Below are 48,040 nucleotides of genomic sequence, written 5' to 3' on the forward strand. Positions count from 1 at the left end.
GGACACCGTCGTGCTGTACGCGCCGACCCGCCGGGAGTACCGCAGGGGCGGGCATGTCGACCGGATCGACCTGGCCCGGTTCGCCCGGGACCTGGGCCCGGGCCACACGCTCGTCGTGCGGCTGCATCCGTCGCTGGCGCAGGGCACGGCTCGCGGGATGGGGCTGACGGATCTGCACCGGCGGGGCGTGCTGATCGACGCGACGGACGAACCGCGGGTCGAGGACGTGCTGCTCGCCGCCGACGTCCTGGTCACCGACTACTCCGCCCTGATGTTCGACTACGCCAACCTGGACCGGCCGATCGTGATCCACGCCGACGACTGGGGGGCGTACGCGGCGAGCCGGGGCGCCTACTTCGACATCACGGCCGACGCGCCGGGTCATGTGTCGTGTTCCTACCGGGAGTTGGCGTGGTTGTTCGCGTCCGGGACGTGGCAGGACGGGGAGTCGGCGCGGTTGCGGGCCGGGTTCCGGGAGCGGTTCTGCGAGTTCGACGACGGGTTGGCCGCCGAGCGGGTCGTCCGGACGCTGATGCTGGGTGAGCGGCTGTCGGAGCGGCCGGGCGGGGTGGAGCCGGGCGAGGTGGGACGGGTGCCGGCTCCGGCGGCACCGGGGACTCACTCGATGAGGTGATGTGAGGCGGAGCCGTTGCCCCGGCCGGTCCGGCCGGGAACATACGGCAAATGCCTCAAACCCACACAGACTCCACGACCAGAGCCGCGGGCGCCTCCGTCGGCGTCCTCGTCCGGAGGACCGTGCGCGGCGCGAGTGCCCTGCGCGGCGGCCGCAGTTGGCGTCCGACGCCGTACCAGGTCTTCGGCTTCGCCTTCTTCCTGGTGATGTCAGTGGCGTACTGGGCCGTGCCGTTGTGCTGTGACGCGGGCCAGCACGCGGCGGTCGTGGAACGCCTCAAGGCGAACCTGCTCCACCCGCGCCACCCGATGGCGGACCTGCCGGGCGCTGGCAGCCCGTACTACTCGCCGTACGCGGTCGTGCAGGGCGCGTTCGCCCGGCTGACCGGGCTGGGCGGCTGGGAGGTGGTGCGGCTGGCCGGCGTGCTCAACCTGCTGGTGCTGCTGACTGGTATCGGCCGTCTCGTGCGCGTGCTGACGCCGAGGCCGTGGGCGCCGGTCCTCGCGCTGGGGGCGATGACGCTGCTGTGGGGGACCGAGCGGGCCTGGTGGAGCGGCTATCTGAACCTGATGTCGATGACCGGGAACCTCGGCTACCCGTCGGCCTTCGCCATCGGGCTGACCTTCTGGGCATGGGCGCTGACGGGAGCGCGGGCACGGGGGCAGGGGCAGGGGCGTGGTCACGGGCATCGGCCGGACCGGGGGGTGGTGCGGTACGTCGGGCCGAGCGGGCTGCCGGGTCTCGCCGGGTACGTCGGGCTGGGCGCGCTGTACGGGCTGATCCTGCTGGTCCATCCGATCACCGCGGTGGCGGCGGCGCTGGGGGCGGTGGCGTTCGTCGCCGGATGGCAGCGCGGGTGGCGGCGGGGGGCGCGGGGTGCCGTGGTGGTGCGGTGGGGGGCGACGGCGGGCACGGCGGTGCTGGTCGCCGGGGGCTGGCCGTACTTCGACGTGTTCGCGCTGGCCGGGGACAGCAGCGTCGACTGGATGCACCGTCGGCTGTACGCGGACCTCGGCGGGCAGTTCTGGCTGGCGCTGCTGGGGCTGCCGGCGCTGTGGCTGCGGTGGCGGCGGGGGTCCTGGCGGGATCCGCTGGTGCTGCTGTTCACCCTCGACTGCCTGGTGGTGGCGTACGGCTGGGTCAGCGGCCACTACACGTACGGCAGGATCCTCGGGCTCACCCTTGTGCCGCTGCAGTTCGCACTCGCGGTGGAACTGACGACGCCTCGGCCGTGGGGCGGGCTGCGGCAGGTGCTGGGCGGGGCGGCGGCCGTCGGGGCGTGCGTCGGGTTCCTCACCGTGCAGGGCGGGGCGGTCGTGCCGCGCGTACTGGACCCGATCGGGCTGGAGCAGCCGTCGTTCTGGCCGTCGTACGCGTGGGTGGCACGGCATGTCGCCAAGGGCGAGGTGGTCATCTCCGACGGGCACTTCGCGCCCCGCTCGCTGCCCGGATACGGGCCGAACCTCGCCGCGCCGATCTGGCCCGATCCCGCCCTGGACGAGCGGGAACGCGAGCGCCGGCTCGCCGATGTGCGCGCCTACCTCGCCCCGGACTCGACCCGCGCCGGGCGCACGGCCGTCGCCCGGCGCTACCACGCGCGCTGGCTGCTGCTGACGCGGTGGAAGCGGGTGCCGGAGGAGGCGGTGGTGGTGGCGTGGAGCCGGGAGACGGGGGAGGTGCTGGCGCGGATCGGGTGACCGTCGGGCCGGGGGTGGGTTACTCGATGACGAGGTCGACGTCGATGTTGCCGCGGGTGGCGTTGGAGTAGGGGCAGACCTGGTGGGCCTGCTCGACCAGCTTGCGGCCGGTCGCCTCGTCCAGGGTGTCGGGCAGCTCGACGCGCAGCGTCACCTTCAGGCCGAAGCCCTCGCCCTGCTTGCCTATGCCGACCTCGGCGGTGACGGCGGCGTCGGAGACGTCGACCTTGGCCGCGCGGCCGACGAGGCCGAGGGCGCTGCCGAAGCAGGCGGCGTACCCGGCGGCGAAGAGCTGCTCCGGGTTGGTGCCCTGCCCGTTGCCGCCGAGCTCCACCGGCATGGCGAGCGCGAGGTCGATCTTGCCGTCGTTGGTGACGGCGCGGCCCTCGCGGCCGTGGGTGGCGGTGGCGACAGCGGTGTAGAGCGCGTCCATGGGAAACCATCCCTCTCGAGTCGAGTCACGGTCGGCGGCTCTGTCCGCGGCCGCCGCACGACCACAAGTAGAGCACACAATTCAATTGGACACAACTAAATGATGGGCACGAGCTACCCTGGAACCATGACGACCACGCCCGCGGCCGACTGGCTCCGCCTCGACCAGCAGATCTGCTTCTCCCTGAACGCCGCGTCCCGCGCCTTCGGCGGCGTCTACCGCGTGGTCCTGAAGGACCTCGGACTCACCTATCCGCAGTACCTGGTGATGCTGGTGCTCTGGGAGCACGGCGACCTGCCCGTGAAGAAGCTGGGCGAACACCTGCGCCTCGACTCCGGCACCCTGTCGCCACTGCTCAAGCGGCTGGAGGCGGCGGGCCTGGTACGCCGGGAGCGCAGCGCCCGCGACGAGCGCTCGGTGGAGGTGCGGCTGACCGAGGAGGGCACCGCGCTGCGCGAGCGCGCCCTTCAGGTGCCGCGCCGGATCGCCACCGCGACGGGCTTCGACGTGGACGAGATCCGCGCACTGCGGGCACGGCTGGACCAGCTCACCGAGGCGCTGGACGCCGCGGCGGCGGAGGAGGCGGCGGCAGAGGCGGCAGCTAGGCGCGGCGCGTAGCCGGCCGGGGTTTCGCGCGGCCGTAGGGGCGGTGAGGCCGCCGCCTGCGAAACGCCGCCGCGCGCGAGTGAACCCGCCTTCACCTCCCGACGTCTTCCGGAACGCGCCCCAAGTCCCCCCTAACGGGCGATTGCGCATTATTCCTACGATTCCGGAACGTGGCCCCCATGCACGCTCACGCCTCCCGCACCGCGCGCGCCCCACAGGTCGGTGTCATCGTCATCGGCTACAACGACGCCGCACATGTGACGACCGCCGTCCGCTCGGCACTGGCGCAGGGCCCCGTAGTCCGTGAGGTCGTCGCCGTGGACGACTGCTCGACGGACGACAGCGTGGACCGGCTGGCCCGCCTCGCCGCGACCGAGCCGCGCCTGAAGGTGGTCCGGCGCCGGGTCAACAGCGGCGGTTGCGGCAGCCCGCGCAACACCGGGCTCGACCGGGTGACCTCGCCGTATGTGATGTTCCTGGACAGCGACGACGTACTGCCGCCGGGCGCGGTGGACGCGCTGCTCGCGGCGGCGACGGGGGCGGACGCGGAGGTGGCGGGCGGGCTGTGCGTGCGGCGGGAGCTGCCCGGGGGGCGCGAAGTGCCCTGGCAGGCGCCCCTGTACGCCACGCACACCGTCATCGAGCATCCCGCCCAGCGCCCGCGCCTGGTCCACGACACCCTCTGCGTGAACAAGCTCTACCGCACCGACTTCCTGCGCGAGAACGGCATCCGCTTCCCCGAAGGCCGCTTCCCCTACGAGGACTTCGTCTTCACCGCGCGCGTGCTCGCCGCCCGGCCGCGCATGGCCCTCGTCCCCGACCGGGTGTACGTCTGGCACGTGCGCCGCTCGGCCGACCGGCTGTCGATCTCCCTGGACCGCGCCGGCATCGCCAACTGGCGGGCGCGCACGGAGGCGAGCCGGCTGGCGTACGAGATCCTGCTGGGCGCCGGACAGAAGGATCTCGCGCGGGCGGCACGCGCCAAGTTCCTCGACCACGAGCTGCGGATGTACGCCCGTGAGCTGGGGTTGCACGACGAGCGGTACCAGCGCGCGTGGTGGGCGCACACGCGGGCGTGTCTCGCGGAGTACGACGCGTCCGACTGGGCCCACAACCCCACGGCGCCCGGCCGTCTCATCGGCCGCGTCGTCCTGGCCTCCCCCGACCCCCGCGACCTTCCCCGGCTGAGGGACCTGGCCTCCCGCCCGGCCCGCCTCCTCCCGCCGTACGCCCGCTCCCCCGACGGCACTCCCGTCTGGTCGGCCGACCTGCCCGATGTCACCCTGGAGCCGCTGCTGACCCGCCCCGTCCACGTCCTTCCGCTCGCCGTCGATGCGGAACTGCGCCCACGCGCGCGTACCGCACTGCTGCGCCTGCGCCTGCACGAGCTGTACGGCAGGGTGGCGCAGGCGGGGCCGGAGGCGCTGGAGGTGGAGTGGCGGTGCCGGGAGACGGGGGTCGCGGCGGGGGCGGGGGCGGGTACGAGGGTGGCGCTCGGGGCGTGCCCCGCTGACGGAGACGGTGTCCGGTCGGCGGAGGTGACGGTGGACTGGGCGGCGTTCCGGGCGGGCACGTGGGATCTCCGGCTGCGCGTGCGCTTCCGGGGCGGCGCGTACCGCGAGGTCACGGCGCACGCGGTGACGGGTGCCGGTCTGCTGCGCCGACGTGCCGCGATCGGCGCCGGTCACGCCGTGGTCCTCGTCCAGCCGTACGCCACCCACTCGGGGGCGCTGGCGCTGCGTGTCGCCCACGGTTCACGGGGGGTCATGTCGGTTGTCCGCGGCAGAATCCGCCGCCTGCTTCACTGTCACTGACTTCACTTGTCACGAGGGGACGGCCGCACATGACCTGGCTGATCACCGGCGGCGCCGGTTACATCGGAGCGCACGTCGTACGGGCGATGACCGAGGCGGGCGAGCACGCCGTGGTGTACGACGACCTGTCCACCGGCATCGCCGACCGCGTGCCGGACGGCGTCCCGCTGATCGTGGGCTCCACCCTGGACGGCGAGCGCGTCGCCCGCGCCCTCACGGACCACGGCGTGACCGGCGTGGTCCACCTGGCCGCGAAGAAGCAGGTCGGCGAGTCGGTCGACCTCCCGCTGCACTACTACCGGGAGAACGTCGAGGGCCTGCGCGTCCTGCTGGAGGCCGTGACGGCGGCGGACGTGCCGTCCTTCGTCTTCTCCTCCTCGGCGGCGGTGTACGGCATGCCGGACGTCGACCTGGTGACGGAGGAGACGCCGTGCGTGCCGCTGTCGCCGTACGGCGAGACCAAGCTGGCGGGCGAGTGGCTGGTCCGGGCGACGGGCCGCGCGACGGGCCTGTCCACGGCGTCGCTCCGCTACTTCAACGTCGCCGGCGCGGCCACCCCGGAACTCGCCGACACCGGCGTCTTCAACATCGTCCCCATGGTCTTCGAGAAGCTCACCGAGAACGCGCCCCCGCGCATCTTCGGCGACGACTACCCGACCCCCGACGGCACCTGCATCCGGGACTACATCCACGTCGTCGACCTCGCCGAGGCCCACGTGGCCGCGGCCCGCGCCCTGCGCTCCTCCCCCGGTCACGCCCTCACCCTCAACATCGGCCGCGGAGAGGGCGTCTCGGTCCGCGAGATGATCGACCTCATCAACGCCGTCACCGGTTACGACCGCCCCCCGACCGTCACCCCCCGCCGCCCCGGCGACCCGGCCCGCGTCGTCGCCTCCGCAGACCGCATCGCCACCGAACTGGGCTGGAAGGCCAAGCACGACGTCCAGGACATGATCGCGTCGGCGTGGGAGGGCTGGATCCGGCTGCATCCGGAGGCGGCGCGTGACTGAGCCTGGGATTCGCCGGGTCCACCGCCTGCCCCCTCCGTCCCGTACGGACCGTGCCCTCGGCGCGGTCGTCGGCTCCGCCGTCGGCGACGCTCTGGGCGCGCCCTTCGAGTTCGGGCCGGAGGGCGCCTTCTCCGCCCGCTTCCCGGCGCCGGGCCACGGCGACGAGATGTGCGGGGGCGGCGGCTGGGGCCCCGGCGAGGCGACCGACGACACGCAGATGGCCGTACTCGTCGGCGAGTCACTGCTGGAATGCGGCGGGCTCGAACTCCCGGACGTCTTCCGCCGCTTCCAGCGCTGGGCGGCTGCCGAGCCGAAGGACATGGGGCTGCAGACCGAAGCCGTACTGAGCAGCGGCGACCCCTGGGACACGGCCGCGGCCCTGCACTTCCAGGTCAGCCAACGGGCGGCGGGCAACGGCGCGTTGATGCGGGCGGCGACCTCCGCCGTGCACTTCGCCCACGCCGGACGCGAGGCCACCATGGACGCCGCCCGCCGGCTCGCCGCCCTCACGCACGGGGACCGCGCGGCCTGGGAGGGCACGGCCGTCTTCCACGAGCTGGTCCGGGTCGCCCTGTCCGGCGACGACCCCGTGGCCGCTGTCCCGGACACCATCGAGGCCGTCCACCCCGACCACCGCGACCGCTACGCCACCGTCCTCGCCCCGACCTGGCACCCGGACCGGGCCACCGAGTTCAACGGCGCCGTCTGGCCCTGCCTCGGCTCCGCCGTCTGGGCCCTGCGCACCACGTCCTCCTGCGAGCACGCCGTACGCGCCGCCCTCGACCTCGGCGGCGACACCGACACGGTCGCGGCCGTCACCGGCGGCCTGGCCGGGGCGGTGTACGGCATCGACGCCGTGCCGGAGCGGTGGACGGCGGCGCTGCATGTGCCGTTGCCCGGGTTCGGCGGGCGAGTGGTGCGGGTGGGCGAGTTGGAGGAGCTGGCGCGGCGGCTGAGCAGCGGCTAGGAGTTGTTCAGGTACGTCAGGACGGCCAGTGCTCTCCGATGCCCGCTGTCGCTCTGTGACAGCCCCAGCTTGAGGAAGACGTCGCCGAGGCGATCAGCGCGCAGCGTACTCACAGTGCCTTGAGCGCCTGCGTGGTGGACCTGGTCAGGGCGTCCAGATAGCCCTTCGGCAGCTTCCGGCCGCGGGCCACCACCATCCGCCAGTACAGCGGGCCCGAGATCAGGTCGAGGGCCAGCTCGTCGTCCAGGCCCGCACGCACCTCGCCGCGCTGCGCCGCCCCGACGAGGATCTTGCTGGCGACGCCCTCCTGGCCCTGCTCCAGCGCCTTCTGCAGCGCCTCGGCGATCTCCGGGTTGCGGGCCGCCTCCGCCTGGAGGTCGGGGATGATCTGCGAGACGACGGGGTGTCGCAGGGCACGCGAGGTCACCTCGTACAGCATCCGCAGGTCCCCCTCCAGCGAGCCGGTGTTCGGCGTCGGCAGCCCCATGACCGCGACCGCCGACACCACGTCGAGGACGAGGTGCAGCTTGGAACGCCAGCGCCGGTACACCGCCGTCTTGCCGACCCCCGCGCGGCGCGCGATGCCCTCTATGGACATCCGCGCGTAGCCGACGGCCGCCAACTCCTCGAAGACAGCCGCCCGGATGGCCTCCGTCACGTCCTCGCGGAGTACGGCCGCCCCGGCGGGGGTCCGGCGGCGCGGGCCCGTCCGGGGCTGGTCGGCGTTCGTCGTCATGCGGACAGCATAGGGCGTAGCGACGATACGGTCCCGTCCTCACGAAGGCCCTCGCGGGCGTAAAACGTCGCGCACGTCACGACGAAACGGTTGCGTTCCGACGCCATCCCGTCCTACGCTCACGTTGCGACGATACGGTCCCGTCCCGACGTAAGGAAACGTGAAGAGTCACGTAAGAGAACGGAACGTCGCAGCACCCCCGGATCCCGGACCCCCGACCCCTCACCCAACCCCCCACCCCCGACCCCGAACGAAAGCAGCGGATGTGAGCCAGGCCCTCCACACACCGCCCACCACGGCCCCGGCCCCACCACCCGAGACCGACCTCGCGGCCCTCGCCGCCCGGCACGGACTCGCGGTCAGCGGCGCCCGCCCCTCCCTGCCCGGGTACGTTCGCGAGCTGTGGGCGCGCCGGCATTTCATCGGGGCGTTCTCCACGGCGAAGCTCACGGCCCAGTACAGCCAGGCGAAGCTCGGCCAGGTCTGGCAGGTGCTGACGCCGTTGCTGAACGCGGCGGTGTACTACTTCATCTTCGGCAAGCTGATGGGCACCAGCCGGGGCGTGCCGGACTACATCCCGTTCCTGGTGACGGGCGTGTTCGTCTGGACGTTCACCCAGAGCTCGATCATGGCGGGCACCCGCGCGATCTCCGGGAACCTCGGCCTCGTACGCGCCCTGCACTTCCCGCGGGCCGCGCTGCCGATCTCCTTCGCGTTGCAGCAGCTCCAGCAGTTGCTGTTCTCGATGGCGGCCCTGATCGTGATCCTGCTCTGCCTCGGCACGCCGATCACCGCCTCCTGGGCGCTGACGATCCCGGCGCTGGTGCTGCAGTCCGTCTTCAACGCCGGCGTCGCGATGATCGTGGCCCGGATGGGCGCGAAGACGCCGGACATCGCCCAGCTGATGCCGTTCGTGCTGCGTACGTGGATGTACGCGTCGGGCGTGATGTTCAGCATCAGCCACGTGATGGCCAAGCACACGGACACGCCGTCCTGGGTGACGTCGGCGCTCCAGGCCAACCCGGCCGCCGTCTACATCGACCTGATGCGCTTCGCGCTCATCGACAGCTTCCACGGCGACCAGCTCCCGCCGCACGTGTGGGCCATCGCGACGGGCTGGGCCCTGCTCGCCGGGGTCGGCGGCTTCATCTACTTCTGGAAGGCTGAGGAGAGGTACGGCCGTGGCTGACAAGACCAGCGAGAACATCCCCACCGTCATCGCCGACGGCGTAGACATCGTCTACCGCGTGAACGGCACCGGTGCCGGCCGCGGCTCCGCGACCGCCGCCCTCAACCGCATCCTGCGCCGCAAGCAGACCGAGAGGGCGGCCGGTGTGCGCAAGGTGCACGCCGTCAAGAAGGTCTCCTTCGTCGCGTACAAGGGCGAGGCCATCGGCCTCATCGGCACCAACGGCTCCGGCAAGTCCACCCTGCTCAAGGCGGTCGCGGGCCTGCTCCCGGTCGAGAACGGCCGTATCTACACCGACGGCCAGCCCTCCCTCCTCGGCGTGAACGCGGCCCTGATGAACGACCTCACCGGCGAGCGCAACGTCCACCTGGGCGGCCTCGCGATGGGCATGTCCCGCGAGCAGATCAAGGAGCGCTACCAGGAGATCGTCGAATTCTCCGGCATCAACGAGAAGGGCGACTTCATCACCCTCCCCATGCGCACGTACTCCTCCGGCATGGCGGCCCGCCTGCGCTTCTCCATCGCCGCCGCCAAGGACCACGACGTGCTGCTCATCGACGAGGCGCTGGCCACGGGCGACCGTTCGTTCCAGAAGCGTTCCGAGGCCCGCATCCGTGAGCTGCGCAAGCACGCGGGCACGGTGTTCCTGGTCAGCCACAACAACAAGTCGATCCGCGACACCTGCGACCGCGTCCTGTGGCTGGAGCGCGGCGAGCTGCGGATGGACGGGCCGACGGACGAGGTCCTGAAGGAGTACGAGGCTTTCACCGGCGACAAGCCGGCGGCCAAGCCGAGCCCGAAGCCCAAGCCCAAGCCGGCGCCCGCCCCTCTTCCCACCTGAGCCTCCCGCCTGAAGTCTCCCTCGTAAGGCGCAACCGCGAGTCACCCTTTCATCCCATTAGTGTCACTATGTCCTAGGTCGGGTCGACGGCCGACAGGGTGCGCCCGGCGCGATGGAGAAGGTGAAGGAGTCCCGCGATGCCCGAGCTCAGCGTCATCGTCCACGGACCGAACACCCAGGACCGGCTGACCGGTCTCCTCGCCTCCCTGGCCGCCCACCCCCACCCCGAGGTCGAGGTGATCGTGGCCGCGGTCGGCCCCTGGGCCGAGGAGACCGCACGGGCCCACGCCCCCGAGATGCTGGTGCTGCCCCTGCCGGACGGGACGGACGACGCCACGGCCCGTTCGGCGGGGGCGGCCCGGGCCACCGGCCGATGGCTGCACTTCGTGCACTCGAAGGACGGGCTGCCCGTCGGCGGCCCGCGCCTGATCGCCGAGCGTGCCGCGGAACTGCCGGACGAGGTGGACGTTCTGCTCTTCGACCACGTCCGCTCCACCTGGGAGACCTCCGGACTCCCCACCACGGACGGCCCCCGGCTGGCCCGCGCGGGCCGCGCCGCGCACCGACTCGACGACCTGGCCCGCAGCGCCCTGCGCATCACGCCCCTGCTCGGCAACCGCGCGCTGCGCACCTCCTTCTGGCGGGCGCACGAACCCCGACTCACCACCCCGGACGAGCCGTACGCCGCCTACGCCGCGCTCCTCCTGGCCGACCACGTCGCCGCCCTGAACCAAGTGGCGTACGAACACCACGAGCTGCGCCCCGAGAGCCTGCCGCCGGTCACGCCCGAGAAGCATTACGCCCTGGTCGACCGCTACGAAGAGCTCCTGGCCCTGACCTTGTCCCTGGCCCTCGCCCGAAGCAGCGCCGAGGTGTCCCGGGCCACCACCAGGGCCGTCCCCGACACCGGCCCTCGCTCGCCCTGCCACGCCGTCCTCTACGACGTCATGGTCCGCGACTGCCTGCGCACCTTCGCCCGCACGCCCATGCCGGACCCCGTCGCCAGGGAGTTCTTCCGCCGGGCCGCCGACGCGGCGGTCCGCCTGCGCCCGCCCGGGTACCGCCGCCCCGCCGGACCGGAGGGCATCCGCCGAGCCCTTCTCGAAGAGAACGCGTACACCAGGTACCGCGCCTTCCAGGCCGCCAACCGCGCCCGCCGCGCCGCCAGGTCGGCCGTACGAACCCGTAGGCGCCAGGTGGCCGCCGCCCTCGGCGACCGCCACTACCGCACGGCCCTGTCCCGCCCGGTCGACCCCGGCCTGGCCGTCTTCTCGGCGTACTGGAACCGCCAAGTCGCCTGCAACCCGGCGGCCATCGCCGCCAAGCTCACCGAACTCGCCCCGCAGATCCACCCGGTGTGGGTGGTGACCCCCGAGAACGCCCCCCTGCTGCCACCCCACACCGACCATGTGCTCCCCGGCACCCGCCGCTACCGCGAGGTGCTGGCCACGGCCAAGTACCTGGTCAACAACGTCAACTACCCCAACGCGATCGTGAAACGCCCGGACGCCGTCCACCTCCAGACCCACCACGGCACCCCGCTCAAGCGCATGGGCGTCGACCAGATGGAGTTCCCTGCGGCGGCCAAGGGGCTGGACTTCGAGGCGTTGCTCGCCCGTATCGACAAGTGGGACTTCAGCGTCTCGGCGAACAGCCACTCCACCCGGATGTGGCAGCGCGCCTACCCCTCCCGCTTCGTCTCCCTCGACCACGGCTATCCGCGCAACGACGTCTACTACACGGCCACCGCGGCCGACATCCGGGCGATCCGCGCCCGCCTGGGCATCCCCCCGGCCCACCGCGCGATCCTCTACGCCCCCACCCACCGCGACTACGAGGCCGGCTGGACCCCCCGCCTCGACCTCGCCACCCTCGCCGACCAACTCGGCGAGGACACCGTCCTGCTGGTCCGCGGCCACTACTTCTACGACGGCACCCCGTCCCCGCTGACCGCCCTGCGCCGCACCGGCCGGGTCATCGACGTCTCCGCCTACGACCCCGTCGAGGACCTGTGTCTGGCCGCGGACGCGCTGGTCACGGACTACTCGTCCATCATGTTCGACTACGCCAACCTCGACCGCCCGATCGTGGTCTACGCCGACGACTGGGAGACGTACCGCTCCACCCGCGGCGTCTACTTCGACCTGACGGCCGAGCCACCCGGCCAGGTCGCCCGCACCCAGCCCGAACTCACCGAGATCCTCACCACCACGGCCTGGCGCGACGAGGGCGCGACAAAGGCGCGGGCCGCGTTCCGCCGCCGTTTCTGCGAGTACGACGACGGCCACGCCGCCGAACGGGTCGTACGGCGGGTGTTCCTGGGCGAGAGCGAGGACGCCCTGCCCCCGGTCACCCCGCTGGAGGAACGCACACCGGCACCGACCCCGGAGGAGGCCGCATGACCCCCGACGCGTCCCCGGACGTCACCGTGACGGTCATCGTCTACAACGATGCCGCACGTCTTCCCCGGGCCGTGGAGTCGGTACGTCGCCAGACCCACGCCAACATCGAGATCATCATCAGCGACGACCACTCCACGGACGAGACCCCGCAGGTGGCCGCGCACATGGCGGCCCAGGATCCCCGCATCCGTCACCTCCGCCTGCCGCGGAACAGCGGCGGTTGCAGCGCCCCGCGCAACCGCGCCCTGGAGATCGCCCGGGCGCCGTACGCGATGTTCCTGGACAGCGACGACGAACTGGCCGACGACGCGGTCGAGTTGCTGCTCGCGGCCCACCGCGAGCGGGAGATCGACTTCGCGATGGGTGCGGTCGTGCGGGTCCGGGAGGACAGCGGCCGCCGTACGAAATGGATGCCGCACCTGGTCGCCGAGCGGCGCACCGTGATCGGCATCGAGTCCGAACCCCGTCTGCTCTTCGAGCACCTGTCGACGAGCAAGATGTACGCCCGCGCCTTCCTGGACCGCTACGACCTCCGCTTCCCGGAGGGCATCCACTACGAGGACCAGCTGTTCTCGACGCAGGCGTACTGTCTGGCCAAGGAGTTCACGATCATCCCGGAGCCGGTGTACCGCTGGCACATCGCTCCGTACGCGGCCACGGAAGCGGCCTCGATCTCCAACCAGCGCCACAAACTGGACAACGTCCGCGACCGCGTCCACGTCCAGCGCCTCATCGACGACTTCCTAGTCGAGAGCGGACACGCCGGGCTGCGTGAGGACAAGGACTACAAGTTCCTCAAGCACGACTTCCGGATGTACGCCGGTGACCTCCCCTACCGCGACGAGGAGTGGCTGTCCGCCTTCGCCGACATCACCATCCCCTACCTGGAGACCCTCTCCCCCGCCGCCTACGGCCGCCTGCCCCGCATGGAACGCGTGGTCCTGCAGCTGATCCGCGAACGCCGCTTCCACGAGGCCCGGTCGGCGGCCCGCGGCCTGGGCCGCGCGGTGGCACCCCGGCACGTGACACCGGACGCGGACGGCCACCTGTACTGGGGCCCCGCCCTCCCGACCTCCACCTGGGCCCGCCGTGAACTGGACGTCTCCGACCTGGAGCTCGACACCCGCCCCTTCCGCAGCGCCCAGTTCCGTCACGAGATCACGGAGCTCACCCGCGGCCCCGGCGCCTCGATCGACCTCACCGTCCGCACCTACGACCCCGGCCTACGCCTCCCCGTGGGCCCCCACCGCGCCGCCCTCCTCCTCACCCCCGGCCGGCAGCGCCTCAAGGTCCCCTTCCGCCTCACCCCGATCCGCCCCGGCGTCTACGAGGGCCACGCCCACCTGGACCTGGCCACGGCCCCGGTCCCCCACCACGGCTTCGCCGGCGTCCGCCACCCCCTGCTCCGCATCGAACACCAGGGCCAGCCCCACACCGCCGTCCTCCTGGCCCCCCTCGCCTTCCCACCCCTCACAGCCCGCATCAACTACCACACCAGCACAGCCCCGCACCGGGTAACCATCGAACCCGAGGGCCGAGGCCCCGGCCGCCTACAGATCCGCTGGAAACCCGTAGGCATCACGGCAAGGCTGGTACGCCCGGTGGTACGCCGAGTGGCCCACCCGAAGGCAAGGCGCGCGGCCCGCTTGCTGAGAAGCGCGCTGCGCTAGACACCCTCAGCCCGTCCGGCGTTCGAGGACGAGCCGCACTTTCAGCCCGTCCGGCGTTCGAGGACGAGCCGCACTTTCAGCCCGTCCGGCGTTTGAGGACGAGGCCCGAAGGGCCGATAGCAGGGGTCTGGGGGCGCAGCCCCCAGCGGGGTCGAAGGGGCGGAGCCCCTTCAAGGGATGGGACGGGTAGGGGCGGCGGGGGCGAAATCCTCACCGCACCACCTCGTACAGCACCGCCCCACCCGGCCCCCGAGCCACCACCCGCAACCCACCACCCCCCACCCCCTCCCCCCGATCCACCACCCACCGCACCCCATAAGCCCGCACGATCCCCCGCCGCACCCCCTCCCCCGTCCCCACCGCGAAATACCTCCGCACATCCGCCACCCTCCGCCCCTCATCCGGCAGGAAGAAGTCGGGATACCCAGGCGCCACGGTGTACGCCCCATACGCCGGAATCTGCCGAGCCGCCCACCTCCGCGCCATGACCACATCCCCGTACTTCACCCACGGCGTGACCCAGTGATACCCCGCCCAAGGCGCCCGGTACTTCCCCGCCACCACCCCCGGCAGCACCTCCTGCGGAACGACGTACCCCACCGTCCCCACCTGCGCCCAGCCCCCCAGAACCAGCGCCCCACCCAGCACCCCGACACACACCCCCCGCCACCACCCCCGCACCTCGACCACCACCACCGCGGCAGCGACCTGCGCGGGAATCACCACCGCGGGCAACACCCTCCCCCACGAGTAGTGCCCACTCACCCCACCCACCACCACGACCACCACCCCCAGCACGAAGAACAGCACCAGCGGATCCCACCGGTCCCGCCACCACCGCACCCCCAACGCCACCACCCCCACCGACACCAGCCAGTACCGCCCCACCAACCCCCGATACAGCCCCCGGTGCACCGCCTCCAGATCCCGGCCGGCTCCGAACAACGCGAAGAAGTCGTAGTACGGCCACCCCCACAACACCCCCACCCCCACCAGCACCCCCACGCCCAGCCTCAGCCACACCCCCCGCCCCGCCCGCCACGCTCGCGCAGCGACCACCGTGGCCAAGGCCCCCAACGTCGCCACCACCCCCGAGAACTGATGGCACAGCAGAATCACCGCCCACAGCGCCCCGAGCCCGACCCACACCCCCCACCCGGCCACGCCCCGCACCGCCCCCGCCAGCCAGGCCCAGAAGTGAAAGGCCAGCCCCAGCGCGAACACACTCGGATACGACACGGTCAACGCCAGCGAGTTCAGCCCGAGGAACCCGCTCCACGCGAACAGCGAAGTCCCCCACAGAAACACCAGGCACAGCACGGCGACCGCGGGCGCGGCCCGGTGCGCGCTCAGCGTCCGCACGTACCGCCACACCCCGCTGACGAGCAGCCCGAGCCCCACCACCGCCCCGATCCGCAGCACGACGAAGACCGAGAACCCCGTCACCCGCGCGACACACCCGAGCACCAGCATCCACGGCGAGTAGTACGGGCTCGGCGTGTCCGCGTCGACCAGCGGATTGCCGGGGTCGACCAGGTTGTGCCGCAGACGTTCGACGGTCGCCGCGTGCATCCCGAGGTCGCCGGCCCACGGCAGCCGGGCGATCACCAGCAGGAGCAGTACGACGACCAGCGCTGCAGCTACCTGCGGAACGACCGTCGTCCTTCGCAGCGCGTCCCGCATCGTGCTCACGCGAGCACTGTAATTCCCGTTTTGCCCGAAATGCGCGAACGCCCCGGACCGTGAAAGTCCGGGGCGCTCCGACACCCGTACGGGTGTCAGGCCGTAAGGCCGTACTACCTACGTGTGCGACCGCAGCAGCGTCCGCATGGTCCGCATGGCCACCGACAGGTTGGCCAGGTCGAACGCCTCCGAACCCTGGATCTCCTCCAGGGTCGTCCGCGCCCGGCCCAGGATCGCCGCGTTCTTCTGCTCCCACGCCTTGAACCGCTGCTCGGGCGTCGCGGTGCCGTTGCCGGCCGCCAGGACGTCCGAGGTCAGGGCCGCATGGGCGGCGTAGAGGTCCTCACGGATGGAGGCGCGGGCCATGGACTGCCAGCGGTCCGCGCGGGGCAGCTCGATGATGCGGTCCATGAGCTGGGTGATCCGCAGCCGGTCGGCGAGGTCGTAGTAGACCTCGGCGACGTCCATCGGGTCCTTGCCCACGCGGTCGGCCACCGAGACGATGTCCAGCGACGGGAAGGCGGAGGAGAAGCCGGCCACCCGGGTGGCCAGTTCGGCCGGGACTCCGGCACCGGTCAGCTCGTCGTAGATCTGCTGGTACCACTCCAGGTCCGCGCCCTTGAGCAGCTTCGGCAGCTCCGACCAGACCTGCTCGACGCGGTCGGCGAAGAAGTCGACGGTGTCGGCGAGTTCCAGCGGCTGCGGCCGGTTGTTGAGCAGCCAGCGTGTGCCGCGCTCGACCAGACGGCGCGAGTGCAGCCTGATCCGGGTCTGGACGGCGGCGTCGACCTTGTTGTCGAGGGCCTCGACCGCGTCCCACACGACCGCCGAACGGAAGATCGCGCGGGCCACGGTCTGCGCCCGGACGATCTCCTCCAGCGAGGCCCCGGTCTCCTCGCGCAACCGGTGCAGATACGTCGTACCGCCGGTGTTGACCGTGTCGTTGACCAGCACGGTCGTGGTGATCTCACGGCGCAGCGGGTGGCTGACCAGGTACTCCGGGAACTGCTCGCGCAGCGCCGTCGGGAAGTACGCGTGCAGCAGGGTGCTCAGGTACGGGTCGTCGGGCAGCGAGGTGTGCAGCAGCTCGTCGGCGACCGTGATCTTCGTGTACGCCATCAGGACGGCCGTCTCCGGCCCGGTCAGGCCGTGGCCGGACCCGAGGCGTTCGCGGATCTGGCGGTCGGTGGGCAGGAACTCCAGCGCACGGTCCAGGTGCCCCTCGCGGACCAGGTGCTTCATGAAGCGCTGCTGGGCGTGGAGCATGGCGCCGGACTGGGCGAGGGCGTTGGCGATGGCCGTGTTCTGGGCGTAGTTGTTGCGCAGGACCAGGCGGCCGACCTCGTCGGTCATCTCGGCGAGCAGCTTGTTGCGCTGCTTGACCGTCATGTCGCCCTCGGAGACCAGGGCACCCAGCAGGATCTTGATGTTCACCTCGTGGTCGGAGGTGTCCACGCCCGCGCTGTTGTCGATGGCGTCGGTGTTGATCCGGCCGCCGTGCAGCGCGAACTCGATCCGGCCGAGCTGGGTCAGACCGAGGTTGCCGCCCTCGCCGACGACCTGGACGCGCAGGTCGGCGCCGTCGACGCGGATGGCGTCGTTGGCCTTGTCGCCGACGTCCGCGTGGGTCTCGGTGGACGCCTTGACGTACGTACCGATGCCGCCGTTCCACAGCAGGTCCACCGGCGCCTTGAGGATCGCCTTCATCAGCTCGGCCGGCGTCATCTTGGAGACCTTGCCCTCGATGCCGAGGGCCTCGCGGATGTGCGCGTTGACCGGGATCGCCTTGGCACTGCGCGGGAAGACGCCGCCACCGGCCGAGATGAGGTCGGTGTCGTACTCCTCCCAGCTGGAGCGGGGCAGCTCGAAGAGGCGGCGGCGCTCGGCGTAGGAGGTGGCCGCGTCGGGCTTCGGGTCGATGAAGATGTGCCGGTGGTCGAAGGCGGCGACCAGACGGATGTGCTCGCTGAGCAGCATGCCGTTGCCGAACACGTCGCCGGACATGTCGCCGATGCCGACGACCGTGAAGTCCTCGCTCTGGGTGTCCACGCCCAGCTCGCGGAAGTGCCGCTTGACGGACTCCCAGGCGCCGCGGGCGGTGATGCCCATGCCCTTGTGGTCGTAACCGGCCGAGCCGCCGGAGGCGAAGGCGTCCCCGAGCCAGAAGTTGTACTGCTCGGCGACCCCGTTGGCGATGTCGGAGAAGGTCGCGGTGCCCTTGTCGGCGGCGACGACGAGGTAGGTGTCGTCCTCGTCGTGCCGGACGACGTCCTGCGGCGGCACGACCTCGCCGGCGACCATGTTGTCGGTGATGTCGAGCAGCGCCGAGATGAAGGTCTTGTACGACGCCACGCCCTCGGCGAGCCACGCGTCCCGGTCCACGGACGGGTCGGGCAGCTGCTTGGCGACGAAGCCGCCCTTGGCGCCGACCGGCACGATGACGGTGTTCTTCACCATCTGCGCCTTGACCAGGCCGAGGATCTCGGTGCGGAAGTCCTCACGCCGGTCGGACCAGCGCAGACCGCCGCGCGCGACCTTGCCGAAGCGCAGGTGGACGCCCTCGACTCGCGGCGAGTAGACCCAGATCTCGAACGCCGGGCGCGGCGCGGGCAGGTCGGGGATGGCCTGCGGGTCGAACTTCATGGAGACGTAGTCGTGCAGCTTGCCGCCCGCCGCCTCCTGGAAGAAGTTGGTGCGCAGCGTCGCCTTGATCACGGTGAGGAAGGACCGCAGGATCCGGTCCTCGTCGAGGCTCGCGACTTGGTCGAGCGCCGCGTCGACCTCTTCGAGCAGCGCGTCCACGATCTCGCGGCCCGCGCGCTGACGGTCCGGCGACATCCGCGCCTCGAACAGGGAGACGAGGAGGCGGGTGGTGTGGACGTTGTTGCGGAGGGTGTCCTCCATGTAGTCCTGCGAGAAGGTGGAGCCCGCCTGGCGCAGGTACTTCGCGTACGCCCGCAGCACCATCGCCTGCCGCCAGGTCAGCCCGGCGCTCAGCACGAGGGCGTTGAAGCCGTCGTTCTCCGCCTTGCCGGTCCAGGTCGCGGCGAAGGCCTCGGAGAACCGCTCGCGCGCGTCGTCGCCGAGGTAGTCCCCGGCGCCGCCCGCCGTCTTGGGCATGCGCAGACCGAAGTCGTAGATCCAGGCGACACTGCGGTCGGAGCAGCGCAGTTCGTACGGCCGTTCGTCCACGACCTCGACGCCGAGCCGGCTGAGGACCGGCAGGACGGCGGACAGGGAGACGGCCGCGCCCTTGCGGTAGATCTTGAACCGGCGTTCCTCGGGGGCGGCGCCGACCGGCTCGTACAGGCTCAGCGAGAAGTTGTTCTCCTCGGTGAGCTGCTCGATGTGGACGAGGTCGGAGACCGCGGAACGCGGAGTGTGGTCGGCCTTGTAGCCCTCGGGGAAGGCGCTCGAGTAGCGGCGCAGCAGCTCGGCGGCGCGCTCCTCGCCGAGTTCGGCGTTCAGCGCGTCGGCGAAGCCGTCGGCCCAGGAGCGGGCGGCCTCGACGAGCCGCGCCTCGATGCGCTCCTTGTCGCTGTCGCTGAGCTGCGGCAGCTCGGTGCCCTGCGGGACCCGGACGACGAAGTGCAGCCGGGAGAGGATCGACTCGGTGTTCCAGGCGGTGAAGTCGACGCTGATGCCGCCGAGCTCCTCCTTCAGGATGTCGATGATCCGCAGCCGGACGCCGGTGGTGTAGCGGTCGCGCGGGAGGTAGACGAGAGCCGAGTAGTAGCGGCCGTACTCGTCCTGCCGCAGGTAGAGCCGCAGGCGGCGGCGTTCCTGGAGGTAGAGCACGGAGGTGGCGATGCGCTGGAGCTCGGGGACCGGGGTCTGGAAGAGCTCGTCGCGCGGGTAGGTCTCCAGGATCTGGAGCAGGTCGCGGCCGTCGTGACTGTTGGGCGAGAACCCGGCGGCCTCCAGCACCTCGTCCACCTTGCGCCGGATGACGGGCACCCGGCGGACGGACTCGGTGTAGGCGGCCGAGGAGAACAGACCCAGGTAGCGGCGCTCGCCGACGACCTCGCCGTTCTCGTCGAACTTCTTCACGCCGACGTAGTCCAGATACGACGGCCGGTGCACGGTCGCCCGGCTGTTGGCCTTGGTGAGGATGAGGAGCTTGTGCTCGCGGGCCTTGGCGCGGGCGTCTGCGGGCAACCGCTCGAAGGAGGGGCTGACGGGGTGGCTGTCACCCTCGGCGTGGTGCGGGTCGGCGCGCAGGATGCCCAGCCCGGTGCCCGGCACTGCGGCCAGCGAATCGTCCTCGCGCAGCTCGTACTCGCGGTAGCCGAGGAAGGTGAAGTGGTCGTCGGCCAGCCAGCGCAGCAGCTCGCGGGCTTCCTCGAACTCCTGCATCCGCAGGTCGGAATGGGGCTCCTGGACCAGCTCGTCGGCCATGCGCACGGCCAGGTCCCGCATCTTGCTCCAGTCCTCGACGGCCTCACGGACGTCGGACAGGACGCGCAGCAGGTCGGCGGTGATCTGCTTCAGGTCGCCGCGGTCGGTCTCCCGGTCGAACTCGACGTGAATCCAGGACTCGGTGTGCGTGTCGTGCGGCTGCTCACCGGCGGGCGGCGCGGTGAGCACCTCGATGAGCTTGCCGGTGACGTCGCGGCGGACGAAGACCTGTGGGTGGATCACCACATGGATGCCGCGTCCCTGCCGCGTCAGCTCGTTGGTGACGGAGTCGACCAGGAAGGGCATGTCGTCGGTGACGACCTCGACGACGGAGTGGCTGCACGTCCAGCCGTTCTCCTCCACGGTGGGCGTGTGCACCCGCACGTTGGCCGTGCCCTGGGGACGGTTCTCGGCCAGCCGGTAGTGCGAGAAGGCGGCTCCGAAGATGTCGACCGGGTCGCGGTCGCTGAGGTCCTCCGGGGCGGTGTGCAGGTAGTAGCGCTGGAGGAACGAGAGCACGGTGTCGTGGTCCGGGGTGCCGGGGCTGCTCTCGTCCGTCGTCCCAGTCGGTAGGTACCCCCCGACCGGGCTGTTCTCAGCTACCCGGGCGGCCCTCTCGAGCAGCTCGGCCTTGGCTTCGTCCAGCTTGGTCTGCATTGTCCTCTGGCTCCTGTCGCGCGCCGTTGCGTGACGTAGAAGGAAGTACGGTCTCTTCCCCTCCGGTGTAACGCCGTGACGCGGGGTGTCCGGTCTGCTTCGACGCTATGCCGCGAGGTGAGATGAGCGGGGATATATGAGCCAATCTTGAGCTGCCCACGGGGTGTGACGCTGCTCTCTGCGACGTCCGGGCCCGGGGTGCGAATGACGTCCTGGGGGCCCTTACACCCCCCTCCCGCCCGCGAAGACCAGCGACCGCCGCCCGGCCACGGATGTCGTCCGTGCTGCCCGGGCGCAGGGCAGGGGCAACACTGCCCCCGCGAGCTATCGCGCTGATCACGCCACCAAGGCTATCGCTCCTTACAGGGGGCCCGTCATGAGCCGTATGTGTACAAAACCGGGGGTAGAACTTTGACGTTCTGCACAGGGGCAAAGGGGGCGCGCAGGGCGTAACTGGCGGGGCGGGACACGGAGGGGGAGGCTGGGATGTGGGCCGACCCCAGGGCACGAACAGGAAACCGAGGCAAAACCACGCCCTCGGGGGCCGCGTGGTGTCCGAAAACAACGGTGCCCCAACCTTCGGACGCTGTCGCTGTGCGGCCTCCGAGAGGCACCCGGCACCTCGTGAGCGCCGGGTCGCGCGGCCCACCCCGCCTCAGCCGCAACGCCGGGCACCCACCGCCCACCGGCAACGGAAACCCACCTACCGGCGCCCCCAAGCCGCCCGCACCCCTTGGCAAGCCCCCGCCCCCGAGGCACGTTGCCCCTAAGGCCCGACGGAGACGCAACGGAACCACGGCCAAAAGAGGAGCGCACCCGAGATGACAGCGAAAATCCTCATCGTCACCGGCGACGCCGCAGAGTCACTGGAGGTCCTCTACCCCTACCAGCGCCTCCGCGAAGAGGGCTACGACGTCCACATCGCCGCCCCCACCCGCAAACAGCTCCAGTTCGTCGTCCACGACTTCGTACCCGGCTTCGACACCTACACCGAGAAACCCGGCTACACCTGGCCCGCCGATCTCGCCTTCTCCGAGGTGGACCCCGGCGACTACGCCGCCGTGGTCATCCCCGGCGGCCGAGCCCCCGAGTACCTCCGCAACGATCCCGAACTCCGCAAGATCCTCAAGTCGTTCTTCGACTCCGACAAGCCGGTCGCCCAGATCTGCCACGGCCCCCTGCTCACCGCGGCGATCGACAGCCTCCACGGCCGCCGCGTCACGGCGTACCCCGCCCTGGAACTCGACATGCAGGCAGCCGGCGCCACCTTCCAGGACGCCGAGGCGGTGGTCGACGGAGCCCTCGTCTCCTCCCGCGCCTGGCCGGACCACTCCAGCTGGATGCGCGAGTTCCTGACGGTGCTCCGGGCGAAGGCACCGGTGACGTAACCGGTCAGCCGACGCAGCCGCCAACCCGGGCCGACTTCACTGCCGGGCACATAGGACCGTGCCCGGCACCGGCACTGGGCCGCTCGCCTAAGCCGCCAACCGCTCCGCCTCCGCGACCGCCTCCCCCAACGTGTCCACCACCGGCACGCCCACCTCCTCAAGGCTCGCCCGGCTGTGCGACCCCCCGGTGTAGAGCACGGCCCGCGCCCCCACATGCAACGCCGCCACCGCGTCGTCGGCCGCGTCCCCGATCACCACCGTGCGAGCGGGGTCCACACTCATGAGCGCCTCGATGTGCCGCACCATGTGCTCGGCCTTGCTGCCCCCGGACGGCCCGGTCCGCCCGTCGACACGTATGAAGTGCTCCTCGATCCCGAACCCCCGCACCAGCGGCACGAGCTCGTCATGCCCGTACATGCTGAGGATCGACTGGCTGCGCCCCGCCGACCGCCATTCCACGAGCAGCTCCGAGGCGCCCTCGGTGAGCCCGCACCTCACCCGGTGCTCGGTGTAGTACCGGTGGAAGGTCTCGTCCATGACCTCCCACTCCGCGTCGGTCGGCAGCCGCCCCAGCAACCGCTCGTAGAACTTCGGCACCGGCACGCAGTACAGCGACCGGTACTGCTCCATCGTGATCGGGTCGAGCCCCAGCTCGCCGAACGCCGCGTTCGTCGCGCCGATGATCGCGTCGTTGTCGTGGAACAGGGTCCCGTTCCAGTCCCAGACGATGTGTGCCCCTACCTGCTTCCCCATGCCGAGAACCGTACCCGCCGCCACTGACAATCAAGAGAACGGCAGGTCAACGAGGCAGCGGAGAGCGGCCGCGGGGCAGGGAAGGGACAGGGGCAAGAGCAGGGGGACGGGGGCGGGGGCTCCTCAGTCCGCCTGCCCCACCAGGTTCGGGATCTCCTGAGTGGCGTACCAGAGCAGCTCGTGGTCCTCGGCCCCGTCCACGACGAACTGCGCGTCGTCGTCCCCGCCGTCCGCCGCGGCCAGCGCCTCCGCGGCCGCCGCCACGTCCGTCTCCGCGTCGCCCGAGTCGACGTGCACGGCGGCGGCCTTGGCCAGCGCCACGCCCTTGGCGATCCGCACCTCGCCCAGCGCCGCCGGATCCAGCCCTCGGCCCGGATCGGCGACGGCAGCCCCGTCGGGCACGTCGACGGCGACCACGACCCGGCGCCGTACCGCACCGCCGTCCGCCGCCAGCAGCCGCAGCGAGGCGAGCGCGGCGCGGTTCAGCGCCGCGTACTCCAACTCCTCGATGTCGTCGGAGAGATACCACTCGCGCAACGCGGGCGTGACGGCGTACGCGACGAGCGGCTCGGCCCCCAGTCCGCCCGTCTTGTACGCCTCGGCGAGCCCGGGGAGGGTCAGGGGGACGTAGACGCGCATGACTGACCGCTTTCGTACTCGTGAGGCTCGGCAAGGACCCGGAAGGAGGGGCGGGCCCCGTACCTCCCGGAGGGCCTTCAGGATACGTGCGGGCGTCCCCTTTCGAGTCCCCCTCACCCCCTCGCCCGGCGTCCACCCCGATCCACGGATTCACCCGGTACCGGCCCGTCATCACGGCCTTCAGCGCGCTCGCATCACCCAGATAAGTGAAGATTTCGCCCGCCGGATCGAGGGCGCCCCTTCCTTGCTTCCGGCGCCCGGAACCCCGTACAAGATCACCAACCTCGAAGTTACTGACCGGTATCCATCGGACTCACCGAACGGGGACCCCATGAACAAGGTCATGACCAGGACCCAGCACCGCCCCGGCACCCGCCCGCCGAGCCGCCGCGACACCCGCCGCCCCGGCGGCGCCCCGCCCCGCACCCCGGCCGGCGGCGCATCCCGTACGGCAGCTCCCGGCGGCCGCCCGCCCGGCTCACCCGGCACCCCGGGCGCCCGCGCCCGCACGAGCCCCGCGGACACCCGCCCGCCGACCGCGCCCACCCAGCCGCGAACGACCGTGCCGCCCGCGAGCGAGACCCCCCTGTGCGGGCGCGTCCTCCCTCACCCCCGCCCCACGGATGTCTTCGCCGACCGCCTGGTCCTCGTCCTGAGCGGCCAACGCCCCGTCCACTCGATGCTCCGCCACACCGCCGGCCGCGCCTACGACGAACTCGCCTGGCTGGCGGAACGCGGCCCCCTGCGCACCCGGGGCGCCCGCCCCGTCGTCCGCGACATCGGCTACTTCGAGCCCCGCGCGGGTGCCATCGAGGCCTTCGCCCGGATCGGCGCCGGCGACCAGCTGCGCGCCATGGCGTTCCGCCTGGAACAGGGCGGAGACCTGCGCTGGCGCTGCACGGCCGTGGAACTGGGCGGCCCGCGCAGGCCGCGTACGGACGACGACTGACCCCGGCTGACCACGACAGCGGCACCGACCGGCCCAGCAGTCGTCAGCGGGCCCCAGAAGCCTCCAGAACCCCGGCAGGGACCGCACAAGCCGAAGGGCCGGGCCCCCAGAGGAGACCCGGCCCTTCCAGCCACTACGGCACCGCATTCACGCCCGGCGCTACTTCTTACGGCGGCGCCCACCGCGGGCCTGCTTGCGCCGCTCCGCGCGCGTGAGGCCGTCGGCCTCGGAGCGCACCGGCTCGTCGCCGTTGTCGAAGTCGCCCTCGACGATGTCGCCCTCGCCGTCGACCTTCGGGGCGGTGTAGTGCAGCCGGTCCGGTCGGCGCGGGGCTTCGAGGCCCTTGGCGCGGATCTCGGGACGGGCACCCGCCTGGGCCGGCACGGCGTCCTTCTTCTCCAGGTCGGCGACCGGCTTGGCGTCCTCGACCGGGACCTCCTCGACCTGCTGCTCGACCTGGACCTCCAGGTTGAACAGGTAGCCGACGGACTCCTCCTTGATGCCCTCCATCATCGCGGTGAACATGTCGAAGCCCTCGCGCTGGTACTCGACCAGCGGGTCCTTCTGCGCCATCGCGCGCAGGCCGATGCCCTCCTGGAGGTAGTCCATCTCGTAGAGGTGCTCGCGCCACTTTCGGTCCAGGACCGACAGCACGACCCGGCGCTCCAGCTCACGCATGATCTCGGAGCCGAGCTGCGCCTCACGCGCCGCGTACTGCTCGTGGATGTCGTCCTTGATGGACTCGGAGATGAACTCGGCGGTCAGTCCGGCCCGGTCGCCGGCCGCCTCCTCCAGCTCGTCGACGGTCACCTTCACCGGGTAGAGCTGCTTGAACGCGCCCCACAGCCGCTCCAGGTCCCAGTCCTCCGGGAAGCCCTCGGCGGTCTCCGCGCCGACGTAGGCGTCGATGGTGTCGTCCATGAAGTGCTGCACCTGCTCGTGCAGGTCCTCGCCCTCCAGGACGCGGCGCCGCTCGCCGTAGATGACCTCGCGCTGACGGTTGAGGACCTCGTCGTACTTCAGGACGTTCTTACGGGTCTCGAAGTTCTGCTGCTCGACCTGCGACTGGGCGGACGCGATCGCGCGGGTGACCATCTTGTTCTCGATGGGCACGTCGTCCGGGACGTTCGCCATGGACATCACGCGCTCGACCATCTGGGCCTTGAAGAGCCGCATCAGGTCGTCACCCAGTGACAGGTAGAAGCGGGACTCGCCCGGGTCGCCCTGACGGCCGGAACGACCGCGCAGCTGGTTGTCGATACGGCGCGACTCGTGCCGCTCGGTGCCGAGGACGTAGAGGCCGCCGAGGTCCTTGACCTCCTCGAACTCCGCCTTGACCGCCTGCTCGGCCTTCTCCAGGGCGGCGGGCAGCGCCGCGGCCCACTCCTCGATGTGCTCCTCGGGGTCGAGGCCGCGCTGACGCAGCTCCGCCTCGGCGAGGTCCTCGGGGTTGCCGCCGAGCTTGATGTCCGTACCGCGGCCGGCCATGTTGGTGGCGACGGTGACGGCGCCCTTGCGGCCGGCCTGGGCGACGATGATCGCCTCACGGTCGTGCTGCTTGGCGTTCAGCACCTCGTGCTGGATGCCGCGCTTGGACAGCTGCTGCGACAGGTACTCGGACTTCTCGACCGACGTCGTACCGACGAGGATCGGCTGGCCCTTCTCGTGCTTCTCGACGATGTCGTCGACGACCGCCTCGAACTTCGCGACCTCGGTGCGGTAGATCAGGTCCGACTGGTCCTTGCGGATCATCGGCCGGTTCGTCGGGATCGGCACCACACCGAGCTTGTAGATCTGGTGGAACTCGGCGGCCTCGGTCATCGCCGTACCGGTCATGCCGCAGAGGCCGGGCTGTTCCTTGTCGGCGTGGTCGTGGCGCTTGTAGAGGCGGAAGAAGTTCTGCAGGGTGATCGTGGCGAGGGTCTGGTTCTCGTCCTTGATGTCCACCCCTTCCTTCGCCTCGATCGCCTGGTGCATGCCCTCGTTGTAGCGGCGGCCGGCGAGGATACGGCCGGTGTGCTCGTCGACGATCATGACCTCGCCGTCGATGACGACGTAGTCCTTGTCCTTCTTGAAGAGCTCCTTCGCCTTGATGGCGTTGTTCAGGTAGCCCACCAGAGGCGTGTTCACCGACTCGTAGAGGTTGTCGATGCCCAGCCAGTCCTCGACCTTGGCGACACCGGCCTCGTGGATGGCGACCGTGCGCTTCTTCTCGTCGACGTCGTAGTCGCCGGTCTCCTCGAGGCCCTTGAGCTGGTTGCCGGCCTCGCCCTTCTTCAGCCGGGTGACCAGCTTGGCGAAGTCGCCGTACCACTTGGTGGCCTGGTCGGCGGGGCCGGAGATGATCAGCGGCGTACGGGCCTCGTCGACGAGGATGGAGTCGACCTCGTCGACGATGGCGAAGTTGTGGCCGCGCTGGACGAGTTCGTCCTTGGACCACGCCATGTTGTCGCGCAGGTAGTCGAAGCCGAACTCGTTGTTCGTGCCGTACGTGATGTCGCACGCGTACTGCTCGCGACGCTGGGCCGGCGTCATGTTGGCGAGGATGCAGCCGACGTTCAGGCCCAAGAACTTGTGGACGCGACCCATCATCTCGGAGTCGCGCTCGGCCAGGTAGTCGTTGACCGTGATCAGGTGCACGCCCTTGCCGGACAGCGCGTTCAGATAAGCGGGCAGCGTGCCGACGAGGGTCTTGCCCTCACCGGTCTTCATCTCGGCCACATAGCCGAGGTGCAGGGCCGCACCACCCATGATCTGGACGTCGTAGTGACGCTGTCCGAGAACGCGCTTGGCGGCCTCACGGACGGTGGCGAAGGCCTCGGGCAGCAGGTCGTCCAGGCTCTCACCGTCTGCGTAGCGCTGCTTGTACTCATCGGTGAGTGCCCTCAGCTCGGCGTCGGAGAGGTCGACGAAGTCCTCTTCGATGGAGTTGACCTGGTCCGCGATGCGGTGCAGCTTGCGCAGGATCTTGCCTTCGCCTGCACGCATGATCTTCGAGAGGACGGACACGGGGGTTGGTCTCCTTGCCGGTCGGGCCTGGGACGGTCGGTTTCCATTTGACTTGACTGAGCAACGGCCATCGTATGCGAGGACCCCGCCACGCCGGGAGCCTGCCGTGGACGTCGAACGTCAGCTGCTTCAAATCTCCGTCAAAGGGACAACGGCCGGGGGCCGCGGATGGTGCCGCGTTCCGCCAACGAATTGTGCGAAATGCGTTCGCGCGCTCACACACCGCATAAGGGATGGCGCTTGCTACGGCCCCCCGAGCAGAATCGGCCGATGGAACCCGTCACGCTCTCCACCGGCCGCCTCCTCATGCGCACGGTCGGTCCGAAGGACACCCAAACCGTGTACGAGGCCGCCCAGGACCCCGACATCCAGCGCTGGACGACGATCCCCTCGCCCTACCTGTACGAACACGCCCGGAGTTTCACGGAGCAACTGGCTCCCGAGGGGTGGGCCGACGGTTCGACGCTCACCTGGGGCCTCTTCCTCCCCGAAGGGGAGGAACTGGTGGGCATGCTCGGCCTCACGATGCGTTCCATGAGCAGCGCCGAGATCGGCTTCTGGGGCACAAAGGAACACCGCGGCAACGGCTACGTCACCGAAGCCGTCCTCACCGCCGCCCGCTTCGCCTTCGTCGACCTGTCGATCGACCGCGTGGAATGGCGTGCGGAGGTCGGCAACACCCCGTCCCGCGCCGTTGCGGTCCGAACCGGCTTCACCCTCGAGGGCACCCTCCGCTCCGCCCTGATCCACCAGGGCGTCCGCCGAGACTGCTGGATCGGCTCCCTGCTCCCCTCAGACCTGGGCCTCCCCTCGGCAGCACCGTATCTGCCCGCCCCGGCCAGCCCGTCCGACGCTTGAGAACGAGCCGCACTCTCAGCCCGTCCGACGCTTGAGGACGAGCCGCGCTCTCAGCCCGTCCGGCGTTTGAGGACGAGGCCCGGAGGGCCGATGGCGGGGTCTGGGGGCGCAGCCCCCAGCGGGGTCGAAGGGGCAGCGCCCCTGGGGACGGGACGGGTAGGGGCGGCGGGGGCGAATCCAAACCCCCAGCTCACCCGCCACTGTCAGTGCCACCCTCTATCGTCCGAACCCATGACGACCCCGCGCCCCACCACCGAACTGACGGCAGACGAAGCCCGCCGCATCGCCCTCCGCGCGCAGGGCTTCCTCGGCGCCCCCGACCGCAGATCCGGCGTCCGCGGCATCCTCCGTCACCTCGGCGCGGTCCAACTCGACACCATCTCGGTCCTCGCCCGCTCCCACGAACTCATCCCGTACGCCCGCCTGGGCGCGGTGGGCCGCAAGACGATCGAGACCGCCTACTGGACGACGGCATCCAGGCCCACCACAGCCACGGCACCCACAGCAACCGCGCCCCCGGCCGACCCCCACACGTTCGAGTACTGGTCCCACGCCGCCTGCATCCTCCCCATCGAGGAGTGGCCCCACTTCGCCTTCCGCCGCCGCGCCTACCGCAACCGCCCTCACTGGAACCACGACCTCCCCGACGGCACCTACGCCCAGGTGATCAAACAGCTCCGCACCGAAGGCCCGCTCACCGCGACCGACCTGGGCGGCGCGAAGAAGACCAGCGACTGGTGGGACTGGTCCGGCACAAAGGTCGCCGTCGAACGCGCCCTGATGTACGGCGAGGTGGTCTGCGTAGAGCGCCGCGGCTGGAAGCGCGTCTACGACCTCGCCGAACGTGCCGTCCCGGACGCTCTCCTCCACGACGAACTGGACGACACCGAGTGCGTACGCCGCCTGGTCCGCCTGGCCGGCCAGTCGCTCGGAGTGGGCACACGCGCGGACATCGCCGACTACCACCGTCTCAAGGGCGAACAGGTCGACGCGGTGATCGCCGACTCGGGCCTGGTCCCGGTCACGGTCGAGGGCTGGGGCAAGCCGACCTGGGCCGACCCCGCGGCCCTGGAGATGCCGGCGCGCGGCCGGCACCGTACGACGCTGCTGTCCCCGTTCGACTCCCTGATCTGGGAGCGTGCCCGCACGGAGCGGATCTTCGGCTTCACCCACCGCCTGGAGGCCTACGTCCCCAAGCAGAAGCGCGTCTACGGCTACTTCGCGATGCCGGTCCTGGCCGGCGGCCGTCTCGTCGGTCGGGTGGACCCGGCCCGCGAGGGCCGCACCCTGGTCGCCAAGCAGGTCACCCTGGACGGCCCGAAGGCGGTCCCGGCAGTGGCCCAGGCACTGGTGGAAGCAGCGAGCTGGGTGGACTGCACGGACGTCCGAGTGGAACGGGTCGACGCCCCCGACCTACGCGAGCCACTCGCCAAGGAGCTCAGCCGCATCCTCGGGTGAGCGTTGACGGCCCGCGTCACCGGATCTCGAGGATCTTCTCCCGCATCGCATACACCACGGCCTCCATCCTGGAGTGCAGCTGCAGCTTCTCCAGGATGTTCCGCACATGGTTCTTCACGGTGTTCTCGGAGATGAACAACTCCTTGGCGATATCCCGGTTGTTCATCCCCGTGGCGACCAACTTGAGAACCTCCAGCTCGCGGTCCGTCAGCCGCGGCGCGGGCACGAGCCGACGCTCGTCCGTGCGCTGGATCATCGACTTGAACTCGGTGAGCAGCTTCGACGCCATGGACGGACTGATCTGCGACTGCCCGTCGGCCACCGCACGAATGGCGGTGGCCACCTCGTCCGTGGAGATCTCCTTGAGGAGATAACCGGTCGCGCCCGCCTTGATCGCGTCGTAGAGGTCGGCCTCCTCGTCGCTGATCGTCAGCATGATGATCTTCGCGCTGGGGGCCACCTCCTTGATGGAGGTGCAGGCCTCGATGCCGCCCCGCTTGGGCATCCGTACGTCCATCAGGACGATGTCCGGCAGCAGGTCAGCGGCCTTGTCGACGGCTTCGGCGCCATCGCCCGCCTCCCCCACGACCTGGATGTCCTCCTCGGCCGCGAGCACGATCTCCAGTCCACGGCGGAACAGGGCGTGGTCGTCCACGACGAGGACTCTGATCGGCTCCTTGCGTGGAGAGCCCATGTCAGGGCCCATGCCGACGACATCGCCGTCGGCATCCTCGTCCCGCATCGGTCCGAAGCTGTCCGCCATCGTTCCTCCCCCTGAGGCTGTGGCTGGTCGTTTGCCATCGCCAACCCAAGGCTGCGGCCCACCGGTTGGGCCGGTGCGGCCATGATTTCATGCCCGGCCGACACTACGGTGACGTGCGGGGCGCGTAGTGGTCGCACACCGGTGCCCCTGGGGGCGCACACCGCGCTCCAGGGGCACCGGCTCAGCTGTCAGCAGGGCGGGTCAGCCGCCCAGCGTGCCACCAGCCGCAGGGGACTGCGCCCGGGTGACCATCGGATCCGTGTTGAGGTGGATGACCCCGTAGTCATACGCGTGCCGCCGGTAGACGACACTCGGTTCCTTCGTCTCGGAGTCGACGAAGAGGTAGAAGTCGTGCCCGACCAGCTCCATCTCGTAGAGGGCCTGGTCGAGGGTCATCGGGGAGGCGACGTGCGTCTTCTCGCGCACGATGAGGGGGCCTTCACCCTTGACTTCCAGCGAGCCGATCTTCTTGGTGGGGACGCCGTCCGGCTCTTCTTCCTGGAAGGTGTGGCCATTGCCGTTGAGCGTCGCCGCGCCCGGAACGTGGTCGGGGACCTCGGCCGCCGTGAGTCGGCGTGCGCCTCGGCGCGAGAAACGCTTGTCGTGCTGCTTGCGCAGCCGGGCATCCAGCTTCTCCGCCGCGAGGTCGAGTGCCGCGTACGGATCGCTGGCCGCTGCCTCCGCCCGGATCACCGGACCGCGGGAGCGGAGGGTGATCTCCACTCGATCGCTGCGGTCGGCCTGTCGCGGGTTGGGCTCCTTGGACACCTCGACGTCGAGGCTGATCACCTTGGCATCGAGCCTCTGGATCTTCTCCAGCTTCAGCTTCTCGGCCACGTGCTTGCGGAACCGCTCGGGCACCTCGGTCTTGCGGCCCTTGACGACGATGTCCACGCAGAACTCCGTTCCCGGATCGCCCCGCTCCATCGGCGGAGCATCTCCCTTTTGCACCAGGCTCCGGTGAGCCCCGGAACCTCGGACTCGGTGACTTCCACCTCCTCCTCCCCCATGGGCAAGATCTCCACCCCATGGCCGCGGGTGATTGCGCAAAACCCGTGGCACGGCATTCGGATATGACGGGGATGGCCTGCGCCTTTCCCTCACAACCGAACATATCTCGCCCGGACGGATGTCGTCACCCTCTACTGCGGCGTACCTCCGTTCAGGTGAATTGAGCCTCTCGTTACCTGCAACGATGCAAGTTCTCAGTCAGTTCCGGTTTATTTCGAAAGAATCCGGCGAAGCAGCGACCACGGCCGCGCAGATCAGGGCACGACCATGTCCCGCGCCCATGATTCCCGGCATCTCCCGCACCCGCCGCACAGCGCCCTCCGTCGATCCGGCCGTCCGTTCCTCTGTGCTTTCCCGACTTCCCGCCAGGTACACAGCCGTTGTCCGGTCACGCGGCGCCCTCTTGTCACACGCGTCGCGCTCCGCGGTCACCCATCCATACGCGTCAACCCCCTCCGCCGTTCTGTCGTATCCGCTCCTTTCCTGTCCCTCCTCCGCCATGGCCACCCGCACGGCACGCGCCGCCTCAGCCAGGGACGCACCCGTCGTCATCAGGTCGTCGACGAGCACCACCGGCCCACCCGCGAGCAACCGTGCTCCCCCGGGAGCGACCGCCAGCGCGCCCGCCAGATTGTCCAGCCGCTGCCGGGAGTTGAGCCCTGACTGATCGGCCATCTCACGCCCCTGTCGCAGCACGGCGAGCACCCGCGCCGACGTCCCGGCCCGCCGCAACTCACCCGCGGCCGCGAGCGCGATCCGCCGCGCCGGATCATGCCCCCGCGCCCGCACCGCGCCACGCCCCGACGGGACCGGCACCAACAGCACAGGCGCACGAGCACCCTCGATCCGTCGATCCCCGTCGGCCCGTACCCGAGCCTCCCAGGACCGCACACCACCTCGCGCCGACGCCCCGCTGCCGTGCGCACAGGCCTCTCGAAGCCCAGCCCGAACAGCCCCCGCCAGGGCCGTACCGAGCGGCGCCGCGAGCGCCAGCGCGCCGCGCTCCTTGTGGGCCAGCAGCACTGCCCGCGCCTCGTCCACGTACCGTGCCGCCGCGTGCACGACCGGCAGTCCCGGCGGCTCCGGAACCGGCCGCACCCGGCTCGGTCCGGTCCCGTTCAGGACGGCACGGCACTCCGGGCAGAGCACCGTGCGAGGCCTCCCGCAGCCTCCGCACTCAGCCGGCAGCACCAGGTCGGTGAGGTCCTGCCACCACCCCCGCATGCCCACCACTGTGCCAACACCCGCGCCGACCGACCACCCCTGTGGATAACTCCCTGTGGAAAACTCCAGCCCCCGGGCAGACGCCCGCCTCATCCCCCACCCGCGCCGGATTCCCACTCCACGTAAAAATGCAGCAGCCGCCCTCGGCCGGAGTCCCACCCCGGCCAGAAACGGCCGCCGCATTCACCGTCGTCAAGCCTCAACCGCCCGGTTCCTACGCAACCTCACCCCGTAAACATCCGGTGCGGGGAGTGTCATGAATTGCCCGATAGACCCTCCGGCGCGCGCTGAGTGATGGTTTTGGGCGTGTGGTGACGGCCGGTGACCGTGGTGGTCGTCGGCTGGCGGGGGGGGTCAGGTGCGGGTTGCGGGTGGGAGCCAGGTGGTTCCGGTGAAGGCGTCGTGGAGCCCGGTGAGGTGGTTGACAGTGTGCTTGGCGGCGGTGGAGAGCCCGCCGCGGATCAGGTAGCAGTCCTTGGCGCGGTCGAGGTCGGTGAGCCGGCCGGAGATGTTCTCCTGGATCTTGGCGGGTCTCAGGTCGCGTTCGGCCTGGTTGGAGGTGGGGGGATGCGCAGGTCGGTGGTGAAGCGCAGGAAGTCGCCCTCACGGTCGCAGAGGGCTTCAGCAACAGGCGGGTCCTCCGGGCGCCGGGCTGGGTGTCGTCCAGGTACTCGGTCGCGGCGAGGCCGATACGGACGGCGGCGCGCAGGCCGCGCACACGTAGGTCCTTGATCCGCTCGGACAGGCGGGTCCCGCCGCGTGTGCGGGCCTGGTTGGCGCGGTGGATCAGCTCGCGCAGTTCGTCGGCGAGCTGGACGGGCCAGGTGTTGCCGGGGTAGAGCTCGGCCACGCCGGCCTGGTCGCGCAGCACGTGGGCCAGGCACAGCTGGTGCTCCAGCTTGCCCAGCTGTGCGCTGTCGTAGGTGTGGTAGCGGTCGTGGACGGCGACCGCGCCGGGTTCGAGGTCTGGCGGAATGTCTTCATGGAGCCACTCAGGTTCGGCCCGTACTCGACGCGGCCGCCGCCCTCGCCGGCAGGCCGGGCGGCAGTGTGCACCTTGCCTCAGGAACAGGCCACCGCGTGCTGGTCGTACTGGGTGACGGTCACGGTGACCAGCGGGATCTCGTGCTGCCAGTAGCGGTCGACCACGCCCAGGTCAACAGCGGCCGCCAGGTCGGCTCCGCAGGCGCAGGGGCCGTCAGGGAAACGCTGCTCGTGGTGGTCGAGCTCGTCCTCCTCGCACCGACGCAGTGCGGTGCCGGGCGCGCCGGCATGCTTGCCCTTACCTCGCCCGGACGGCGTCGCCCGCTGCTTACGCGGTGGGATGCGGCCCGGCCCGTCATCTCCCCGAGGGCGGCATCGACGAGTTCGAGCTGTTGCGCGAGACCAAGTGCCGCAGCCGCTCCAGCTCGGCCTGCTGCTGCTCGAACTGCTCCATCAGCATGGACAGCTGCGCGGCCATCGCCTGGACCTGGCTGTTCTGCCGCTCAATCACCGCATCCTGCTCAGCGATCCGGGACGCCTGCTCGCAGGCGAACTCAACCAGCTCACCATGCGACAGCGACTCCAGGCCAGACGCACCATGATCCAACCACAACGCCGCAGTGGCACTCACGGGGCGTCAGCAAGCCAGCCCAGCCCGACGATCCGGTGAACGTTTGCATATCGAACACCTCCCTCGACGGCACAGGAGCCTTGTCACAAGGGCTCACTGGCTACTTGGTCACGTCCTTGATCCAAGTGGAGCAGTCGATCCATCCGGGGAGGTTGCCGCTGAAGTCCTTCGCACAGGCCTTGAACTGGAACGTGGTCCTGTGGGGAATGTTCGAGATGCGACAGAACTCCGCGCCGTTGTTCGCGCCGTTCCGGTCGTCGCACGACGTTATCTCACTACGGCCGGGGAACTTGATGCGGAGTACCATGCTGTAGCTGTCGGCCCTGGTGTCCGCGACCTTGAACTTGTTGTTGTCGACACTGTTGAACGCCCCGTATCCCCGACCGTTCTCCGCATACGCGAACTGATAGGACCCGATCGCGTTCGCCGGGGCCTGCGCCAGAGCGACACAGGCGGCGGCACCAACCACGACAGGCAGAACACGCTTCATACGGAACATACGCGCCCCTCACCCTCTTCTACTCTCTTGACACACAGGCTCTGACAGCGGCGACTCTGTCCGGCCTTCACGGAGTGATCATGCCTCGACGAACCCGATTTGCCAAGGCAGTTCAGGAACTTGCGCCTTCTCATCCATTCGGAATCCCGAAGCAAGATCGTTGATTCAACGAGAGCGTAGGATTCCAGCACCGGAACGAGAGCATCCGCCTGTCAAAAGCCGATCGCCGTCAGGCGGTGCGGTGCAAACATTCAGCCCGATCGCGTGTAAGCATTCAGAAGGTCGGTCGTACGCCTGCCTCCTGACGACGTAACAGGTGCGGGGTGGGTGCGGCAGGATCCGTGGTCATGGCGTCCGCTCTGGGGTCTGCGTCGCGTGAGGATCTCCTCGCGCTGATCGGGCTGCTCCAGCGGCAGGTGGCGGCCGCACAGGCGCGGGCGGAAGAACTCGCGGTGGCCGACGAGCGGTTGCCCCCCGGGGGGGCGGAGCTGGAGCGGCGTCTTGGCCGGAACTCGGGGAACTCCTCGATGCCGCCGTCCAGCGACACCTTCGGGCGGCCGGAGAAATTCGCGGTGTGCACCTGCCCGCAACCGCAGGCCACCGCGTGCTGGTCGTACTGGGTGACGGTCACGCTGACCAGCGGGATCTCGTGCTGCTGGTAGTGGTCCACCACGCCGGGATCGGTGGCTTCGGCCAGGTCGGCGCCACAGTCACGGGCCCCCATCGGGTAACGGTCGAGGCGGTCGTCGAGCCCGTCCTCCTCGCGCCAGCGCAGCGCGGTCCCCGGCGCACCCCTCTGCTTGCCCTTCGCCCGCCCGGGCGGTTTCGCCCGGCGCTCCTTGCGCGGCGGCGTCCGGCCAGAATCGTCGTCCTTCGAAGGCGGCATCGAGGAGTTGCCGCTATTACGCAACAGCAGGTGCTCCACCTTCGCCAGCTTCTCCAGCGCCTGCTCCAACCGCTCACGACCTCGGCGAGTTGGGTGGCCAGGACAGTGATCTGAGTATCCTGACGAGCAATTGCCTCAGCCTGGTGCCGCGTGAGCGCGATCAGCTCCTCGCGAGACATCGGCTCCGGCTCCGGCTCCGGCTCCGGCTCCGGCTCCGGCACACCGTGATCCAACCAAACCCGGCAGAGCGACGGTCGCGAGGGCCCTAATGGGCCGTCACATGTGGACGAGCACAGTTCAATCTGCGATTACCCGCTGAATGTTTGCCTCACCCCGGATAGACCGGCGCGGTCCCGTCCGCCATCACTTTCTGCCACTGGGCCCCGGACGGCAGCCGCACGACCCCGTCCTCCGAGTACCCGACGAGCGGAAGCCGCGGGTCCTCGGAGGCGGTGATCTGCTTCACCCCGCTGAGGGCCGCAGGCGCGGGCCCCTCCGGCGTGGAGCCGTCCACCTGCGCGTACCGCAGTGTCTGCACGCCGTCCTTCTCGCGCCCGACCACGACGAGTCGGCTGTCACCGGACCACGACATGGTCGTGACCTCCTCCATCTCGGGCGTGGCGGACCGCAGTTCGTGCACCGAGACAGTCGAACGCTCACTCGACTTCCCGTCCTCGTTCCGCTCGATCCACCCGATCAGCAGCGAGGACTTCTCGCCCTGCTTCACCACGAGCGCGATGCGCACGCCGTCGGCGGCCACCCGCACGGACTCGATCCGTCCCTCCAGCCCCGGCGGCATCTTCACGACAAGCGGATCGCCCACGCCCTCCTTGAGCAGAAGCAGCCGGGGGTTGCCGGGATCTCGGTCGGCCACCCACAGATCACCCTGGGCGTCCCAACTGGGCGCCGAGAGCCGCTCACTCTCCGTCTTGCCCGCACTCGTCAGCTCGGGCCCACCGAGCGAGCCGCCCGAGACCAGCGCCCCGACGTACAGGCGCTTGCCGTCGAGCCCGACGCCGGCCGCCATGTCCTCGTCACGCGACACTGCCACGGACCCCAACTGCGCGTCGCCCTCGCCGAGGACGCCCGGCACGGGTTCGGGCCCGGTGTCGTTGTTGGCGGCGGGCAGCCGTACCAGCCGGTGCCTGGCGTCGAGGAAGTACAGGTAGTTGGCGCTTTCCCCAGACCCACGCGTGGCGACGTCCTCCGCCCTGCTCTCGTCCAGCGCGCACAACTGCCTGCCGCCCGCCCTCAGCGCGACCTCATCCACGGTGGGGGTGAGGTTCCGAAGGGTGAACAGCACCTGGGCGGCCATCTCGTTGCACTTGGCCGGCCCGACCCGCGCGGCCTTGTCGTTCAGCGGCACGGTCAGCCGGTTCTGGTCGTCCGGCGTCAGCGTCGTGGAGTCGTCCTTCAGCGTCGTACCGGTGGGAAAGCTCGACCTGACCACCGGGTCGAGCCACACAGTGGGCCCCTTGAGTAGGGAGCGCACCGTCTGTGTCACGGGATCGCCGTTCCGGCGCACATAGACGGGATCGGCTACGGTCGCCATGTGTGGGAAGACCCCGAGCGCGGTGTTCGCGGCGAAGTAGTACCTGTCGACGGACATGTAGTTGCGCTGGAAGTCCGACCTGCCCATGACGACACCGCGCGGCGGCACATCGATGCGCCACCGCTTGGTCTTCTTGTCCTGGGTAAGGTGTATCGACTCGCTGTAATCACCGCTGGCGGGCGAGTACGACTGCTCTGCGTCGACCGTGGCGACCTTGGTACCGGTCAGCGTGTAAGACAGGTTGTCGGTCTCCTTCCGGCCTCCCAGGCGCTCGACGTCGGCGCTCGGTCCGTTGGCGAGCACCATCGTGGACCTCTGGGGCTGCCAGTTGTCCGACGCCTCCTCGGTCAGGTACTTGCGCGTTATCTCGTAGCCCGGATCGTCGCTGGTCAGTGCCTCCAGAAAGCCGGACACGACCTCCGAGGGCGAGGCGTCCTCACGCGGCGGCACGGCGAACACCCGTACCTGGGTGTCCTGGCGCGGCGTGGAATCGACGCCCTGCAGATTGCCGCTGTCGGGCATCGAGGCGCATCCCGCCAGCAGTACGGCGCCACAGGCGGCGTACACCACCGCGCGCCTCGACCTGCGCCGGGCTCCCCCTTCGCGCTCAGCGCCCACGCGATGCCTCCCCGTGCTTGCTCGACTCCTCGTTGTCCCCGGCTTCCTCGCCAGGCGGCTCCCCCGCGCCAGGCGCCTCGTCCAGGCGCCGCGCTCCCGAAGCGGGCCGGGGGACCACGCGCGCACCGGTTCCGGGCAATGCCGTCGGATCGGCCTTGGGGACCGTCGCCGTTCCCAGGCGGGACGCGATCGGGTCCCTCGACGGCATCCCGGCTACCTGGTCGCCCTTGGGCTGAGCCGGCTCCGTCGCGGTCTTCTCGGTGCCGCCGCGCGGCAGACCGGCGTCATTAAGTCCACGATTGCGTCGCGAATCCTTGGGCTCCAGGGGTATCGGCGAGCCCCGCAGCGGCTCGTCGGCGGTCCGCGGCAGCGTCAGCCGGAACTGTGAACCGCCACCCGGTTCGCCCCACGCCTGCAGCCAGCCGCCGTGCAGCCGCGCGTCCTCCAGGGCGATGGACAGCCCCAGCCCCGTACCGCCCGTGGTACGCGCGCGTGCCGGGTCGGCCCGCCAGAAGCGGCTGAAGACCCGGGTCGCCTCACCGGGCTTGAGTCCGACGCCGTAGTCACGCACCGAGACCGCGACCGCCCCACCCGCCGCCGCGAGCTTTACGACGACGTCCTTCCCTTCCCCGTGCTCGACGGCATTGACGACGAGGTTACGCAGCACGCGCTCGACGCGGCGGGCGTCGGCCTCGGCGACGATGGGCTGCTGTCCACCGACGATGCGTATCTGCGTGCCCTTGCGCTCGGCGAGCGGCTCGGCCCCGCTGACGACGCGTCGTACGACTTCCCTGAGGTCGATCGGCTCGGCCTCCAGCGCCGCCGCACCCGCGTCGAAGCGGCTGATCTCCAGCAGATCGGCGAGCAGCGACTCGAACCGGTCCAACTGGTCGGCCAGCAGCTCCGCCGACCGCGCGGTCACCGGGTCGAAGTCTTCGCGCGCCTCATGAATGACGTCGGCGGCCATGCGCACGGTCGTCAGCGGCGTGCGCAGCTCGTGCGACACATCGGACACGAACCGCCGCTGCATCCGCGACAGGTTCTCAAGCTGCTGGATCTTCAGTTGCAGGTTCTGCGCCATCTTGTTGAAGGCCTCGCCGAGCCGCGCGATGTCGTCCTCGCCGGTGACCTTCATCCGTTCCTGAAGCTGTCCGGCCGACAACCTCTCGGCGATGCCAGCCGCCATCCGCACAGGCGTGACGACCTGGCGCACCACGAGCCAGGCGATGGCCCCGAGCAGTACGACCACGAAGAGTCCGGCGGTGGCGAGCGTCCCCTTGACCAGGCTGAGCGATTTCTCCTCCTGGGTGAGTGGGAAGAGGTAGTACAGCTGGTACGGGTCGTCGTTGGGGTCGTTGACCTGCTTGCCGATGACCAGAGCCGGCTGTGAATCTTTGTGCGCCGCGCTCAGGTAGACGATGCGGGTGTAGCTCTGGAACGCGCCTGTAGCGCTGTCGATCCGCTCACGCAGTGCCTGGGGCACGCTCGCCGTCGGGTCGACAAGGCCGGAGCCACGCCGCCCTCGTCCGCCGCTGTCACTTCCCGCGGAGGCGGGGAGCGTCACCACCTCGAAGGCGCCCTGCCCGCCACTGGAGAGCGAGGAGACGAGCTCGGTCATCCACGAGCTGACGTTTTGGTCGAAACGCTCGTCCGCCGTCGAACCGTCGTCAGCTGTCCCGGCCGCCACCTCTTCCGCCCGCTGCTTGGCCACCGCGAACCCGCCCGCCGCCTGGCTCTGCGAGGCCTTCACCTTGGCGTCCAGCAGGCCGTTGCGCACCTGCCCGATGACGACGAAGCCCAGCAGCAGGACCACGCCGAGCGACATCAGCAGCGTCGTGGCGACGACCTTGAGCTGGATGTTGCGTCGCCACAACCGCATGACGGGCAGCAGCGGCCGGCGCACCCAGCGCAGCACGAGCCGAAGGACCGGGCTGCCCTGGACGCCTCCTTGCAGCAGCCCGCCCTCGAGAAACCGCCCCCAGCGGGAGCCCGCCTTCTTCCGGCCGACAGGCCGCTCCGGACGGGCCCCGGTCCGACCGGGGGCCGCAGCGGCACTGTCCCCGAACATGTCAGCTCGGCCCTGCCTTGTAACCGACGCCCCGGACGGTCACCACGATCTCCGGCCGCTCAGGGTCCTTCTCGACCTTGGAACGCAGCCGCTGCACATGCACGTTCACCAGACGGGTGTCGGCCGCGTGCCGGTAGCCCCACACCTGCTCCAGGAGCACCTCGCGCGTGAACACCTGCCACGGCTTGCGGGCCAGCGCGACGAGCAGGTCGAACTCCAGCGGCGTCAGTGCGATCGACTGCCCGTCCCGCTTCACGGAGTGCCCGGCCACATCGATGACGAGATCACCAATGGCGAGCTGCTCGGGCGCCGGCTCCTCCGACCTCCGCAGCCGCGCCCGGATCCGGGCCACGAGCTCCTTCGGCTTGAACGGCTTCACGATGTAGTCATCGGCGCCGGACTCCAGGCCCACGACGACGTCGACAGTGTCGCTCTTGGCCGTCAGCATCACGATCGGCACCCCGGACTCCGCCCTGATCAGGCGGCACACCTCGATGCCGTCCCGTCCGGGCAGCATCAGGTCGAGCAGCACCAGATCAGGCTTGGCCTCCCGGAACGCGGCCAGCGCCTTGTCGCCGTCGGCTACGAAAGACGGCTCAAAACCTTCACCACGCAGCACGATGCCGAGCATCTCGGCCAGTGCAGTGTCGTCGTCGACGACAAGGACTCGTCCCTTCATAAACGACATCATCCCATTCTCATAACAGTGGCGAAGGCTCAGGTGAGATAGGTCACCGGCCAGTGACCTTAGTCGTACGTCGTCACCACTGTCTGCCCTGGGCCGGATCACAGGGTGTGATGATTGGCCGGGTTCACCCCACTCTGCCCGACCTGTGAACCCGGTATCCGCCTCAGAACGTCGGCGTGACGTGCCTCGCCCGGGCACACAGCTCGGCCAGCGCCTCACCCGTCACAGGCGACACCGCCCCCTGCTCGGTGACGATCGCCGTCACCAGCTCGGGCGGCGTCACATCGAACGCAGGGTTGTACGCCTGGGTCCCCAGCGGAGCCACCGGTATCCCACCCCCCGGCTCCGCTCCCGCCACCGGCGCCTGAGGCGCGGCGATCTCGGTCACCTCGAACCCCGGACGCTGCTCCACCTCGATGGACGCCCCGTCGGCCGTGTCCAGATCGACCGTCGTCAGCGGCGCCACCACGATGAACGGCACATGGTGGTAGCGCGCGAGCACCGCGAGCGGATAACTCCCCACCTTGTTCGCCACCGAGCCGTCGGCCGCGATACGGTCCGCCCCGATCAGCACCGCGTCCACCTCACCGGCCGCGAACAGCGAGCCCGCCGCGTTGTCCGTGAGCAACGTGTACGCCATCCCGTTGCGCGCCGCCTCGTACGCCGTCAGACGGGCCCCCTGCAGCAACGGCCGCGTCTCGTCCACCCACAACCGCCGCAACTGCCCGGCCCGGTGCGCCGCGAGCGCCACCGCGAACGCCGTACCCTCACCGCCCGACACCAGCGCCCCGGTGTTGCAGTGCGTGAGGATGCGGTGCCCACCGCCGGGCAGCAGTTCGTCCAGCAGCGCCAGCCCTCGCTCGGCCATCCGCGCGCTGGCCGCGGCGTCCTCCTCGTGCAGCGCCCGCGCCGCACCCAACGCCGCAGCGGCCGCCCGCTCCGCGTCCCCGCTCCTGGCGAGCTCGGCCCGGTGAGCGGCTTGAGCCCTGCGTACGCCGACGGCGAGGTTCACCGCCGTGGGCCGAGCACCCGCGAGCGCTTCCGCGGCGTCATCCACGTCGAACCCACGGGCGGCGGCGAGCGCGACACCGTACGCCCCGGCGATCCCGAGCAGCGGCGCCCCGCGCACGGCGAGCGAACGGATCGCCTCGACCAGCACGGGCGCGTCCGTACAGACCAGCTCGACCTCCTCGGCCGGCAGTCTCGTCTGATCGAGAAGAACCAGTACGGGACCTTCGGGTGGTTCGTCCCACCGAATCGCCGGAATCTCCTTGGGCCTGCCGTCCTCGCCGGATTGCGCGTACTGATCAGCCATATGGTCAGTCTGCCCGTTGTCCGGCGGACAATTGAAGGTGTCCAGCCCATACCGCGGCCGGTACGTCCCCGGCCGCCCCATGGCACGATGGCTGCCAACCTGCCGCCGCGACCGCGGACGGGCACCGTGAAGGAGCGACGATGAAAGACACGCCGGGCTGGGCCTCGCCCGGATCCGCCGCGTCCGACGGACAGGAACCCGGCGCGTCCGGCCCTGCCGAGCCCGCAGACCGTCCCGACCCGGCGCCGCAGCCGGGAACGGACCCACAGGACTCCGGCCCGAAGTGGTCCAAGGATCAGCCGCCCCCCGGCCAGTGGTCCGCCCCGGCAGCGCCCCAGGCGCCCGGCCGGACCTCGCCACCCCCACCGCCGCCCGGCCCGGGCTGGGGAGCCCACCCACCCGCGGGCCCCGGCGGATACGGCGGCGGCCACCCGGGCTACGGCGCCCCGGGCCCGGGCCCCTGGGGCAGCGGCTGGGGCGGCCCGCCGCCCGCTGCAAAGCCCGGCGTGATCCCGCTGCGCCCGCTCGGCGTCGGCGAGATCCTCGACGGCGCGGTCTCCACCATGCGCACCTACTGGCGCACGGTCCTCGGCATCTCCCTGACCGTCGCGGTCGTGACGGAGATCCTCGTCATCCTCGTCCAGGGCCTCGTCCTGAACGACCGCCTCGACACCGAGGCCCTCGACGACCCGAACGCCACCCTCAGCGAACTGACCCGCGCCACCGGCGACGCCCTGATCAGCTCCAGCGTGCTCCTCTTGATCTCGGTGATCGGCGCGATCATCGCGACCGCCCTGCTGACGACGGTCACCAGCCGCGCGGTACTCGGCAAGTCGGTGACCACCGGCGAGGCCTGGCGCGACGCCCGCCCACAGGTACTGCAACTCTTCGGCCTGCTCTTCATGCTGCTGCTCATGGTCTTCGGCGTGGTCCTCGCAGGTGCCGTGCCCGGCATCCTGGTAGCCGCAACGGGCGCCGGCGCGGCGGGCGGAGCACTCACCGTCTTCGGCATCCTCGGCGCCGGCGTCGTCGCGCTGTGGCTGTGGTTCCGCTTCTCCCTCGCCTCGCCCGCGCTGATGCTGGAGAAGCAGGGCATCATGAAGTCCCTGAGCCGCTCCGCGAAGCTGGTCCGCGGCTCGTGGTGGCGCGTCTTCGGCATCCAGTTGCTGGCCACGATCATCGCGAACGTCATCGCGGCGATCGTCGTCATCCCCTTCACCTTCCTCGCCGGCGCCGTCAGCGGCGACGGTGCCACCAGCTTCCTCAACGGCACCACCGAATTCGGCTGGACGTTCCTCCTCATCAGCGGCGTCGGCTCGGTGATCGGCTCCATGATCACGTTCCCCATCACCGCCGGCGTCACCGTCCTGCTCTACATCGACCAGCGCATCCGCCGCGAGGCCCTCGACCTCGAACTGGCTCGAGCAGCCGGCGTCCAGCACTACGGCACCGGCACCCCGGGGAGCTGAACACGTGAGCCTGGCGGGGGGAGTTCTCACTACGGCGTCAGCACTGCCGGACACGGTCGGACGCGCACTGCTCGGCGTCGGCAACACATCCGTACGTTCGCTGCCGCGCCTCGGCGACACGTCCATGGCGGCGCTGCTGGCCGGCTCGGACGACGAGCCGCCGCTGACCATTCCACGCGACCCCGCGCGGGAGGCGGCCCGGCGTGAGCTGTCCAAGGGCATGTACCACGAGAACGACCCCAGCTGGTTCCAGCGCGCCCTGGACGCCTTCTGGGGCTGGGTCGAGGACCTGTTCAGCAGCGCCTCGACCGTGGCGCCCGGAGGACCGCTCGGCCTGGTCGTCGTCATCCTGGTCATCGTGGCGGTCCTCGGCGCCCTGTGGTGGCGCCTGGGCACCCCCCGCCGCCACCCCACCTCCTCCCCCGCCCTGTTCGACGACCGCCCCCGCAGCGCCGCCGAACACCGCGCCGCCGCCGAGGCACACGCCGCCCAGAGCCACTGGAACCAGGCCGTCCAGGAACGCATGCGGGCCATCGTCCGCTCCCTCGAGGAACGCGCACTTCTCGACGTCCGCCCCGGCCGCACCGCGGACGAGGCGGCCGCCGAAGCAGGCCGCTCACTGCCGTCCCACACGGACCGACTGCACGCCGCGGCCCGGGACTTCGACGACGTGACATACGGCGGCCGGACCGCAACCCAGCAGGCGTACCAGCGCATCGCGGAACTCGACCGCGCCCTGGAGAGCACCAAGCCCCAGCTCGCGAGCAGCGCCCCGAGCACGGCCCCCAACGCCCGCCAGGGAGCCGCCGAATGACCACCGAGGCCACGCTCCCGCCCACCTCGGCCTCGCCCACCGCACGCCAACTGTGGACCCGCACGCGAGGCGTCGTCGCCGCCGTCGTCCTCCTGCTCGTGGCGGCCGTCGTGATCGCCACGATCCGCTCCGACGCCCGGCACGGCACCCTCGACCCACGCTCCGCCGACCCCAGAGGCAGCAGAGCGGTCGCCGAACTGCTCGCCGACCGCGGCGTCGACACACACGTGGTCACCACCCTGGACGAGGCACGCGCCGCGGCCGCCCCGGACACCACCCTCCTGGTCACCGCCCCCGACCTGCTGACGCACCGTCAACAGACCTGGCTGCGCTCGTCGACCGCCGGCTCCGGCGGCCGTACCCTCCTCGTCGCCCCCGGCAGCTGGTCCGTCGAACGCCTCGCCCCCGGCGTCACCGCGGACCCCGCCACCAGCCTCGACTCGGAACTCACCCCCGACTGCGCCCTGCCCGCCGCCCAGCGCGCGGGCACCGCCGACCTTGGCGGCGTCCGGTACACCACCACCCACCTCGACGCCGACGAGTGCTACCCCAGCGAGCGTCTGGCCACCCTCCTGCGCATCCCGGACCCGACCAAGGGCGGCGACACCGTCGTCCTCGGCTCGCCCGACATCCTCTACAACGACCACCTCGACGAGCAGGGCAACGCCTCGCTCGCCCTCCAACTCCTCGGCTCCCGCCACCACTTGGTCTGGTACCTCCCCTCGCTCTCCGACACGTCGGCCGCCGACGCGGACGACGAACGCAGCTTCTTCGACCTACTCCCCTCGGGCTGGCTCTGGGGCACACTCCAGCTCTTCATCGCCGCAGCCCTGGCCGCCCTCTGGCGGGCACGCCGACTCGGCCCCCTGGTGCCCGAAAATCTCCCCGTGGCGATCCACGCCTCCGAAACCGTCGAAGGCCGCGCCCGCCTCTACCGCAAATCCAACGCCCGCGACCGCGCGGCCGCCGCTCTTCGCTCCACCACCCGCACGCGCCTCGCCCCCCTCGTAGGCGTCCCTGTCACTCAGGCGCACACGCCCGAGGCCCTGCTCCCAGCCCTGTCCTCCCACCTCCACAACCACGGAGACGGACAGGCCCTGCACACCCTCCTCTTCGGCCCGCCACCCAGCGACGACGCGGCACTCATCGCCCTCGCCGACCAACTCGACGCCCTCGAAAGAGAGGTACGCCGTCCATGATGGACCCGACCACTGACAACGCCGGGAACACCGGGGACCCGGGCACCGCCCGTGCCTCCCTGGAAGCCCTGCGCGCCGAGATCGCCAAAGCCGTGGTCGGCCAGGACCCCGCCGTGACCGGCCTCGTCGTCGCCCTCCTCTGCCGCGGACACGTACTACTAGAAGGAGTCCCCGGGGTCGCCAAAACGTTGCTCGTCCGCGCCCTGGCATCCGCACTCGAACTCGACACCAAGCGCGTCCAGTTCACCCCCGACCTCATGCCGAGCGACGTGACGGGCTCCCTCGTCTACGACACCCGCACCGCCCAGTTCTCCTTCCAGCCCGGCCCGGTCTTCACCAACCTCCTCCTCGCGGACGAGATCAACCGGACACCCCCCAAGACCCAGTCCTCCCTTCTGGAAGCCATGGAGGAACGCCAGGTCACGGTCGACGGCACTCCCCGCCCGCTCCCCGACCCGTTCCTCGTCGCGGCGACGCAGAACCCGGTGGAGTACGAGGGCACATACCCCCTCCCCGAAGCTCAGCTGGACCGTTTCCTCCTCAAGCTCACCATCCCCCTCCCCTCCCGCCAGGACGAGATCGACGTCCTCACCCGCCACGCCGAGGGCTTCAACCCGCGCGACCTGCGCGCCGCGGGCGTACGCCCCGTCGCGGGCCCCGCAGACCTGGAGGCGGCCCGCGCAGCGGTGGCCAAGACCACCGTCTCCCCGGAGATCACCGCCTACGTGGTCGACATCTGCCGAGCCACCCGCGAATCGCCCTCCCTCACCCTGGGCGTCTCCCCCCGCGGCGCCACGGCCCTCCTCGCCACCGCCCGCGCCTGGGCCTGGCTGACCGGCCGCGACTACGTCATCCCCGACGACGTGAAGGCCTTGGCCCTCCCCACCCTCCGCCACCGCGTACAACTCCGCCCCGAGGCCGAGATGGAAGGCGTCACCGCCGACTCCGTGATCAACGCGATCCTCGCCCACGTCCCCGTCCCCCGCTGATGGCCCTCACCGGACGCGCCGCACTCCTCGCGGCCCTAGGCTCCCTCCCCGTAGGCATCTGGGACCCCAGCTGGACAGGGCTCCTTGCGGTGAACGCCCCTCTGGTGGCGGCCTGCGCCTGCGACTTCGCTCTGGCCGCCCCCGTACGACGCCTGGGCCTGACCCGCTCCGGCGACACCTCCGTACGCCTGGGTGAGGCGGCCGACGTCACCCTCACGGTGACCAACCCGTCCAACCGCCCGCTCCGCGCCCACCTCCGCGACGCCTGGCCTCCCAGCAGCTGGCAGCCCGGCACGGAGGTGGCGGCCTCCCGCCAGCGCCTCACGGTCCCCGCCGGCGAACGCCGCCGCATCACCACCCGCCTACGCCCCACCCGCCGGGGCGACCGCCAGGCCGACCGCGTGACAATCCGCTCGTTCGGCCCCCTGGGCCTCTTCTCCCGCCAAGGCACTCACAAGGTCCCCTGGACGGTACGAGTCCTCCCCCCGTTCACCAGCCGCAAGCACCTGCCCTCCAAACTGGCCCGCCTGCGCGAACTCGACGGCCGCACCAGCGTCCTCACCCGCGGCGAAGGCACAGAATTCGACAGCCTGCGCGAGTACGTCCCCGGCGACGACACTCGCTCCATCGACTGGCGCGCCACAGCCCGCCAGTCCGCGGTCGCTGTACGCACCTGGCGTCCCGAACGCGACCGCCACATCCTCCTCGTCCTGGACACCGGCCGAACCTCGGCAGGCCGCGTCGGCGACGCACCACGCCTCGACGCCTCCATGGACGCAGCCCTCCTCCTGGCCGCCCTCGCCTCCCGAGCCGGCGACCGCGTGGACCTTCTCGCCTACGACCGCCGAGTACGCGCCCTTGTCCAGGGCCGCACAGCAGGCGACGTCCTCCCCTCCCTGGTCAACGCGATGGCCACACTCGAACCCGAGCTGATCGAAACAGACGCCCGAGCCCTGACGGCCATGGCACTCCGTACGGCCCCCCGGCACTCCCTGATCGTGCTGCTCACGGCCTTGGACACAGCGCCGATCGAGGAAGGCCTGCTCCCGGTCCTGTCCCAACTCACCCAGCGCCACACAGTTCTGCTGGCATCAGTAGCGGACCCTCACATCGCACGGATGGCAACTGCACGCGGAAACACAGACGCCGTGTACGAAGCAGCAGCCGCCGCCCAGGCCCAAACCGAACGCCACCGCACTGCCGAACAACTCCGCCGCTACGGCATTACGGTCGTCGACGCGACGCCAGAGGAACTCGCACCTGCGCTGGCGGACGCCTATCTGGCTCTTAAGACGGCAGGGCGCCTGTAACGACATGAGCTGAAAAGGGATCTCCCACGGAGATCCCCTATCTCAACCAGCACAGGGAGCTGGAAATGCAGACAGCCCCCGGACCGGTATCCCCGGCCGGGGGCTCTCTCACAATTTGTTCGGCGGCGTCCTACTCTCCCACAGGGTCCCCCCTGCAGTACCATCGGCGCTGTAAGGCTTAGCTTCCGGGTTCGGAATGTAACCGGGCGTTTCCCTCACGCTATAACCA

Annotated in this window: 38 protein-coding genes, 1 rRNA gene and 1 pseudogene (1 of these 40 running past the window's edge); 20 read left to right on the forward strand and 20 right to left on the reverse strand. The window is 70.5% G+C overall.

What is annotated here, in order from left to right:
* A protein-coding gene (locus tag ACZ4UU_RS15695; protein WP_468040108.1) for a bifunctional glycosyltransferase/CDP-glycerol:glycerophosphate glycerophosphotransferase crosses the window boundary here: on the forward strand, positions 1 to 634 show its end. It extends 1,619 nt beyond the left edge of the window; only the last 634 of its 2,253 coding nucleotides appear in the window; the start codon falls outside the window, past its left edge; it ends in the stop codon at positions 632 to 634.
* 50 nt (positions 635 to 684) lie between these two features.
* Positions 685 to 2,331: a hypothetical protein gene (locus ACZ4UU_RS15700; protein WP_468040109.1), complete on the forward strand. Its 1,647-nt coding sequence runs from the start codon at positions 685 to 687 to the stop codon at positions 2,329 to 2,331.
* A 19-nt stretch (positions 2,332 to 2,350) separates the two neighbouring features.
* On the opposite strand, the gene ACZ4UU_RS15705 is transcribed toward ACZ4UU_RS15700, so the two are convergent.
* Positions 2,351 to 2,764 (reverse strand): organic hydroperoxide resistance protein, encoded by a 414-nt coding sequence (locus ACZ4UU_RS15705; protein WP_468040110.1) that lies wholly within the window; start codon positions 2,762 to 2,764, stop codon positions 2,351 to 2,353.
* Between the two features lie 126 nt (positions 2,765 to 2,890).
* Here ACZ4UU_RS15705 and ACZ4UU_RS15710 point away from each other — a divergent pair, with 126 nt between their 5' ends.
* The 4 genes from ACZ4UU_RS15710 (at position 2,891) to ACZ4UU_RS15725 (ending at position 7,161) form a co-directional block, all read left to right on the forward strand.
* On the forward strand, positions 2,891 to 3,382 hold the full coding sequence (locus ACZ4UU_RS15710; RefSeq protein WP_468040112.1) for a MarR family winged helix-turn-helix transcriptional regulator: 492 nt from the start codon (positions 2,891 to 2,893) through the stop codon (positions 3,380 to 3,382).
* Between the two features lie 167 nt (positions 3,383 to 3,549).
* Entirely contained in the window at positions 3,550 to 5,184 is a 1,635-nt protein-coding gene (locus ACZ4UU_RS15715) for a glycosyltransferase family 2 protein (RefSeq protein ID WP_468040114.1), read from the forward strand.
* A gap of 29 nt (positions 5,185 to 5,213) precedes the next feature.
* On the forward strand, positions 5,214 to 6,194 hold the full coding sequence (galE, locus tag ACZ4UU_RS15720) for a UDP-glucose 4-epimerase GalE (protein ID WP_468040116.1): 981 nt from the start codon (positions 5,214 to 5,216) through the stop codon (positions 6,192 to 6,194).
* Positions 6,187 to 7,161 (forward strand): ADP-ribosylglycohydrolase family protein, encoded by a 975-nt coding sequence (locus tag ACZ4UU_RS15725; protein WP_468040117.1) that lies wholly within the window; start codon positions 6,187 to 6,189, stop codon positions 7,159 to 7,161. Before galE ends, ACZ4UU_RS15725 begins: the two co-directional genes overlap by 8 nt.
* Before the next feature lie 109 nt (positions 7,162 to 7,270).
* Here ACZ4UU_RS15725 and ACZ4UU_RS15730 read toward each other — a convergent pair whose 3' ends face one another.
* Positions 7,271 to 7,897: a TetR/AcrR family transcriptional regulator gene (locus tag ACZ4UU_RS15730; protein ID WP_468040119.1), complete on the reverse strand. Its 627-nt coding sequence runs from the start codon at positions 7,895 to 7,897 to the stop codon at positions 7,271 to 7,273.
* A 265-nt stretch (positions 7,898 to 8,162) separates the two neighbouring features.
* On the opposite strand from ACZ4UU_RS15730, the gene ACZ4UU_RS15735 reads away from it, so the two are divergent.
* The 4 genes from ACZ4UU_RS15735 to ACZ4UU_RS15750 all read left to right on the forward strand — a co-directional run bounded on the left by ACZ4UU_RS15735 (position 8,163) and on the right by ACZ4UU_RS15750 (position 13,999).
* Complete coding sequence (locus ACZ4UU_RS15735) at positions 8,163 to 9,086, forward strand: ABC transporter permease (RefSeq protein ID WP_468040120.1); 924 nt, start codon at positions 8,163 to 8,165, stop codon at positions 9,084 to 9,086.
* On the forward strand, positions 9,079 to 9,927 hold the full coding sequence (locus tag ACZ4UU_RS15740) for an ABC transporter ATP-binding protein (RefSeq protein WP_468040122.1): 849 nt from the start codon (positions 9,079 to 9,081) through the stop codon (positions 9,925 to 9,927). The genes ACZ4UU_RS15735 and ACZ4UU_RS15740 overlap by 8 nt, the downstream gene beginning before the upstream one ends.
* 137 nt (positions 9,928 to 10,064) lie before the next feature.
* Positions 10,065 to 12,329 (forward strand): CDP-glycerol glycerophosphotransferase family protein, encoded by a 2,265-nt coding sequence (locus ACZ4UU_RS15745; protein WP_468040124.1) that lies wholly within the window; start codon positions 10,065 to 10,067, stop codon positions 12,327 to 12,329.
* Complete coding sequence (locus ACZ4UU_RS15750) at positions 12,326 to 13,999, forward strand: glycosyltransferase family 2 protein (protein ID WP_468040126.1); 1,674 nt, start codon at positions 12,326 to 12,328, stop codon at positions 13,997 to 13,999. Before ACZ4UU_RS15745 ends, ACZ4UU_RS15750 begins: the two co-directional genes overlap by 4 nt.
* A 59-nt stretch (positions 14,000 to 14,058) precedes the next feature.
* Here the strand turns inward: ACZ4UU_RS15750 and ACZ4UU_RS15755 are convergent.
* The 3 genes and pseudogenes from ACZ4UU_RS15755 to ACZ4UU_RS15765 all read right to left on the reverse strand — a co-directional run.
* Positions 14,059 to 14,261 (reverse strand): annotated as a pseudogene (locus tag ACZ4UU_RS15755) (hypothetical protein); the annotation flags it as partial.
* Positions 14,210 to 15,682 carry a hypothetical protein gene (locus tag ACZ4UU_RS15760; protein ID WP_468040242.1) on the reverse strand — a complete coding sequence of 491 codons (1,473 nt, stop codon included), beginning with the start codon at positions 15,680 to 15,682 and terminating at the stop codon, positions 14,210 to 14,212. The gene ACZ4UU_RS15760 and the pseudogene ACZ4UU_RS15755, both read right to left, overlap by 52 nt.
* Positions 15,683 to 15,799: 117 nt before the next feature.
* Entirely contained in the window at positions 15,800 to 20,737 is a 4,938-nt protein-coding gene (locus ACZ4UU_RS15765) for an NAD-glutamate dehydrogenase (protein WP_468040128.1), read from the reverse strand.
* Between the two features lie 821 nt (positions 20,738 to 21,558).
* Between ACZ4UU_RS15765 and ACZ4UU_RS15770 the strand changes: the two genes are divergently transcribed.
* Complete coding sequence (locus tag ACZ4UU_RS15770) at positions 21,559 to 22,125, forward strand: DJ-1/PfpI family protein (RefSeq protein WP_468040130.1); 567 nt, start codon at positions 21,559 to 21,561, stop codon at positions 22,123 to 22,125.
* Positions 22,126 to 22,212: 87 nt separating this feature from the next.
* Here the strand turns inward: ACZ4UU_RS15770 and ACZ4UU_RS15775 are convergent, their stop codons facing one another.
* Together ACZ4UU_RS15775 and ACZ4UU_RS15780 are read right to left on the reverse strand one after the other, a co-directional pair.
* Positions 22,213 to 22,878: an HAD family hydrolase gene (locus ACZ4UU_RS15775; RefSeq protein ID WP_468040132.1), complete on the reverse strand. Its 666-nt coding sequence runs from the start codon at positions 22,876 to 22,878 to the stop codon at positions 22,213 to 22,215.
* A 123-nt stretch (positions 22,879 to 23,001) separates the two neighbouring features.
* Positions 23,002 to 23,517: a DUF6912 family protein gene (locus tag ACZ4UU_RS15780; protein WP_468040134.1), complete on the reverse strand. Its 516-nt coding sequence runs from the start codon at positions 23,515 to 23,517 to the stop codon at positions 23,002 to 23,004.
* Between the two features lie 331 nt (positions 23,518 to 23,848).
* On the opposite strand from ACZ4UU_RS15780, the gene ACZ4UU_RS15785 reads away from it, so the two are divergent.
* The gene (locus ACZ4UU_RS15785) at positions 23,849 to 24,466 is read left to right on the forward strand and encodes an Rv3235 family protein (protein ID WP_468040135.1); all 618 of its coding nucleotides are present in this window, start codon (positions 23,849 to 23,851) and stop codon (positions 24,464 to 24,466) included.
* Between the two features lie 159 nt (positions 24,467 to 24,625).
* On the opposite strand, the gene secA is transcribed toward ACZ4UU_RS15785, so the two are convergent.
* Positions 24,626 to 27,475, reverse strand: coding sequence for a preprotein translocase subunit SecA (gene secA / locus ACZ4UU_RS15790; RefSeq protein WP_468040137.1), 2,850 nt, complete (start codon positions 27,473 to 27,475; stop codon positions 24,626 to 24,628).
* Between the two features lie 270 nt (positions 27,476 to 27,745).
* Here secA and ACZ4UU_RS15795 point away from each other — a divergent pair, with 270 nt between their 5' ends.
* Both ACZ4UU_RS15795 and ACZ4UU_RS15800 read left to right on the forward strand, forming a co-directional pair.
* Entirely contained in the window at positions 27,746 to 28,333 is a 588-nt protein-coding gene (locus ACZ4UU_RS15795; RefSeq protein WP_468040139.1) for a GNAT family N-acetyltransferase, read from the forward strand.
* A gap of 231 nt (positions 28,334 to 28,564) precedes the next feature.
* Positions 28,565 to 29,791, forward strand: coding sequence for a winged helix-turn-helix domain-containing protein (locus ACZ4UU_RS15800; RefSeq protein ID WP_468040140.1), 1,227 nt, complete (start codon positions 28,565 to 28,567; stop codon positions 29,789 to 29,791).
* Positions 29,792 to 29,807: 16 nt separating this feature from the next.
* Here the strand turns inward: ACZ4UU_RS15800 and ACZ4UU_RS15805 are convergent, their stop codons facing one another.
* The 4 genes from ACZ4UU_RS15805 to ACZ4UU_RS15820 form a co-directional block, all read right to left on the reverse strand.
* Complete coding sequence (locus ACZ4UU_RS15805; protein ID WP_468040142.1) at positions 29,808 to 30,554, reverse strand: response regulator; 747 nt, start codon at positions 30,552 to 30,554, stop codon at positions 29,808 to 29,810.
* Positions 30,555 to 30,755: 201 nt separating this feature from the next.
* Positions 30,756 to 31,448 (reverse strand): ribosome hibernation-promoting factor, HPF/YfiA family, encoded by a 693-nt coding sequence (hpf, locus tag ACZ4UU_RS15810; RefSeq protein WP_468040144.1) that lies wholly within the window; start codon positions 31,446 to 31,448, stop codon positions 30,756 to 30,758.
* Between the two features lie 315 nt (positions 31,449 to 31,763).
* On the reverse strand, positions 31,764 to 32,789 hold the full coding sequence (locus ACZ4UU_RS15815; protein WP_468040146.1) for a ComF family protein: 1,026 nt from the start codon (positions 32,787 to 32,789) through the stop codon (positions 31,764 to 31,766).
* A gap of 214 nt (positions 32,790 to 33,003) precedes the next feature.
* Complete coding sequence (locus ACZ4UU_RS15820; RefSeq protein ID WP_468040244.1) at positions 33,004 to 33,687, reverse strand: hypothetical protein; 684 nt, start codon at positions 33,685 to 33,687, stop codon at positions 33,004 to 33,006.
* Between ACZ4UU_RS15820 and ACZ4UU_RS15825 the strand changes: the two genes are divergently transcribed.
* Positions 33,571 to 33,927 carry a hypothetical protein gene (locus tag ACZ4UU_RS15825; protein WP_468040148.1) on the forward strand — a complete coding sequence of 119 codons (357 nt, stop codon included), beginning with the start codon at positions 33,571 to 33,573 and terminating at the stop codon, positions 33,925 to 33,927. The two genes, ACZ4UU_RS15820 and ACZ4UU_RS15825, sit on opposite strands and share 117 nt — an antisense overlap.
* A gap of 201 nt (positions 33,928 to 34,128) precedes the next feature.
* On the opposite strand, the gene ACZ4UU_RS15830 is transcribed toward ACZ4UU_RS15825, so the two are convergent.
* From ACZ4UU_RS15830 to mtnA, 7 genes are all read right to left on the reverse strand, one after another.
* On the reverse strand, positions 34,129 to 34,404 hold the full coding sequence (locus ACZ4UU_RS15830; RefSeq protein WP_468040150.1) for a hypothetical protein: 276 nt from the start codon (positions 34,402 to 34,404) through the stop codon (positions 34,129 to 34,131).
* 100 nt (positions 34,405 to 34,504) lie between these two features.
* Entirely contained in the window at positions 34,505 to 34,903 is a 399-nt protein-coding gene (locus tag ACZ4UU_RS15835) for a hypothetical protein (RefSeq protein WP_468040152.1), read from the reverse strand.
* Between the two features lie 274 nt (positions 34,904 to 35,177).
* Positions 35,178 to 35,858 (reverse strand): DUF6444 domain-containing protein, encoded by a 681-nt coding sequence (locus ACZ4UU_RS15840; protein ID WP_468040153.1) that lies wholly within the window; start codon positions 35,856 to 35,858, stop codon positions 35,178 to 35,180.
* Positions 35,859 to 36,117: 259 nt separating this feature from the next.
* Positions 36,118 to 37,959 (reverse strand): LpqB family beta-propeller domain-containing protein, encoded by a 1,842-nt coding sequence (locus ACZ4UU_RS15845; protein WP_468040155.1) that lies wholly within the window; start codon positions 37,957 to 37,959, stop codon positions 36,118 to 36,120.
* Positions 37,949 to 40,027: an MtrAB system histidine kinase MtrB gene (mtrB, locus tag ACZ4UU_RS15850; RefSeq protein ID WP_468040157.1), complete on the reverse strand. Its 2,079-nt coding sequence runs from the start codon at positions 40,025 to 40,027 to the stop codon at positions 37,949 to 37,951. Before mtrB ends, ACZ4UU_RS15845 begins: the two co-directional genes overlap by 11 nt.
* A gap of 1 nt (position 40,028) precedes the next feature.
* Positions 40,029 to 40,718: a two-component system response regulator MtrA gene (gene mtrA, locus ACZ4UU_RS15855; RefSeq protein WP_187283109.1), complete on the reverse strand. Its 690-nt coding sequence runs from the start codon at positions 40,716 to 40,718 to the stop codon at positions 40,029 to 40,031.
* Between the two features lie 160 nt (positions 40,719 to 40,878).
* Complete coding sequence (mtnA, locus tag ACZ4UU_RS15860; protein WP_468040159.1) at positions 40,879 to 42,030, reverse strand: S-methyl-5-thioribose-1-phosphate isomerase; 1,152 nt, start codon at positions 42,028 to 42,030, stop codon at positions 40,879 to 40,881.
* 140 nt (positions 42,031 to 42,170) lie between these two features.
* Between mtnA and ACZ4UU_RS15865 the strand changes: the two genes are divergently transcribed.
* From ACZ4UU_RS15865 to ACZ4UU_RS15885, 5 genes are read left to right on the forward strand one after another with little or no spacing between them, the layout of a single operon-like run.
* Positions 42,171 to 43,499, forward strand: coding sequence for a DUF7847 domain-containing protein (locus tag ACZ4UU_RS15865; RefSeq protein WP_468040160.1), 1,329 nt, complete (start codon positions 42,171 to 42,173; stop codon positions 43,497 to 43,499).
* Positions 43,500 to 43,503: 4 nt separating this feature from the next.
* The gene (locus tag ACZ4UU_RS15870) at positions 43,504 to 44,313 is read left to right on the forward strand and encodes a DUF4129 domain-containing protein (RefSeq protein WP_468040162.1); all 810 of its coding nucleotides are present in this window, start codon (positions 43,504 to 43,506) and stop codon (positions 44,311 to 44,313) included.
* Complete coding sequence (locus ACZ4UU_RS15875; RefSeq protein WP_468040164.1) at positions 44,310 to 45,512, forward strand: DUF4350 domain-containing protein; 1,203 nt, start codon at positions 44,310 to 44,312, stop codon at positions 45,510 to 45,512. Before ACZ4UU_RS15870 ends, ACZ4UU_RS15875 begins: the two co-directional genes overlap by 4 nt.
* Positions 45,512 to 46,501: an AAA family ATPase gene (locus ACZ4UU_RS15880; RefSeq protein WP_468040246.1), complete on the forward strand. Its 990-nt coding sequence runs from the start codon at positions 45,512 to 45,514 to the stop codon at positions 46,499 to 46,501. Before ACZ4UU_RS15875 ends, ACZ4UU_RS15880 begins: the two co-directional genes overlap by 1 nt.
* Positions 46,501 to 47,811, forward strand: a complete 1,311-nt coding sequence (locus ACZ4UU_RS15885; protein ID WP_468040168.1) for a DUF58 domain-containing protein — start codon at positions 46,501 to 46,503, stop codon at positions 47,809 to 47,811. The genes ACZ4UU_RS15880 and ACZ4UU_RS15885 overlap by 1 nt, the downstream gene beginning before the upstream one ends.
* 117 nt (positions 47,812 to 47,928) lie before the next feature.
* On the opposite strand, the gene rrf is transcribed toward ACZ4UU_RS15885, so the two are convergent.
* Positions 47,929 to 48,040, reverse strand: a 5S ribosomal RNA gene (gene rrf / locus ACZ4UU_RS15890); the annotation flags it as partial.

The sequence above is a fragment of the Streptomyces sp. NPDC028907 genome (genome assembly GCF_055564995.1).

What these genes read in the sequence shown, in the direction of transcription:
- ACZ4UU_RS15700 (WP_468040109.1), top strand. Translation starts at nt 685, where the DNA reads ATGCCTCAAACCCACACAGACTCCACGACCAGAGCCGCGGGCGCCTCC.
- ACZ4UU_RS15705 (WP_468040110.1), bottom strand. Translation starts at nt 2,764, where the DNA reads ATGGACGCGCTCTACACCGCTGTCGCCACCGCCACCCACGGCCGCGAG.
- ACZ4UU_RS15710 (WP_468040112.1), top strand. Translation starts at nt 2,891, where the DNA reads ATGACGACCACGCCCGCGGCCGACTGGCTCCGCCTCGACCAGCAGATC.
- ACZ4UU_RS15715 (WP_468040114.1), top strand. Translation starts at nt 3,550, where the DNA reads ATGCACGCTCACGCCTCCCGCACCGCGCGCGCCCCACAGGTCGGTGTC.
- galE (WP_468040116.1), top strand. Translation starts at nt 5,214, where the DNA reads ATGACCTGGCTGATCACCGGCGGCGCCGGTTACATCGGAGCGCACGTC.
- ACZ4UU_RS15730 (WP_468040119.1), bottom strand. Translation starts at nt 7,897, where the DNA reads ATGACGACGAACGCCGACCAGCCCCGGACGGGCCCGCGCCGCCGGACC.
- ACZ4UU_RS15745 (WP_468040124.1), top strand. Translation starts at nt 10,065, where the DNA reads ATGCCCGAGCTCAGCGTCATCGTCCACGGACCGAACACCCAGGACCGG.
- ACZ4UU_RS15750 (WP_468040126.1), top strand. Translation starts at nt 12,326, where the DNA reads ATGACCCCCGACGCGTCCCCGGACGTCACCGTGACGGTCATCGTCTAC.
- ACZ4UU_RS15760 (WP_468040242.1), bottom strand. Translation starts at nt 15,682, where the DNA reads ATGCGGGACGCGCTGCGAAGGACGACGGTCGTTCCGCAGGTAGCTGCA.
- ACZ4UU_RS15765 (WP_468040128.1), bottom strand. Translation starts at nt 20,737, where the DNA reads ATGCAGACCAAGCTGGACGAAGCCAAGGCCGAGCTGCTCGAGAGGGCC.
- ACZ4UU_RS15770 (WP_468040130.1), top strand. Translation starts at nt 21,559, where the DNA reads ATGACAGCGAAAATCCTCATCGTCACCGGCGACGCCGCAGAGTCACTG.
- ACZ4UU_RS15775 (WP_468040132.1), bottom strand. Translation starts at nt 22,878, where the DNA reads ATGGGGAAGCAGGTAGGGGCACACATCGTCTGGGACTGGAACGGGACC.
- ACZ4UU_RS15780 (WP_468040134.1), bottom strand. Translation starts at nt 23,517, where the DNA reads ATGCGCGTCTACGTCCCCCTGACCCTCCCCGGGCTCGCCGAGGCGTAC.
- ACZ4UU_RS15785 (WP_468040135.1), top strand. Translation starts at nt 23,849, where the DNA reads ATGAACAAGGTCATGACCAGGACCCAGCACCGCCCCGGCACCCGCCCG.
- ACZ4UU_RS15795 (WP_468040139.1), top strand. Translation starts at nt 27,746, where the DNA reads ATGGAACCCGTCACGCTCTCCACCGGCCGCCTCCTCATGCGCACGGTC.
- ACZ4UU_RS15800 (WP_468040140.1), top strand. Translation starts at nt 28,565, where the DNA reads ATGACGACCCCGCGCCCCACCACCGAACTGACGGCAGACGAAGCCCGC.
- ACZ4UU_RS15805 (WP_468040142.1), bottom strand. Translation starts at nt 30,554, where the DNA reads ATGGCGGACAGCTTCGGACCGATGCGGGACGAGGATGCCGACGGCGAT.
- ACZ4UU_RS15815 (WP_468040146.1), bottom strand. Translation starts at nt 32,789, where the DNA reads ATGCGGGGGTGGTGGCAGGACCTCACCGACCTGGTGCTGCCGGCTGAG.
- ACZ4UU_RS15835 (WP_468040152.1), bottom strand. Translation starts at nt 34,903, where the DNA reads ATGTTCCGTATGAAGCGTGTTCTGCCTGTCGTGGTTGGTGCCGCCGCC.
- mtrB (WP_468040157.1), bottom strand. Translation starts at nt 40,027, where the DNA reads ATGTTCGGGGACAGTGCCGCTGCGGCCCCCGGTCGGACCGGGGCCCGT.
- mtrA (WP_187283109.1), bottom strand. Translation starts at nt 40,718, where the DNA reads ATGATGTCGTTTATGAAGGGACGAGTCCTTGTCGTCGACGACGACACT.
- mtnA (WP_468040159.1), bottom strand. Translation starts at nt 42,030, where the DNA reads ATGGCTGATCAGTACGCGCAATCCGGCGAGGACGGCAGGCCCAAGGAG.
- ACZ4UU_RS15865 (WP_468040160.1), top strand. Translation starts at nt 42,171, where the DNA reads ATGAAAGACACGCCGGGCTGGGCCTCGCCCGGATCCGCCGCGTCCGAC.
- ACZ4UU_RS15875 (WP_468040164.1), top strand. Translation starts at nt 44,310, where the DNA reads ATGACCACCGAGGCCACGCTCCCGCCCACCTCGGCCTCGCCCACCGCA.
- ACZ4UU_RS15880 (WP_468040246.1), top strand. Translation starts at nt 45,512, where the DNA reads ATGGACCCGACCACTGACAACGCCGGGAACACCGGGGACCCGGGCACC.
- ACZ4UU_RS15885 (WP_468040168.1), top strand. Translation starts at nt 46,501, where the DNA reads ATGGCCCTCACCGGACGCGCCGCACTCCTCGCGGCCCTAGGCTCCCTC.